We start from the raw sequence: 57671 nt of genomic DNA on the forward strand, positions 1-57671 counted from the left end.
CGTACAAGATGATCATTGTTAGAGCCACCAGTCCAATCGCCTCCTCCCAACATAACATTTATGTCTACACGTAAACTACTTCCTTGCTCCCCTGTATGCCATTTAGTCACTGGATAACAACCGGACAAATATTGCCACACATAACCGCAACCATCCTCACAACCAATATGCGAAATCATCCGTCTATTGTTTGTATCAACGTGTCCTCCAGACGTCTTAAGAGAAGGCGCTTGATTGCCGACAATACTGGTTGCTTGATTACTTCCATACATGCATGGCGAAAACTCATCACTCGTCAAAAATCTCTTATTAACAAACCAAAAATCAAATGCATGATCCGCATAGCTACGATTGGTCGTAATCGGAACACCATATGCCGACTTTGCATTTACACCTGTCCCTGATTGAAGATAAATATCAACCCAAATATTATGCCACGGATTGTAAACCATCCCTTCTGGACTACTACGCAGGCGGTGATTTAAACACCAAACAGAATTGGGCAAAACATCCCCCGCTTGATAACCTGATAAGAGATGACCTTCAATCTCACCAACATCCGCACAAAGCGTATGAAATCCACCGATCTTTAGAGAATTCTTCTCTGTATAGCCATCAGAAACCGTCGGATTTTGCGAAAAAGAACTGTATATCTCACTCTCATGATCTTCTCGAGTGAGATATATATAATAATCCTTTCCTGCTTCGAGATCTCCTTGAAAAAAAATCCTTCCACGCCTTGGAACGCGGTAAAAGAGGTACCTACCCCCAAATTCTCACCACCATGATAAAAACGAAAACATGCCCCTTTATTGATCACAATACCTTTTCTATTTGTCGGATTGGCTTCCAGAATTCTGTGAGGCTGATCAAAACGCACATTCTCTAAAAAATAAGTGGAAAGAAAACCTACTGTTGCCTTGTTTGTGAGCTGATCAACCATTAGATTCAACGTCTCATCCGCTTGAATAAAGAAGGACACTATTTTGACTCCCTCCATCATTCGTGCTTTTTGTTCAACTAACTCTTTAAGAATGGGTAGGATGCTTTGATGATCGCTTTTGCAAAGATTTTCTTGTTTGTTGACGTTTTCTTTCATTCTCAAAATGAGTTATCATGACCCGTTCCTTCTTGCTCGTATTGCTTAGACCAAAAGTATCATTGTCCATAAATTGCTGATATCCAGCTATCATGAGATCGGTTAGGAACGAGTCACTTTTCGGAGGTTGTGTAAAATAAATCCCCTTTGAATCCTGCAATTTATATCGAAAACCTGCTTTTTTCATGCACTCATATACTGAAGCAAATTCACTTGCATACGAATTCATATCACTAGAAGAAGCATAAACCGGTTTCCAACCACATTTTAAAAGTGATTGTTCGATTACAGCCCGATCTGCTCTAGGCTTTTCCCATAAAACCAAAGTCGATGGGGGAGGATTGCCTAATTGACATCCAGCTGTACTTAAGAGAGCCATGCTGCTCAATAGTTTTAAGATTTTTTTCATTTTTCCCCTCCTCCATAGTTTTTTCCAAAAACTCTTGTAAGAAGATGTGAATTTCAAACCAAGAGCTTTCTCCACCTTTTCAATCTGTAGATTATCAGCCGCATTTTCTTCAGTACGAAAATTGATAATATCATCATTATATTTATTAACTTTATCAATTAATACTGCAACATCATCTAAGGTATAGGTTTTCATAAATCTTCCCCTGCATACTCTTTAATTCTTTTACAGAGAAATTCATAAAAATTACTTGCGTAATATTGGGGATCATCAAGTGGAAACTTAAGATAGAGCGGGCACTCTCCATCCCGAAATTGAGTATAATCAAAGTAAAAGGTTTCACCAAAATCAGTTGTGCAGATAACAAGTTGTTTGGGATTCGTAAAGCCATCTCTTCTATCGAGCAAATTTCGGTAAACAATATCACCAGCAGGAATACCAGCACAGATTTCATAAATACTGAATATTTCTTCACCTCCAACTTCTCCGCCTCCATAATTTTTTAAAAAACCCTTATAGGAAGAGGTAAATTGTAAATCGAGAGTATTCTCAGCCGTTTTAATCCTTACATCATCAGGGGCATTATCTTTAGTACCAAAATTAATAGCATGACTATGCATATCAATATATTGTGCAACATCCGATAAAGTATAACTTTTCATAAATTTTTCTCCATAAGTCACAGCGTGTTTTTACTAATAATTAGTGTTTCTACTGATCAATATTTCTCTACCATAGCCAATGGAATTGGGATTACATTGATAGAATCATAAGGGATATTTTCTTGAAGGAGCTCTTTTCTCATCTGTGTCTGTAAAATCATCTCGCATTTACAATATATGATATAATTAAAGGGGATGATCATTAAAGCTTAGAGAGCGCCTTTTAGTGTCATTACTTCAATATTTGCAATAATTACTTTTTCTTTTTTCCTGCTTAGGAGACTTTTTTTGAAATCCAACAAATAACTTTTTTGATAAAATTTGTCTTTGGCTTCATATAAGCAACCAAACTCTTGTCTTGATAAAATGAGTAGAGAACTTCAGCGAGAGGACTATCTTGTTCTTGTGTTATAGGATATAACATAATAGGCCTACAATCGACTCCAATAGGAGCTCTTCCTGATACCATTCTTTCCACATTTGTACCTGCTACTATCTGTCCTTTTTCTTTCCAAGAAGAAACTGTTTCAGGCTCAAACAGTTCATCTTCCGGATAAACTTTTTGACCTTTAAATTCCACAGGCTCTGCTGCCCCCATACTTTTTTTCTTTATCCATTTCATGATTCATAATCCCCTCGATTTTTTTTCAAAATAATCAATGTATTCTGTGTTCTAAATAGACTTAATACACTCTCCTTCCAAGAGCGAGATTATTCCTCGCTAGAAAACTCTGAGTGATTATCGAAATCCTTTTGCCACCTGTTTAATCAAAGCGTAGCTCACTTGCTTCACCTTTGCTACTTCTTTTGCTAAAGCTAATGCACGCTCAAGGTGGGTTTTGTTGATGCTCTCGTCAAAGCCTAGGTGATCACCTGCTGTAAAACTTTTCTGATAAGATTGCAAGGCTTCAACATCACCCAATAAAGCAAGAGCGCCAAGATGAAGTAAAGCATAATCCTTATTGTCTGTTTTGGACTTTGCATCCTGTTGCCAAGGAGCTCTACCATAATCAGAGCGTAGCCTTTTAGAAAAGTCAATGTCTTTGACTGACCATTCTAGCGCATCATCAAGTGCTTGCTTTAAGCGATCCGCAGTGACTTCTGGTTCAAAGATTTCTAACCCCTTTGCTTCAAAATTAAGCTGTATGTCTGGAATATCTTCTGTGTGGGTAGGATCAATGAATTTGCAAGCGGTGGAAAGAATGCCCGTGCTAATCATAAAGGCGCTATCAAATTGCGGGTAATCTTTGGCAATTTCATCGTTATAAAGAATATCTACTTCACGATCGGCCAATTGATAGCTTGCCATATGGTCATTCTCATTGATTTTCTCGGTTGACCAGCCTAGACTTTTTAAAAGTGCTGTTGCACTTTCCATAGTGAGACGATCATCAGTGTCATCTGCTTCATCCACTTCCTCTGCCACTTCAACAGAAGTTGTTTTAGAAGCAACAGATGCTGTTTGCGGATCCAAGCTTAAAATCGGAGCGTTTTTCGGAAAACCTGCTCGATAACCCCGTGCAAGAGTGAGGAGATTATCAATTCTATATTTTGAGATTTCTTCCACAAAACCTAAAGGATTTCCCTTTCTAAAATTCTCCTTATAAGATTTGAGCTTTTCAACATCCCCAATCAAAACAAGCGCAATAAGGTGACGCGCTACAAGATCAAGTTCACTGTCTGGGGGAAAAGCTACATAATCATAGATGATTTGATTCACATTTTGCCGATCAGCCCATTCAAGAATATCCGCACTGATCTGTTTCAGCTTGCCTTCATCCAATTCAGTACTAGAAACTGTATAAACTTCTTCTGCTTCTTTGATGGCTATATATTGAGGCATATTATAGAAAATTTCTCTATGAGCAGTGGAAAAACCAAGTGTTGAAAGGGAAGCCTTAAATACAACAATCGGCTCTTCTTCATCACTTTGAAGGTTATACATTATATTGATGATACGGTCTTTACTTACAAAATAAGCATTGCGATTGTAGTTTTTATCACGATAAACTGTCCAACCCATTTCTTTTAATTGCTCTGTAACTTTATTGAAAGTAATCAAAACTTGTGGACTAAGATGTGCTTCTGCTGCCTCTCGCTCATTAAGGATTTTCAGATGTCTTTCAGCAAATTCAACAGCGTGATTAACATACCCCTCCAGTTCTTCATCAAGATTTTGCAAATGCTCAGGAATCTTATCCTCTGCGATAGAATCTTGATAGGATTTTAAGACATCAATTTGACCTGTCAATGCTAAACAAGCCAAATGCCAAATCACAGCTGGATAATAGCTATATTTTTGGATAAGCGTTTTGCTTTCTATTGATGCTTGTAAATCTTGGGCACGTGCCCATTGTATTATCCGCTCAGAGATTTTTGTCAACTCTTGCTCATTCAATATCTCTACACAAATATCAATTCCTTTATCAACCCCACGAAAATTCTCTCCTCCAATCGTATTAAAAGATCGATAAATATCCGTAGGTCGTACAAGATTACGTTGTCTACAAAAATGAATATACAAGCAAGCCAAAGAAATCTCTTCATTAGATATTTCAGCTTCGAGATGAACATTATACTGATCATAGAGATGTACAAAGCCAAAATCTAACTTAATAAAACGATCCGGCAAAACCAACCACATTTTCCCAAGCTCTGTGGCAAACCACCCTTGAATTTTAAAAATGCGAGTTGCTGCTGTAAGAATCATCGACCACTGTTTAGGTTTTTTACGCGCTAAAATGTCATCTAACTCCCCGTTTTTATAAGCTTGCGCAAAAAGAATGAGGCGCTCAATCCACCCTATTGTTTTGTAATCTGCAAATTCTGGTACATGTAATTGGGGTGTAAACTTAGAACTTTTTAAAGCCTCAATATCACCAAGTAATGCTTCTGCAACAGCAGAATGATTAGCAGCTTCTTCATGTAATTTTTTTTCAATATCTTGTGCTTGCGCCCAAGCAATAACCCTATTTAAAGATTCCTTAACATGGCTTTCTGAGAGATCTAAAGCTGTAACATCGAAATCCTCTTTCGCAGAAAACAGCGTATCTTCATACTTATCCTGTGATACTTCACCACTAGCATATTCGCAAGAAAGGCAATAAGGAGCAGTGGTAAGATCAGCTGATAACCGAAATTTTCCACCCTCCTCTCCATAATCTACAACATCATAACTAATGCCTACAATGCGATCGGGAAAATGATAATGCGCAAAGGTATCCCCCACTTCATCACGATAAGGCTCCCAGCCCAGTCTTTTTAAAATCTCTGTGACATCTTTGGTTTGCATCGTCATTACCCCCCAGCATGTTCCATAATTCTTTTACAGAGAAATTCATAAAAATTACTTGCATAATACTGGGGATCGCTAGGTGGAAATCTAAGATAGAGCGGGCACTCACCATCCTGAAACTGAGTATAATCAAAGTAAAAGGTTTCACCAAAATCTGTTCTATTGATAACAAGCTGCTGTGGTTTTGCTAAACCATTTTTTATATCTGTTAAGTGATAATAAACAATATCATCACTACGAGCAATTTCAAAATTTGTATTATAAACACTTAATATTTCCTCACCACAGATCTCCGCTCTTCTATAATTCTTCAAAAAACTTTTGTAGGAGGATGTGAATTGCAATTTAAGAATCCCCTCTGCTTTTTCAATTAGTACATCATCAACTGCTTCATCTGTAGAGCCAAAATCGATACTATCGCTATATTTATCAACTAGTACTGCAACATCAGCTAAGGTATAGGTTTTCATAGATGATCCCCCTAAAAGTGATTAACAATTCTTGCATTTTTGAAAACAAAAAAGGATGACGGCTTTAACAGTGTATTTCAAAAGGAAACCGCCCGACAAAAGCGTCATTCCAAATTAGCTATAATTCTTTTACAGAGGAATTCATAGAAATTATTTGCATAACATTGTCATATTTGTTATGAGAAAGACCCTGTCCATTGGGGCGAACAATATCAATCAGCGGCACATCATTGCCGGCTTTCCCCACCGTGGGGCGGAAAACAGAGCCAACCCCATCAGCTGCTTTAATCCCTTGGCTCTCTTGTGCAACAGGACTTCGCGCTCCAAGCGCTTGTGCTTGCAACAACAAAGGCTGAAAAGCTAAGCAAAAACTTAAAACAAGTGAAAGCCCCTTATGGATCCCTCGCTGCAAAACACAAAGAACGCGCTTTCCTCGCTTGTATCCATATCCCAATTTATGCTTTTGATTTTTCAATCCCCGCATCTTCAGCTCCTCATAAAATTCTTTATCTTTAAAAAAAACAACCCAAAGGGATGTAAACAGCGCAGCGATATTTTTACCGCCCCTTTGCTCTAAAATCTCAATAATGCCCGCACTTGAAATAACCCTGTCGCATTTCCCTTTTCTCGCACTGTCGATTGGGTTAAAATATTCGAATAAGACACATCAACATCCGTAATGTCTCCGGTTGCATGGAAACCAAGAGTTGCCCCAACGAGACTCCCGCCAAAGCTGTTTTTGCTTACATCATTGGCCACGGCTCCCAGATCAAGCGCCATATAAGGGGAAAATTGGCTCATAAATTTACGCCCCATGTTCGAAGAAAAACCTGGCAACAACAGCGACAATTCATTGCGCCAAAACGCCCCATTATTGCCATAATAAATCGCCTCACGCACTCCGCGCACAGAGGAACTGCCACCAAGCGATATTTGCTCTGAACTAAACAACGTGTCGGGTGATAATTGTCCTGAAAACAGTGTGTTATAGCGAAAGTTATACTGGTGAAGCGAAAAAGGACGCACGTAGCCTAGAGAAAAAGACAATTTGGAAAATTGCCCTTTGGGTGAATTTTTTGTTGCATTCTCTTGCTCTTTATCATCATAAGCGCCAAGAATTGCCAAACCTTTATGAAACCCTATATGCGCGCTTAATTCTCCTCCAAGCCACTTGCGCGAATGATCAAGCTCAAAGGTTGCAATAGCCAATTTACGGCTGGAAACATCAACCCGACTGCCCATAATAAAATTATCAGAATATTTCCATGTCAACCGTCCCGTAAGCCAGGTCTTTCCCTCTTGATCACGGTCAATAACCCGTGAAATCCATGGCGTCAGCGATAAAGACTTACCCGCAGTCATAATATCGGAAAATATCCCCTTAACACTTGAATGATATTGGCTCCACGTCCCATCAAAACCTGTTGTCCAAGTGTCATAGGGAAGAGAAAATGATCCCGTTAGAGTATCACTATTGGGGCGCTTGTGAGAAAAATGATACGGACTACCATCCATAGAACGCTGATAGCTAAACGACCATTGATCATTGATCCCTAACAGATCATCAAAAGAAAGGCTCAAGCGCGTTTGATAAATTCCTGTTGCTTTAGCGCCAAGATTATCGCTGGAAAGCGTAATAAGCCAAGGTTTCTGTTTTTCAATATGAACATCGAGTATCGAACCACCCGAATTGCTCCCCGCACCAAGATTAATGGTGGCTTGGCGTGAGAAAAGCCGATTGATTTGATCAAGCCCTTGCTCTATCTGGCGCAGATTGGTCGGCTTCCCAATAAGGTTTGGAAAAGCCGTGGTGATTTCTCCTTGAGATTTCCTTCCAACTTTATGCCCATCAAGGGTAATATCTTCCATCACACCTTCAACTACAACAATCTTGAGATGACCGTGCAGGCAGAGTAAAATAGGCTTAAAATTTGCCAACAGTTAGAGGAATTAGTGTCTAAAAAATTCTGCTAATGAGGTTTATTTTGCTTTTCCTTGACTTTTAAGCCACGCTAGCATGTCTGAATCCACACGCACAGTTAGCAACAGTTTTCGTTGGTTTATAGAATGGATTGAGAACGGCGTTTTTCCAGAACGCATCATTGAGTGACGAAATATCTCTATGATCAATTGTACTGTCCGGCATTACAGCCAGTTTATCAACTTCAACTCTCTGTTTATCTGTCAAAGGTGATAAGTTACCTACCTCAATTTCATAACGAACTTTCTTCTTTATAACGTTTCCTTTCTTTCAAGTTGGCTCGCCGTGCTGAAATAATACGGATTCCCTCTATGCCATCTTTATCGTCATAGACAATATGCGCTACGAAGAAGAATAAAAAACCATCCATGAGCCCTAAAGCTTGCTAACCATACTCTCCGTTTTCAATACGATCTTGTTTAGCTATGGAGAATGGGTCCGAAAAAACACATGCAGCTTTCTAAGATTATTTTTTGTTTTAGCTTCATCCCATGCAAATCTTATTTTTATACCTTATATTAACACATTTATAAGGGTATTATGTACATCAAGAGTTTTAAATGAACACTGAATTATCAATGTTTTTGTACAATTAATATAATTTAATACTTTAAAAATTAGTGATTAATTAACTGAAAATATAAAAAATAATAAATAATCCTAAGGCGTTATGCATATAATATGCAAATCGAATAAAACTTACAAGCATGTTGAATAAAATGATATTAATTGACTATTTAGGGGTCTGCTCCTGAAAGCAAAAAATAAATTTTGGTGCCGAAATATTCAACTTTCGTATGGCTACCTTTGAGAGCTATACAGATAAAAATACCAATAAAAAGTAAATAAAACAGAATGGTATTCCGTGGTGCTTTTTAATCCACATACATTTGGCAAAAATTGTTCTTCAGTACAGAACTACCCCTTTTTAAGAATGAATGAGAGGAGCGATTTTTTTAATGGTCAACGCTACAAAGGATGCAATCAGCACTTTCAAGAAACCACCAGCCAAAAAACCTAATGAACTTATTAAAACCGTCAGCAAAGGAACCTGAGTCATATAAGCTACCCATGGTATTCCAAAAGAATAAACTATCCCAATGCCGCCCACAGTATTTATCACAAATAATATTATAAAATTTAACCGCTGCCAAAACAATTCTACCATAAAACCAATAAAAAATGCAGCAAATGGAAAACTAATCAGATAACCACTCGTAACTCCTGAAAAAACACTAATTCCACCACGACCACCAGGCAATAGAGGTAACCCAATCGCAATAAGAACAAGGAAAAGAAGTGATGCTAAAGCTCCCCTTTTCGCTCCAAGTATAGAGCCTGCTAACATCGGAGCCATAGACTGAGCTGTAATAGGGACACCCAGCAAAAAAGGAAAATAAATAGGAGGAAAAAGACTCAAAACAGCGTAAATAGCGGCAAATAAAGCAATATAAACTAAATCTTTTGTATTCACTGAATTATTCCTTCACTATGAAAAAACTTTTGTTATTGTTTTATAATTAATAAGTTGTATAATTAATAAAAAGTATCAGATTTATAAAAGTACACTTTAAATGCCTTAGATATAGAGAAAAATACTATAATAATTTATTTTAATAATATCACTTATATAAATCACATTAGATTCTACAATGTTTAATTACATTATAGATTACTATGGTTAAATTCAGTAAACTTATTGTGATGCATGAATATCATATAATAACAGCATAACAAAATAATACATTTATTTTAGCTTGTTCTTATTATGCTTTGAATGAATGAGAGGAACAGATCTTTTAATCGCGAGTGCAACAAAGGATGCAATCAACACTTTTAAACAATCGCCTATCAAAAAACCTGATGAAGCCATTAAAACCTTCAGTAAAGAGACTTTGGTCATATACGCTGTCCATGGAACACCAAAAGAATAAACTATCCCAATGCCACCAACAGTATTTATCACAAATAATGTTATAAAATTTAACCGCTTCCAAAACAATTCTACCATTAAACCAATAAAAAATGCAGCAAATGGAAAACCTATTAAGTAACCACTTGCAATCCCTGAAAAGACACTGATCCCACCGCGACCACCAGGTAACAGAGGTAATCCAATCGCAACAAGAATAAGAAAAAGGAGTGACGCTAAAGCACCCCTTTTTGCCCCAAGAATAGACCCTGCTAGCATCGGTCCCATCGATTGAGCTGTAATAGGTACCCCTAGAAGAAAAGGAAGATAAATAGAAGGGAAAAGTCCCAAAATAGCATAAATAGCGGCAAATAAAGCAATATAAACTAAATCTTTTGTATTCATTTGATTCTTCTTTCACTATAAAAAACTTTGATTATTATGAGATGCTGTATCAATGGTATCAGCATCATAAGAACGCGCTTCCAATGCTTCAGCCACTTCTGAAGCCATTCTTATGGTTCGTATAATTAAAGGTATCGCAAGAGCGACAATGTTAGTATTAAGTCCCCGTGCTTGCTGTGCTTCATGTACCTCATTAAACTTTTCACTCAAAAGAGGAATAAACCTGATCGCCATAGAGATAACCATACTCACTTTTGATGGATTTATACCAAAACAGCAAAAAGGCTGAAGCCCGACTTCAATTGCATCCACCATATCTGAAACTTTTGTTGTGAATGAAACAAGTGATGATAAAGAAAAGAGGATAACAAGACGTAATATGACCTCAACCCCCGTAAGCCAACCGCTAAAAATAGTTTGAAATACAAATAAAAGAACTAAAAGCAATCCCATCGATTTAAATTGCTTTATCGCAGTTTTGAAAGGGACCTTGGCGACTCTATAGAATAAGATGACCAACAACAAAAATAACCCAAGAAGCGCTATGGAAGAAACCATTATTATAAAAGTTCCACACGCCGCAAGAAATAATAACTTAACTCCAGGACTTAACCTATGAATAAACGTATCCCTTGGAATATATAAACCGATCATGACATTCTTCTTATATACTCCTTGATAGCAACAAAAGGTACATCATCAATTGCTATCTCCCCCTTATCAAAAACCAGCACTCTATCAAACTTTTTCAAAAACTCCAAATCATGCGATACAACTATTGCCGTTTGTGGTAATTCTTCTATCACTTGCGTAACGCGATGCTTATTTCGCAAATCAAGTAATGTCGTCGGCTCATCAAAAATAATGTAGTCTGGTTTCATTGCAACTACACCGGAAATAGCAACGAGTTGTTTTTGCCCACCACTTAATAAATGGACAGCGTGATTTCTGAAGTCTTGAAGTTCATAGCGCTGTAAAATTTCATCTACACGCTCCTTAATTTCATCTTTACTAAGCTTTAAATTTTTGAGACCAAATGATAAGTCCTCTTCAACTAATGGTAAAACAATCTGATTATCGGGATTCTGAAATACAAATCCAACTTTACGCTTTACTGCTTTTGCATCGCGCTTGGTATCAAGCCCATCAACGCTTACAAAACCGTGAGATGGTAATTGGAGTCCATTAATAAGACGAACAAATGTACTTTTTCCAGAACCATTCGCACCTATAACAGCAATTCGTTTTTCGGTAAGCTGTACAGTAATATTTTTTAAAACACACAAATCACCAAAAACTTGTGTTACCTCATCAAATTTTATAGTCCCCAAGATTTATTCCAATCAATCCCTTTTATTAGCTCTTCTTTCTCTATCGTTTCAGTTTATAACCTAAAAGTAATAATAAGCACCATAGAGGAATAATAATGACTGCCAAACTCATATCAGGCATCTGTACAGGAATATATGTTTCAAGAAAAGGCACGCTTATTCCTATCATATCAAAAAGTCGAGTCATCAATCCATTTTGCCCAAAACCACTGATAAACATAATGCAAAATAATAAAGCAAGAAAGCAGAGACAAAGATAGTTAGCGTAAGGATATAAACCAAACGCATAAGTAAAGTCGCCTTTTTTGTTCTTATGTGCATTGCGAAATTTCAAATGAACAATAACAATAATAGCCCAAGTAATCACTGCTGCTGCAGTTGCAAGAGCCATGATCCGCATGAAACTATTATCAGGAACAAGAGCATTAACAACGACAATCAACACCGTACAGAATGATGAAAAAAGGATAGCAATATAAGGAACACGAGCAGCACTCAGTTTACTAAAAATATGTGGTGCATTTTTTTGTACAGCTAAACTATAAAGCATACGTCCATTAGAATAAATGCCACTATTGTAAACAGAAATAGCAGCCATAATCACCACAAAATTCAAAATATGACCAGCAGCAGGAATTCCTATAGTCTCGAAAATTGTAACAAAAGGACTACCATTTTTTCCAATCATATTCCAAGGGCTGATTATCATAATAACGCTGATAGAACCAATATAAAAAATTATAATTCTCCACATAACTTGACGGATAGCCGCTGGAATTGTTTTTTGTGGATCAGATGCCTCTCCAGCAGCAATACCAATAAGCTCTGTTCCTCCAAAAGAAAACATTACTACAGAAGTCGCTAAAACAACCCCTACTGCTCCATAAGGGAAGAAACCGCCATGGTCCCAAAGATAATGAATATTCGCTTGATTTTCCCCTAGTCCAGTGACAATGAGAAAAATTCCCAAAATAATCATACCAATAACAGCAGCCACTTTGATCAAAGCGCAAGCAAATTCAAATTCTCCATAAAAACGAACATTAAACAAGTTAATGAATGTAACAAATAAAAGAACAACGAAAGATGCCTTCCAGTGATCAATCAAAATCCAATGATCAAGGTAAAACCCTATCACTGTAAGTTCAGCCATGCTCACAAGAATATAAAGAAACCAATAATTCCAACCTGTTATGAAACCAGCTAATCTCCCCCAATATTTATAAGCAAAAAAACTAAATGCTCCTGAAGACGGTTCTTCTACTGACATTTCACCAAGCATTCGCATAATGAAATACATAATAAGCCCGCCGACAAGATAAGATAAAATGACTGAGGGACCAGCTAATTGAATTGCCTCGGTTGATCCATAAAAAAGTCCCGTCCCAATAACGCCACCCAAAGCAATCATTTGAATATGGCGATTTTGAAGGCTACGCTTCAATTCATTGTGCTTTTTTTCAAACATCATGCCTCATTACTTTTGTTGAACCTAACCTCAACTTTTATCGAAAAATTAGGCACCTTTTTCAAAAAACACAAAACAAACGTAAACCTATTTTCTTATCATAATGCAACTCCTTATTTTTTTGTGCATTATACATATGCCCCGTTGAAGTTTTAAGAAAAAATATGCTCCACTATTTATTTAAATTAATGTCCTTCATTTTCGTTACACTAACCATTATAGCATTGGTCATTGATAACGCACACTCTGTAATCACATCACATTGGACAACAACCCCCTTTAATAAAATTTTAATAAACCTTCTGCAAACAGATGTCTACCACCTTAATCAATCTCTATGCAAAGTAATGCCTGATTTTCTGTCTTCAATTTGCATTACTCTCACTTATTTACCAGCATGGTTTATCTTTGGTGCTTTAGCAATAGTATTTTGTATCTTAAATTACGAAAAACAAAAACCTTTTCACAAAATATCATATACATATAACGAAGAATATATTTAATCTTGAAAAAGACTTCTAGAGCTCTTTGTACTATACACAACCGATATCGCTTAGAGCACCTCACCCGATTAAAACAACTGAAAATAACTTGATCATCAGAATGGATTAAAACGCTTTATTATAAATATACGCGCTCACTTATGATTTCTATAGATAACGATAACATCACTTCATTTGTATCACTTTAAAAAAATTAGCGAATAAATCTAACTCCCATCTATAGAAAACTCTGTACAGAAAAAACTTAACATATTGAAGTTCATATATTTTTATGGATGCTTTTTTATACTCTACAAAAACTTTTCTTAATTTTAGTACTAGAAATCACATATAAAAAACGTCTTCTAATATCAGCACTCCTTATAAAATTGGAACTTCTTGAAATTAATGAAGAAGCTTATAAAAATTATTCTACAAATCTAACAAAATGCGTTAAATAAAAACTAATCTGTAAATAATTGCAATTGTAATAAAGAACATTTTGCACCTTCCTCCCATTGTGATATCCACCCTATTACATCTAAAAAAATCCAAGAGACTATTAGTAGAAAAATTTTTAAGCACCTTCTCCCTATTGAGAAAATGGTAAAATAACAGCTTCAGTAACACTCTGTTCTTTTAAATCTGAAAATCGTCTCGCTAAAACATCAACTTTTTTAGATATCTCATCCAAACTTTTCCATTGATTCGTTACCACTCGAGAAAGTTCCTCAATGAATTTTTCTTGGTAAGCTAGCTTTATTTCTAGTTCTATCAGCCGATCTTCATCCGACATGATTCTTACTCCATCTTAAATAAAAAAACGTGATTAATTTTATTAATCCTCCCCCTTTTTCTTCCCCTAAAAATGAGAAGTAACTTTTCAACTAATTCTACTCATCTTATTTGCACATTATAAAGGGTTTATAATGATCTTTATTTTCCTAATCACTTATTCAACAAATTTCTTTCTTAAGAATCAGAAATGTTTTTATCTTTACTAAGTTATCTTGACACCATTTTCCATCCTAAGGATCTACATTCCCAGCTTCTTAATTTGAGTGCTATCGTAAATTGGAAAGCATTTATAGTATTAAGATCAAAGAATACTGTCCTCTGACTTTTACATACTTCTCCTGCAAATTATTATCATATTTTATAAATTATTGAAAAAATGCATTCTTGCTTTTATACGTACTTTTAGCTATTACCCTCAAATTAGTTTTGTCTCATTGATTTACAAACCTATGCCGCATTAGCTCAGTTGGTAGAGCACATCATTCGTAATGATGGGGTCGCTGGTTCGAATCCGGCATGCGGCACCGCATTTTCTCTTTTTCATATTAGAACATATGGATTTTTATTTAATTATCTGTTTGAAGACCACCTTCTACAGTTTATATAATTTTACCTAATTTGTTCTTATTTCTTTGGAGTAAAGGCTAAGATCTCTTTCTTTCTCCACCTCACCGCTCTCCCTAGCTTATATGGCTCCGGAAACAACCCCTGAAGCACCCAATTGCGAATCGTTGTTGTGGATACACTAAAAAGCTGTACACATTCACGGGTTGTTACATATCTATCGCCATCATCAAATATCATCTCATTACCTTTCTCTTTTTTATGTTATGTAAATGGGCGGAGATGCTAGGAGGAGAGAACCTCCCATATCTTCAAGCGGCTTTTTGTTAAAATCTTTTGTATCTCTTGTACTATTGCCTCTAAAAAGATTTCAATAGCTTGATTGATTTGTTTAAGACGCTTCTGGAAACGTAGCCAATACAACACTAGACAAAGATGATACCATTGTCCCCGAATGCCCCATAAAACACTTCATATGAAAAAGACGAAAGCATTATTCATATGGAAAAATATATGAAACCGAAATCATCATTCAAGTTTATTACAATACAATATTCTTTACAACACTATCCAATATCATTGGTCTATATATTGAATATGCTCCACTACTATATTGTTTTAGTTGGAAACAGACTACTAGAGAGGGAGAAAATATCGATTATGTTTTTATATAACATTTTATTTAAAATCCTTCATAAAGATATTTTTTAAGAAAATTAAGCAATTAGAGGAAAAAATAAATAACAGTTAAATTCACTATAGATTTTTTGATTAAATATGTATAATACGTTATGTGTATATCGTATTGATTCTAAGATAATTTGTAGATCTATAATATTCAACTGTAATGTTTTTTTGTTTTTATGAAAATAATTCTATGGTGTAAGTTATGGGTTATGCAATTACTTGAAAATCAATACCTATTATTTCATTACTTATTATATCTCTTATTTTTTTGTTAAAAAATGCTTTTTTTCATCAGGATTATTGAAGTTTTTTTAAGTAAAGTTCTTCTAAATCATTCTGGATCAACTGTAAGAATTTATGAATAAAATCTATCTGATTATAAATGGATTTATTATAAAGTTATTATATTGAGATGGAGATCAATTGCTGCAAAATGAATGGTGTTTAGCATAATATTTGTTCAAAAAACGATATGGGTTTTAACATAACTCACTATGGAGATTTTGAATTTATTATGCCCTTTCGCTGTTCTGTTCTTAAAAATGAGTAGATGTAAGTTTTCGATTCATATCCTGCTTTGTGTAGTTTTTTTATAGGTAAGAATAATGCGAAAAATATCAAAAGAAGGGCTTGCATTGATTAAGCAATTGGAAGGCTTACGTTTATCGGCTTATGAATATTCTGGTGGTGTATGGACAATTGGTTATGGACATACAAATGCTGCTGGTGCTCCAAGCGTCCACAAAGACATGCAAATTACGGAAAAAGAAGCTGAAAAAATCCTTTGTCAGGATTTGAGAGAGTGTGAACTCGTTGTTGAAAAAGCCGTTACCGTTCCTTTAAACAATGAACAATTCGCGGCATTAGTATCATTTTGCTATAACGTAGGAATAACAGCCTTTTGCAATTCTACACTTTTAAAAAAGCTCAATAAAGGTGCATATGAAGTGGTACCAACTGAATTGCAAAAATGGACAAGAGTAGGAGGAAAACGTATCCAAGGTCTTGTCAATCGCCGAGCAGCCGAAGCAGGATTATGGGCGAAAGGATCTCATGTTGCCCCAAATTATCATGTAGTAGAATCAGAAGGCGTGACAGGTATTTGCAAAGTAGAAGCTCTTGCACCAATCATAGGTTCTTTTTCAGGGCTTGGAGGGCTTTTTTCAGGAAATGGTCCTGTTCAATGGGTTTTAGCAGGCATTATGGTTTTAGCTGCTTGTACAGCTATGGTATACATTGCTAAACGCTTTCAAGAACACCGCCTATGATCTTATGGATAAAAAAATATCTAACAATGACGTCAGTGACCATAGCAACTTTTCTTATAGCTTTAGTGAAAGCCTTTTTTCTTGGGAAACAAGTTGAGAAGCAAAAGCAAACAAAGGAAGCTTTCAAGATAGGACAACACGGCTTAAGGTAGAAAATGAAGATTAATAAGAAAAGTGATGCTGCTATGCGTACTAAGCTTTCTAACTGGCTGCGCGACGAATGAACGAACTTCTTGTATTGGATGGCTGCCAATTTATTTGAATCGACAAGATATCAATGTGATTAATCCAAATTTGGCGAGAGATATTTAAAACATAATGAACAAGGTGCAGGTCTATGTGGTTGGAGACATAAACGGAAAATAAAGTGCTAAAGATACAATTCCTCTGAAACATTAATCAATGAAAAGATTTGAAAGAGGTCGATATATTCAGATTAAAAGTAAAAGAACTTAAAGGATAAAAACACTCTGGTGGTCGATTGGATTTAATTAGAGTGACGGAGATGTCTGAGTTGAAGCGAAAGAATTCAACAAGGTTATATTTGTATAAAGTGATTGAGTCTATTGATGTATTCTAAGAGCATCTTTGTTATCCTACCAAAAGAAGATGAGAAAAGATTTTACGGATTGCACTGCTATCGTCGTTCAAAGAACTAATGATACACAACGTTCTGTCTTCAACAAAATAGGATTTGGCATGCTTAAGAAAAACAATCCACGGGATTGTATAATGAATAATGGACAGCTTTTATGTGATTTGTGAATGACGTTGTTTCAGCTTTCTAATCGTAATAATGATGTTGAAGATAAGATAAATAGTTTCGCACGGTATCTGCTTTTTCATGCTAAAGTGGCGCAAAAACATTGTGAGTGATATTGGCTGTTAATTTTTCTGTAGTAAATTCCCTATGTGGGAAATAACATGAAACTCTAGTGGAGAAAACCAGCAACCGTTTTTACCTTCATTTTTCAACTCTGCTTTTTTGCTTTCAAAAGCCGTTTTTGCAATTTCTTGAAAAATATTGCTTTGCTGTTGTAAGATAACTTGTTCCTGAAATAAAATGGGACCATTACCTTCTTTTAAAATATCACTGTAATATCTTGCAAACTCATATGCTGCTTTTAGAGAAAGTTTGTAACGTGCCTTTCACGGCGTTTATTGTGATGTGTATAACGGAAAAATTAAGAGTGCGTATTATCTTTTCGAACATTCAACCACAATCTTACTTCATCACAATATTTACCTTAGGAAGATACTTTTACAAAAGATGCTGATAATCTATAAATCGCCCTCACCTAATTCACCTTCTCGTTCATCCTTCTATGCATTGCCCGTCCACCTTTTAAACCACCTTAAATTTTTGATATAGAATTTTTTCTTTAGTTTTTATTTTTTATTGAATCATAAAAATGATCTGTACCAATCTTGCCTCTATGCATCTTTATACATTTTGATTCTTGTTTCTAAAGCCCAGTCTACAAGCATGTCACTCTGTTTTTTATATTTAATATATATTTTTAGATTTATTCGTAACTTGCTAGAAAAGTTTCTATATTTTGATAGCAAATCTTCTATCAGTTCACTTTTTTCAAAAGATTCTGAAAGGATTCTCAAAAAGTCTACAAATTTAAAGACTCTTTAATGCGTATTGTTTCTTTTTTAGAAATCAAAATTGGTGATGCCTCATTCCTTACCAGAAATTGTATTATTTGAAGAGCAATCTGTATAAGATGATGTCATCTCTTTTATGAAGTTAACTAAAGTTTTTTGAATTTCTAGCATATTGTTTAAAGACAAAAGAAACCTCCCTTTTATTTATGCAAGCAGCTTAGACATCGGCTGATAATTCTCCCGCTTATAAAAAGCTTTTCTGGAATAACCTTCAGAACCACAATAAAGTGGTGAAAGATAAAACAAGTTTTTAGATGATCATAACGCACAATAAAATCGGACCAGTTTAAATGTTCAATGCTAACACCTGCTAAACAGAGGCAAATAAGTTTTAGCACGCCTTCAAATTGGAAAGACTTAAACCCACGCGCTACGACGGATTTCAACTCTCATCGTACGATTTACCTTCCCTCTAAAACTTAATCGCTGTAAATATAAAAACCTTGAAGCCTGTTCTAAATCCGTGAGAGTTGCTGGCTCTTGCTGTATTAAACGTTGAAACTCCTCACAGCTACTCATCTGAAATGCTAGCATTTTTCATAAAAGGACGATAGTAGCGTTGTAACATCCCCAAAAAATTTACGACATCACCTGAGAGATTATTGCTGATTTCAGGGGATAGAATCAATTTCTGCTCAAAGAAAATCCCAGCCATACCAACAAAAGATTTAGTCTACATGCTATGAGAAATATCCTCAATAATTTTGATAATTTTTTTAGTCAAATTTCTTTTGTTACCAATATCAGCAGCAACTGTTGTGGAATTAACAGAATTATAATTTTTTATCTTAAAATGTATCCATTATTTTTTACATTCTTTCATCTATCTTAGCCTTCTTTTCACAGCTTCAAATGATAAAAAGTAGCTGCAATGTTAAGTTGTCTTGCATCGAACAAATTTCTCGCAAACTATCCCTATTGGCTAGATGACAACACATCCTCTATTTAAAGAAAGAAAACTTTTCTTTTTTATTCAGCGATAAAGTAAATATTATCCAATTACTTATGAGAGTAATTCGATCAAATGGAAACTGTAATTTTTTCCACTCTGAGTAATCCTGTACCCGTTTATATAGATTTGAAAAACACGCTGTTATGAATATTCATAAAAATGCTTTAAAAATTGATATCAGAAAAACTTCTGTTTAAAAAGGGAAAGGTGTTCTCTTACTTGCTACTGAAGAACCTGTTCAGATTTGTCTTGATATTGCTGTAGAGCTTCAAAAAACATAAAGTTATCCCAACGTTTACAAGTGTGCCAACAATTCAACTTTGAGATAATATATCTGTGCTAGAGTTATGCCAATCTCACCAATCTGTTATTGTCTGTGAAGAGCATAGTATCAATGGAGAAGCCTAGAGATGCAATTGTTAAATCGCTTATAGAACAAAACATTCTATGCCAATTTGTATCATTAGGAATACCTAACGACCCCATCTGCAATAAAAACAAACTGGATTTTTAATAAATTATGCAATCAATAGAGAAAGCATAAACAGTGTTAGCAATGACATACTATACAAAAAATATTCAACTGCTTCCTAATATGTTCGCCAGTTCAAAAACATCATAACTCATTGAGGATGCAAGAAAATAAGAAAGAAAAGCACATTAATTCACGCAGTCTTGCTCTCAGTAAACGAGCTTTTTTAAAGATTGTATGGGTATTTTTTTCATTGCTTAAAAATGTACTCCATAAAAACAATATCATACCCATATAATATATTATCCAATAAAATTAATATAAATAATATATAGATTATAGAAATATTATTTATTAGATCCATTTTTATTATAATTGTAGCTTTCAATAAATACATATTGACATTTTTAATAATTTTATTTATATACAATAATTAATATTATTCTATATTAAAATAAAACTAAATGAAGCTTATAAATTTACGTTTTATGCTAATGTGGGAAAGAAGTAATTAACATGTTATATTTTTATATATAGGAGGGAAAAATGCTCACAGCATTATTTATATCTATTTTTTCTATATCAACAGTTGTTTTACCTTTAATATCAGCGCTTGTTCCTTTTTATCCATAGAATGAGCTTTTAATAAAGTAAGTAAAAGATGTATGCAATGTTATTAGTATTTTTTTTGTGTTTATTATTATTAAGATTTTTGCGTTAATATTATTGTAATTACTGAGTATTTTCTGTGATTTTATAGAGGAGCTTTTTGATCTTTTCTATTTAACTTTAACTGTCAACATATTTGTAAAATATATAATTATGCTCCTCTATAAAAAGACTTTCTTTTTCTGAAAGCAGTATAACATATTGCTTTCATTGCTTAAAAACATCTATATTTACTAAACTCTTGCGTGTAATATCTTTGATTGTCTGAGTACCGGTCAGTGTCATAGCTACCCGCATTTCATTGGCAAAAAGATCAAGGAGATGCATAACACCTTTCTTACCTGCTGCTGCAAGCGCATAAACAAAAGCACGGCCAATCATAACAGCATCCGCACCTTGTGCTATCATGCGTACAACATCAAGACCAGAACGAACACCTGAGTCCGCTAAAATAGTCAAATGATCCTTTACAGCATCCGCAATTGCAGGCAACGCTCGTGTTGTTGATAATACACCATCAAGCTGACGTCCGCCGTGATTAGAAACAACAATACCATCCGCACCAAACTTTACTGCTTCTCGTGCATCTTCTGGATCAAGAATACCTTTCAAAATCATTTTTCCTTTCCAAAAATCGCGAATCCATTGTAAATCATGCCAACCAATTGATGGATCAAAATTTGCACCAAGCCAACCAACGTAATCATCCAATGCAATTTTCTTTTTGAGATAAGTGGAGACATTTCCAAGATCATGGGGGCGCCCCATAACACCAACGTTCCAAGCCCAATATGGATGAGTAAACGCTTGTAAAAAACGACGTAATCCAGCATAAGGACCAGACATCCCCGAATGCGAATCACGATAACGTGCACCAGGAACTGGCATATCAACTGTAAAAACCAACGTGCGTACACCAGCTAACCAAGCCCGTTCTAGTGCATCACGCATGAAACCGCGATCTTTGAGAACATAAAGTTGAAACCAAAATGCACCTCCAACTGCTTCTTGCACTTCCGCAATGGGACAAACTGAAACAGAGGATAGAGTAAAAGGAATCCCTTTTGCCGCTGCGGCACGCGCCGCTTCTACCTCTCCACGACGTGTATACATGCCCGTTAGCCCAACAGGTGCAAGTACAATCGGTAAATCAAGTGTCTGTTCAAAAAGCTTGATTGAAAGATCAACTTCACCAACTTGCCTTAGAATCCTTTGACGCAGTGCAAGAGCTTGAAGATCTGTACAGTTACGTCGCATCGTTTCTTCAGCATAAGCCCCACCATCAATATAGTGAAAAAGAAAGGGAGGAAGACGACGCTTTGCCGCCTTACGATAATCAAGTGTTGAAGAAATAATCATTGATGGCACCATTGTTCCTAAATAAAAAGAGAAGACATACTAAAACGCATAAAAGCGAACCCGTGTACCTTCCTACTCGATATTCTCCCAAAACGCTCTATTGAATAGATAGAAGCAACAGAGATTGCAACTTTCTAAAAAAACTAATTGATAAAAACAATGTCTTTATTTCTCCTATCCAAATTTAAAATCTCACAGTATGGGGTATCATTAATAACGTATCCTCTCATATATTGTTCATGTACAATTGAAATATTATACTTTCTTTAAACGAATACCTCTTCGAAAGCGATTGCTCCGCAGCTTAATTAGTTATAATTTAAAGTCGTTTCTCCCTCCAAAGATCCTTAAATTATCGGTTATAAGAATATAGATCCTGTAGTCATTAAGTATAAACCATAATCTCCCCCAAAAGATAAAAAAATACTTTATTAATACTGGAAATAAAGCTGTCGCATACATCCAGAAATCTTCTTATATCAATACTCAAAACTGAGACCTGTTACTTATTCATGAAAGTTTATAAAAATATACAGTGCCTAATTCACATAAAGCATAAAAAATTTTTTTAATGTTCATACGAGTAGAAGCTTTCCATATTGAATTGAATAATTTTCTAGCAATATTTTATATCTTGAAGCTATAAATGAGTTACTAAAAGTAGAACAATGTTTATTAAAAAAATTGTTACTAAACTGTAGTGAAAAACTTCTTTATTGGCTTTCAAGGATAATTTTTATACGAAATAAAATATACTGGTCATTCAAGCTCTAGAAAAATGGAGCAATAGCAGCATCCAATCTCGCATGTTTACTTTGAAAAACAAATACGTTACTGTTATATTGAATTTTAGTAATTTATTGATTTATTATAATCAATAAATACGAATAACATATTGAATATAGTAAAATTCTTTCATTTTAGATTTTTTCATGATGAAATAATCAAAACTATTCTTTTGCACATCATAAACGAAGTTCGTATAGATAAAACCTCTTGAAAAAAAGAAGTAAAAATGCCTCTCAAATGCAAGGGATGCAATAACTTTGGAAACTAAAAATAGAATGAATGGCGCCAATTTTGCGAAGAACAAAATTTTCTTTTATCCAAAATACACTTTCTGCATACATGTTATCAAAACTCGTAGTTTCCAACTCATTTAAAATGCTTGGACAACTTTAAACCCTGTGTTTGATAATGTGATCCAACATCATGTCCATAAAGGGTTGATGGTCGATTAAGCATATGCTCATAGACCAAACGGCCAATCATTTGACCATGCTCTAAGATAAAAGGAACTTCATGGCTCCGCACTTCTAAAACCGCTCTTGCTCCTTTTCCACCCGCTTCCATATGCCCAAATCCTGGATCAAAAAAGCCTGCATAATGCACCCTAAACTCACCAACTAAAGGATCAAAAGGAGTCATTTCTGCAGCATAAAGCGGAGGCACATGAACAGACTCTCGTGAAACTAAAATATAAAATTCATCAGGATCAAGAACCAACTCCCTTTGACCACGATCAAAAAGAGGTTCCCAAAAATCTAAAACGTGGGCAACAGCACGTTTATCAATATCAATAACACTTGTATGATGTTTACCACGATAACCTATAAGGCCGTTTTCGTCTCCCTTTAAATTAATGGAAAGACCAATACCACCAGCGCTAATATTAGGAATATCCTCCGATATCAGTGTTTCTTGCTTTTGCAAAGTGTGTAACTCAACTTCATTTAAATAACTTTGCCCTTTTCTAAACCGAAGCTGTGATAAATGTGAGCCTTTATGCACCAAAATTGGAAATGTGCGTGGACTAATTTCCAAATAAAGAGGACCATGATAACCAGCACAAATTTTATCAAACTCCTGAGCATTATCCGTAATGACACGCGTAAAAATATCTAATCGGCCTGTAGAACTTTTGGGATTGGCAACAGCAGATAAAAATTCTGGTAAAGCTAAATTTTCCAAAAGAGGAACAATATAAACACACCCCGTTTCCAAAACGGCTCCGTCTCGTAAGTCAAACTCATGTAACTTTAACCGTTCAAGCTTATCCAAAACTTTTGTATTAGGGCCCGGCATAAAAGAAGCACGTATACGATAAGCTTTCTCCCCTAAACGAAGATCAAGGCTTGCTGGTTGTATTTGAGATCTATCAAATGGATACTGAGCCTTGAGAAAGTTATTCTCAATCAAAGCTTGTATATCACTATCTGCTAAAATACCGCTTATACGCGCCATATATATTGCCTTCCCTTTTTACATTGTTTCTTTTTTGACCTAGATGATAAATTGGTGCAAGCTATTTTAAGGTGATAAAAACTATTTTTTCTGTTTTTTCCAACCGATTTGTTAACATAAAATAAAATAGGAGGTATTGTAAAAATAATACCTTCCATACTCTCTTATTCTTGAATGTCGCGCAAATGATGTTATCATAATTTTTTATAGAAGCCTTAAGATTCCTGTTAGAATTTATTATGATTATACGCCATCTTAGCGAAAATATTATTAATCAAATCGCCGCTGGTGAAGTTATTGAACGACCAGCAAATGTTGTCAAAGAACTTGTTGAAAACGCTATTGATGCTGGTGCAACACGCATCGAAATTATTACAGCAAATGGTGGAAAAAATTTTATAAAGGTGAGTGATAATGGTTATGGAATTCCTGCAGATCAGTTAACTTTAGCAGTTTCTCGCCATTGTACCTCAAAGATTACCGATGACGTACACAATATCTGCTTCCTTGGGTTTAGAGGAGAAGCCCTCCCCTCTATTGGTTCTGTTGCTAAACTTAAACTCATTTCACGAACAAAAGATGCTGAGAGCGCTGCTGAAATTTCCGTTACTGCAGGAAAAATTGTAGGACCCAAACCAGCTGCTGCAAACCTTGGAACAATTGTTGAAGTTCGTGATCTTTTCTTTGTCACGCCGGCACGATTAAAATTTATGAAAACCGATCGGGCTGAAACAAATGCTATTAGCGATATGATTAAGCGGATTGCTATCGCATTTCCACATATCCGCTTTTCTCTTTCAGGACTAGATAGAACATCTATGGAACTGTCCGCTACAGAAAATAATATTCGAGGACAATTGCAACGTATTACGCAAATTATAGGAAAAGAATTCGCCCCTAATAGCATCGCACTGAATGCTGAACGCGAAGCAGTGCGCTTAACGGGTTTTGCCTGTTTGCCATCCTTCAACCGAAATAACAGCCTTCATCAATTTGCTTATGTTAATGGGCGTCCCGTGCGTGATAAATTTCTATGGGGCGCTATCCGAGGCGCTTATGCTGATGTGATGACACGAGATCGTTATCCTGTCGCTATTCTTTTTATTGATCTCCCACCTGCTGAGGTAGATGTTAATGTACATCCAGCCAAAGCTGATGTACGATTCCGTGATCCAGGATTAATTCGTGGTTTGATCGTTGGAGCTATTCGTGAAGCATTACAGCAATCTGGTATTCGTCCTACTTCAACCCGTTCTGAAGCAACGCTAGCTGCATTTCAAATACAAAAACCATTGGTACAACAACCATTAGGCAATTTTAAGAACACGCACCAGTCCGCTTCTTATAGCCCACAACCTCATCATTTTGCCGCTGCTTCAATGGTTCACAAACCATTGGATATTACTAGTTCTTTTGGTTTAAAAGAAGATGCTACTCCTATTATGGAGGGCTTAAATATACCAAGTGGGGATACATACATTCCAAACACTACATCTTCATCAGAAGAGTTATCTTATCCATTAGGAGCGGCCAGAGCACAAATCCATAAAAACTATATTATCGCCCAAACACAAGATAGTTTGATCATTGTCGATCAGCATGCAGCTCACGAACGATTGGTTTATGAAGCACTCAAAAATGCACTTTATTCCAAACCGCTTCCTTCACAGTTATTACTTATTCCTGAAATTGTAGAACTCTCTGAAGAGGATGCAACATGCCTTTTAACGCATAAAGATGCTTTGCAAAAATTTGGATTAGGAATAGAACCATTTGGACCAGGAGCAATTGTTGTGCGTGAAACACCTTCCATGTTAGGAGAAATCAACGTCCAAGCCCTTATTAAAGATCTTGCAGATGAAGCCGCTGAGTATGATACAACAAACAATTTAAAAGCAATGCTTGATTATGTTGCAGCAACGATGGCTTGTCACGGTTCAATACGGTCAGGGCGCCTTTTACGCCCCGAAGAAATGAACACACTGTTACGACAAATGGAGGCAATACCCAATACAAGTACATGTAATCATGGACGCCCTACTTATATTGAACTCAAATTGGCAGATATAGAACGGCTATTTGGCAGAAAATAAACTCTTAACTATTTTGACAAGAAAAATATTTTTAAATTAACTCTCGACTTTATAATATATCTTATGGCACTTTTCTTGAATCTCTTGTATCAGTAAAAGGAATTATAATGTTTTCCGATAGTGAACGCGAAGCAAAAATTCATTATTCTAATAATGGATATGACATTATAGAATATGGTTCCTATACCATTTGTGCTGTTAGCGGACAAAAAATCCCTATAGATGATTTAAAATATTGGAATCATCACCGTCAAGAAGCATATGCTAGTTGTGAAATCTCCTATCAGCGCGAACTTGAGTGCAACCCATATCTCAAGCAATTGTTAAAAACAAAAGAAAAATAAACCCTCGAAAGCTATAAATTTAGCCTTTACCTTTTAGACAAAAAAATTCAAGGGAACGTTTTCTAAAGCGGCTCATGACCTCCTCAAGGACCATACGACAGAAATCTTTTTGAACAAAATCAACATTCACATCAAAGACAATAAGATTTTTCAAATCTTTTTGCGTGTGAATTGTCTGTATACGGATATAATCTTTAGCTGTTGTTGCTAGCCATAAATTGTGCATTTTAGCCTTTTGTATAAGGCTTTTTAAATTTTTATCTGTGAAAAAATAGTGGTCTGGATACATGTAAGTTTGCACCACATGACCAGATAATTCTTTAATAGATTTAAAAAATTTATCTGGATTGCCAATACCGGCAAATGCCAAAAATGATTTTCCTGAAACCTCATCAGAGGCAATGGCTTTAAGATGAGCACGATATAAAGGCTTTCCAGTACGAGAAACAAGAAAAGAAACATTATCAGGCGCATCGGAATGACCAATCAATAAAACACTATCCATAAAAGAAAACTGCGTTTTTAATGGTACGCGCAAAGGTCCTGCTGGAAAGACAGCTCCATTACCAAAACCGCGCATCGCATCAACAACGAGTAACGTATAATCCATATAAAGACGGCGACTTTGAAATCCGTCATCCATTAAAATAAGATTACATCCCTCTTGCTTAAGCCGTTGTGCCGCTGCATAACGATTAGGTGATACAGCTACAAAAGCATGCTGTGCAAGTAAAAGTGCCTCATCTCCAACATTGTGTGGAGTATCATATTTCTCATTTACAAGATGTACCCCTTTAACTGATCCACCATAACCACGTGATACAATACCAGGTACGAAACCAAGTTCTTTAGCCACTTTGCTAAAAGCAATAACAACCGGCGTTTTACCCGCACCGCCACATGTAAAATTTCCAATACACAAAACTGGCAAATCAATCACGGAAGGCTGTCTTGTCATAAAACGACTTGAAAAATAACCATACCCCCATGAAACTGGAGCTAATACAAAACGCAAAAAGCTTTTATTTTTCCACCAAAAATGGGGGGCGCTAATATGCATATCTACCCTGACGCTGACGTAAACCCGTTTGTATTACAAGGGGTTGTAAAAATGGATCTAAAGTCTTTAATGTGCGCTCAAGTGCACCTGCCATATCTGTCGCCACTTCATGAGCCTTATCAACCATTTCTTGTCGCAATGTTTCATTTGTTAAAAGCTTATACACCTGAATAGCAAGCTGTTTTGTATCTTGAACTATATATGCTGCATCATGCGTTAAAAATTGTTCGAACATCTCTTGAAAATTTGAAACATGGGGCCCTGTCAAAATAGCAGAACCAAGCAAAGCCAATTCCAATGGATTGTGTCCACCATTTCCACATAACGACTTACCAACGAAAGAAACTTTCGATAAGCGAAGAAAAAGCCCCATTTCTCCAATTGTATCTCCCCATAAAATATCGGTATTCATGTTTGGAACAGCATCTCTACTCCTCCGAATAAAACGCAACCCCTTATTATCGCATTTTCTGATAAGATCTTCTGAACGTTCAGGATGACGAGGCACAATAATTGTTAATAAATCTGGCAAATAATTTTTAACAATCTTATGGACCTCAAAAGCAATCTCCTCTTCCCCTTCATGCGTTGAAACAGCTGCCCAAACTGGGCGATTGCCGATTGCATTACGATAACGTGCAAGCAATGCTTGATTTTCAACCAGAACAACATCAGCCTTGAGATTCCCAGAAAACGTAACAGATTTTACGCCAAGTGTATGGTAATAAGCTACATCTCTTTCGTTTTGACCAATCGCCAAATCAATATCCTTAAAAATATGTTTGGCAAGAACGCGTCGTTTTTGCCAAGCTTTAAAAGAACGTTCAGACATATGGGCATTAACCAAAATCTGCGGAATACGCATTTTTGCAAGTTCTTTAATACGAAGAGGCCAAATTTCTGATTCACAAATCAAGGCGAGATCAGGCTTCCAATGACTAATAAAACGGCGCACTGCAAAATCTAAATCCAAAGGAGCATATTGATGAATCAACCTATTACCAAAATGTTTTTTCACAAGAGTAGAAGATGTCACAGTCCCTGTCGTCATTAACACATTGATTTTCAATGATAAAATATAATTTATAAGTGGGACAAGTGCAAGTGTTTCTCCAACACTTGCTGCATGCAACCAAACTAACGAACCTTGGGGGCGTACATGAGAACTTTTACCTAAACGCTCTTTTTTGCGACACCACTCTTCTTTTCCACGAATAGCACGGAAGAACAAATAAAAAGGAATAACAGGACATAAGCAAAAACCAATCATCCGATAGCTTAAAAGAGCCGTATGTGCCTTTAATTCTACCATTTAAAATCACCTCTTCCAGCTATTTTAAGATATCTATATGCTTATTTTGTTAAAAAATTCACACTATTAGTTACATCCATATTTTTTTAATATCATCCATATCTTGAATAAAAAACGCTTCACCCATGAGAAAATTCAATACATAAAGGACAAAAAACGTAATTTTATCGCCATATTTTTTTTTAAAATTTTCCTATAAAGATAACCTATACACGTTATTTAAATCTCTTTTAATGAAACTTTGTCACTTATATGGATTTTATCACTTCATTCTGCACCCTATAAAAAATCTTACTCAAAAAATAACAAAGCTACATTTCAGTCGATTATAATTTTGAAAATATAAATGATAAATATCATACAACCTATAACATAGATTGTATCAATTTTTTTCAGCTCACTGAATAAATACTTCTTATGATTTTAGTAAAACTTTGAATTTTGCACGTTGGTATTTTAGAGAAAAAACTTATTTTTACATATATTATGTATTATCAATTTTTCAAAAAATAATCCATATAAATATTATAACCTATATAAATCCAACAAATAAAATATGTTTTAAAAAAGCCTAATCTCTATGATTTCATTTCAATAAAATGAATATGTAAAACTAATCTTAAAAAAACTTTTGAACGGTATAAAGTTCTCATTTTAAATTGTGATATAATCTCTTAAAGGTAATCCAGAAAAATCTAATCTTGTTTAATAGAAAATTTCTTAAAAGTCTTAAAGCAATTTAAATAAGAGTTTTCAAAATTTTAAATCCTCTCTTTTCAGGAGATCGCATGGTGTATTATTCCTTTTAAGATTGTGTATAATCAACACAAAATGATTAATTTATAGATTGTAGTTTTAAACGAGTACTCAAAAAAACTTATGAGGTAAGTTAACTTCATCAATCTATTCAGTTTTTCTAAGTTTCTAATTTTGGTAAGTTTCTAACGACTTTCATGGTTTCTAAGCTTATAGTGATAACTTGTTGGAAAAATTCCAATGGATAAGTAGGGAGTGCTAATAATCTCAACGGAGTAGTAATTGGTATCATTAATAATGCTACTCTTTTTATTAATCTGAACGCATTAATGTTTCATACTCCATTCAAAAGCAGAGTGACTATTCACAATATAATCATAAACTTCGAGTGATAGCTCGTCATGATAATATTGCTGTTGTAAATAGGTTAATAGAACTGTCTTGCATTTTTATTAAGCGTAAAGATGGTGGTGCAACAATGGATTTTATAACTTGCACGGACACCATTATGGAATGTGCTTGGGTGCCTTGAAAGATGTTTCATTAAGAAAACATATGAATTTTAAACAACAAGCATATTCTTTTTTTACGGCATTCTATTTTACCCGAAGAACGTACCTATGGAAAGGACGATTAAACAAAAGCGTGAAGCAATCTACAGGCTATAATGACCAAATATTCAAGCTTTACTCTGCATCGCCTAACTCAGCATCAAGAAACTGATGCAAATCTACAATGCAATAACGTTGTAATGCATTATCTACACTGCTTTGTGCTTTTGCCTGCCATGCTTCTTGAGCGGATTGATAATCCGAGAAAATACCAACCACATCTAAATCATCAGGATTCTTAAATTGATTACTGTTAAGATTTTTTAATTCCCCACCAAATACAAGATATAAATATTGTTTTTTTTCGTTGGTTTCAGTCATATGTGCCTCCATATCATTTAGATTATTTTAGCGCGCTTTTACGTGATTAAACTAACTTTGTTTGACGAACAACATCTATCATATCTTGACAGCAATTATTTTTACCAGCAATTAAAAGTCCATATTGGTAAGGTTCAATTCCATAAGATAGTAAAGGGGCATCAAGCGATAAAAAACACCCTCCACACTCCTGCAAAATAAGATCAGCAGCGGCAATATCCCATTCATGACAATTTGGACGAACTAATACGATATCAATTTCATCTTGAGCAACAAGAACAATACGATAAGCAAGAGAAGGAAGATAATGGTAAAGAATAACTCGATTGAGAAAATCATCTGGTAATTTTTTTGCGAGCGATTTATCAAGCGAAATTTTATATTTTCGATGCCCCCCCGAGGCTAAACGAGGAAGTTTTATCCCATTTAATGTTGCCCCTCCACCCGTTACAGCTGCATAAATATCTCCTTGAGCCGGACATTGTAGAACGCCCACAATAGGACGCCCATTCTCAATAATGGCAACCGAAATACACCAATAAGGACTGCCAGAAAGAAAACCTCGTGTTCCATCAATAGGATCAACCACAAAGGAGCGTTCATAATCTTGTTGTTCTCGATTATCTTTTGTTTCTTCTGAAATCCATCCATAATTTGGACGCGCTCCAAGAAGCTTCTCTTTCAAAAAATGATCAACAGCAAAATCTGCCTCACTGACCGGTGAATTCCCCTCTTTAATCCAAACATCCAACGTGCATCCAAAATACCGCATTGCTAAATCTCCTGCCTCTCGACAAACATCCCGCAAAAGATTTAAATCAGAAGAATGATGCGTGTTATTTTCCTGCAAGTGTCATCCCTTCAATTAACAATGTTGGAGCCGCCGTACCATAACGCCGATCAATATCATTGGCAGGTGTTAAATGTGCTAACATATGAAGCAAATCAGAACCTAGCGTTACTTCACTCACCGGATAAGCAATTTCACCATTTTCAATCCAAAAACCGGAAGCCCCACGACTATACTGACCAGTAATAAAATCAATGCCGTGACCGAATAATTCGGTCACATAAAATCCATTTCGCAAATCTTTTATCATATCGCAAGGCGATACTAAACCCGGTTCAATTGCAAAATTTGTACTTGTCGGCTGCACTAATGATGCCGAACGCACACCGTGTCCATTTGTTTTAAGTCCCAATTCACGTGCTGTAGATGATGAAAGAAGCCAATTTTTTAAAATACCATTTTCAATAATATTGAGTGTTTGCCCCTCTACCCCTTCTCCATCAAAAGGATGAGAAGCATTTCCACGTAATCGCAAAGGTTGATCGGTTACATTAACATTAGGCTTCATCACTTCCTTGCCTAGGAAATTCTGTAAAAGACTTGTTTTACGAGCTACAGAGGCTCCATTGACCATAGATGCGATATGCCCTGCAATTCCGCGAGCCGTACGCGGATTAAAAATAACATCAACGCCCCCAGTCGCCGCACGAACTGCACCCAAACGTCGGACAGCACCAAACCCTGCATTCTTTCCAACAGTTTCTGCTGCCTCTAAATCAGAAAAATGTAAGGCTGTTGTATAATCATAATCCCGCTCCATTTGTGTGCCTTCACCTGCAAGAGCACTACAAGAACGTGAAAAGCAACTGGAGCGATAGGCTCCACAAAAACCATCGCTGGTCACAAGAATAAACCCACTCCGACCATAAGCTGTTGCAGCGCCACCAGAATTACTTACACCTTTAACATCAAGAGCTGCTGCCTCTGTTTTTAAAGCATCTTCTGTTAAAAAATGACTGCTTGGCACAAAATCATCAAAAAGATCAAGATCTTTAGGAGACTTAACCAAACACTCTTTATCTGCCAAACCTTCAAATAAACTATCGGGAGAAGCTTTAGCCATCGCAACAGCACGTTCCGCAAGTTCTTGCGGATAAGACGCTAAATTAGCAGAAACACTTGCTACTTTTTTTCCAACAAAAACCCTTAGAGTAAAATCATTGCTCTCTGCTGCTTCTGTTGATTCGACTTTCCCAAAACGAACTGATACACTGGTAGAATGAGCATGAACAATAACGGCATCAGCAGCATCTGCCCCAGAACGCCTTGCTGCTTCAACCAGTGAAACAGCTTTCTCAATCTGGTTTTTGTCAGTCATTATAGACTCCCTGAAATATTTTATTATTTACATTGATAAGCACTCTGACAATTTTATATAAATCAGAATATAACTCTTGTATGTTTATTCATAAAATTACGCACATTTCATGCATTTTTTCTTTTAATGCATCGAATAATTTCCTTTTTAGCTTCTTTATGAAAAGACGCAATATGTCGTAAAATTTCTTTAGTTTCAAGATTTCTCATTGCCCCTTATCATTTTAGATAACCCAATCTGTACTGATAATCAAATCAACCGAAAACTTGGCAATCAACAAACGACCTAGCAATAACACTTGAATTTAAGTCAAAATCCTCAAAAATTCGAAAAGCATAAAACGACTTAAGTCACAAACCTTATGTCCTCTGGATAGTCAAACAACTTCCTTTATTCCTATAGCATTCTTTAATTTCCAAGCAAGAATCAAGAAAATGCCTTATATTTGTGTATACTTCTTTGCTTCTATAAACTCTCTCATAATAAGATGGCAATCTTGTAAACAAAAAACATAAACGGAATAAAAAATTTTTCCTTTCATTATGGTTTCAACAAAATGAGCAGTCATAAACTTCTTTACCCTCATGGACGTGGTATCACAAAGAACTCATTTTTTATATTTATCAGAAATAAGTTATAATCATAACATTCTCTCTCGTTTCTAATGCGTCTAATCGAGAGCATCTCATTTTTTCATGCGTCATCCTTAATCGGTTATTTTGTTATTAAACAGGCATAATTTGACAGACTTCTTTTTCCTGAAACAAAAATTCTAAGATACTGGATAGATTTTGATTTAAGAACTATACTCTTTCCTCTTTCCCCTCCATTAAAAAATAAAGAAGTGTAATATTGTCATAAAACGATAATCAATAAAACTTTTATATGAAACTCAACGTTGTATCTATCTTTCAATTCAATCTGCAATAAGCGTATTCTTCCAATTAATTTTGACAAGTTTATCGCTCATAATTGTTTTAACAGATACAAAAGTATTTGCAGAAACTAGGATATCTGTATGCATTTTAAAAAATCGCTTTTTTAAACATTTAAACCAAATATATACAATGATACGAAATTAATTTTACGGAAATTAAGAGTGAGCTTATTTATCCTTTAGAGCCTTTTAAAGCTGTACTCTTTAGAAAGTCATCATCTTTTAATCAAAAAAAAACACTTTGATTTATAATTATAATTGATCGTTTTGTAATTTGCATAAAAGAATCAAATATCATTAAATTTTCTCCATTTTAAACTTATTTATGTTGAGGAAATCACAACTATTCGCTCTCACATCATGAATAGAGGTAATGTTGATAAAAACTATTTAAGAAGAAGTCAAAATGCCTTTTATCAAGGCTCTCAAATCAAAAACTATCGCAATACTAGAAACTGGCAAATATCATGACAATATTGACCTACAGATTCACAAGAGCAGAAGCTTCTACAACTTTCTTTATTTTCAGTAAAAATGCGCACCTCATAAGCTTTTATATATTGAATAAAATTCAATGACTCTTATAAGATCTTTGGTGCAAAATTAATTTTCTCAGATGATTTGACTCGATTTCAACGACTAATGAAAAAACAAATCATACCTCATCGATTTGCTATATACTCATAACTGATTTCATTCTAACAAGGCTAAGATTTCTGCGCCTTTGTAAAGGTATTAACTTCTTTATAAATGCACCCCCTTACGAGATGATTTTGTTTTCAATAAGAGCACGTCTGCTCATTTCAATCATTGCATCACGAAGGTGTAACTTAATTTTTGACCCAATAACCATTCCAAAGAAAGGAGAAAGTAAACCAGACATGGTTACAGTATGGCGAATTTTGTTATTTGAAGAATCAGATTTTTTTGAACAAATATATTCATGATCAAAACTCATGTGAGTAAGAGGCAGTTTAGCATAATCAGAAAAGAAAACATTTTTTATAACTTTATCAAGTGTAAAAGTTACTGTAGGTCCCTTTTTAGGTTTCATGCGTCCTGTAGCCCCTTCTTTGAAAGGACCAGAAAGTTCTACCCACTCAAGTTCACTATCCCAGCAAGGCCATGATGACACATCTTCCCATATAGCCCAAATTTGCTCAGCACTCGCTTCTGTGTTAATTTCTTCGCTATATATCCATTTAAACATGATAATCTTCCCTGTTTTAGAAATCATTTAGCTTTATTGCTAAAGAATAATATAAAAATTATTCTTAAAAATGTAATAACGATAACACACTTAATACTTTCAGATTTACTTAATATATAATGATTAACTCAACAAGCGATATTAATAAATAAACACACAAATGTTCAGTATAAATGAACACTATTGTCTACCTTAAATAGAAAATATCTGTTTTAAGTTCATACAATAATAAAGATAAAAGTTACACACTATTTAGGATATAAATGCAGACTGCATAGTTGAAAGCTTTCAGCTGCTAATGAGATGTTGATGATTAATGTGCTGCCGAAAGAAATTAGACAAAAAGGTATTATAACTGTTGTCGTGAAATATATATCCTATTGGAGAAAAAACATTCATCGGTAGTAAAGCTAATAATACACTAAAGCTTTGACAATGTGTTACACTTTTAATGTAGATGAAATTAACAAATCAGCATATAACTTACAAAAATTAGCAGCAATACATACTGCTAATTTAGGTCCAATAGCATTACACCTCAAAGCAATTTTTGGCTAGACAGAAGAACAGATGGCCCCTCTATATTAAAGGGCGTATATTGTAAAAGACTCGCTCTTGGGGCTATGAAAAACTTCAAAAAATGAGAGATTCAGACAAAAAACATAATGAAATCAAAATTCATCAATTCCTTTAACATTAGAATCTTTTATTTATTTTCTGTTTAACCTTTTAAAAACCATATAAAATGAAGAAAACTGTAAAGAAGCATTTTTTCATCCTACCGGATAAAAACAAGAACTTTCTCAAAATGTAAGCGATCGTAATTTATAGAAACGTATTGCTGTCTCACCATAAAAACGCTCATCGTCTAGATAAAAGACATCAGGTAAATGAATCATTGTATCTTTCTTTTCTTCAAGTATGAAGAGTGTATCAGCTTTTGCCCACCCTCCTCGCAAAGCTTCTACGAAAGCACGTTCACCTAAACAACGGCTATAGGGAGGATCAGCGCAGATAACATCAAATGGAAGCATTGTGCCAATATTGCCAAGTTTTGTCGCATCACGACGCAAAATCCGTCCTATCGACTGTAATTCAAAGGCTTCTATATTTTTTTGAAGCAACCCACGCCCCTCAACCGAGTTTTCAACAAAAACAGCCGCCTTTGCTCCACGTGAAAGTGCTTCGATGCCTAAAGCACCAGTACCAGCAAAAAGATCAAGAATACGTTTATTGGTCCAAAATTGTTCTTCACGGCTAGAAAGAATATTAAAAAGGCTTTCACGTGTACGATCACTCGTTGGGCGAATCGACTGATTAACAGGCGAAAACAAAACACGCCCAGCAAATTTACCGCCTATGATCCGCACGTGAACCTCCAAATCGCTTCGAAGTTTTTGCACCATCCCTATGTGGTTTAGATTTTTTCATAGCACCACCAAACGATTTTACCTTTTTCTTTCTCTCAAAAGAATGCTCCTCATGTCCACTTTTTATCATTTTCTCTTTATCCTTGAAAAAGCGATCTTTCTTACCAGAGGGATGCGTCTCGTCATAAGATGTTTTGCCACGTTTTTGAACAAAACTTCCCCTCTTCTCTTTGTGTAACGGACTTTCTTTTAGTTTTTCCTTGCCTCGATGAAAGGATTTTCTACCATCCAAATCGCTCTTATGGTCATGCGATTTCTCCTCACTATAGGAAGGCTTTCTACGTGTACTCTGCGGACGTGCACCAGGAGCCATCCAAACATTAGCACGGCGAGAACGCGGTAGAAAACGCTCTGCTTTTCCTTCCTCACTTTTCTCCTTCTTTACATTCTCATGAGACTTTGTACTTAATCGTGCACGACTATGTTCAACAGAATCATCTCTTGGTCGGCGCCGTATCGCCCTTTCACTTGAGAAAACCCAACCATCATTTGCAACAGAAAGATCTTTTTGGCTTTGCTTTTCTGCAACAACTGCAGAATTTGAAAATGGCTTAAGAATAGGAGCATCAAAATCTGCATTGGCTTGCATAATCAAACGCTCCCCCAACTGATCTCGTAACATCCGCCCTTTTAACTCTTGCACGGCTCCTTCTTCTAAATCAGAGAGATGAAATGGACCATAAGATACACGTATTAATCGATTAACTGATAATCCCAACGCCCCTAAAACATTCTTTATTTCACGATTTTTTCCTTCACGCAAAGCGACAGAAAGCCATATATTAGATCCTTGTTCACGTTCAATTGATGCTTCAATCGAACCATAAAAAATGCCATTAATCGCAATACCATTTTTAAGGTTATCCAGCGCGCTCTTCTTTACTCTTCCATGAGCACGGACGCGATATTTGCGGACCCATCCTGTTACAGGAAGCTCTAATACACGCGCTAAGCCACCATCATTGGTTAAAAGCAAAAGCCCTTCCGTGTTAATGTCAAGCCTTCCAACAGAAAGAACACGCGGCATTCCTTTTGGTAAATTACTAAATACTGTAGGTCTGCCTTCAGGATCACGGTTCGTGGTGACAAGGCCTGCTGGCTTATGGTAAAGCCATAAACGCGTTCGTTCTATAGGAGGTAAAGGTTTGCCATCAACTTTAATAACATCAGAGCGGCTAACATTAAAAGCAGGCGTTGTCACGACCGTACCATTTACAGAAATGCGACCTGCAACAATCATCATTTCTGCATCTCGACGCGAAGCAACACCAGCACGCGCTAACCTTTTAGCAATTCGTTCACTCTCATTATTTTCATTCATTTGCGTTTCAAACCAATCTTTGCCAGTATGTTTAGAAAATTATTCACATGCACCATACCGCTTATCCTGAAAAAGGAAGTAGCATAATCATTTATCATTTTCTATCCTTTAACGACAATAATGTATCTGTTGACTTGCACGTTTGTTTTAAACACTTTAAAAAATAGAGGTATTCCTTTCATTATAAAAGCGTAATAAATTATTCATTCCATCGCATTTCTTATCGAGATAACCTTTAGATTTTCTATACCTTCAGTAGAAAGAATATGATGACTTTGACGCCCATGGAAATAGCCCTTTTAGAAGCGCAATGGGCTGCAAAAAAAGATGAAGTTCCCGTAGGCGCTGTCATTACACGTGGAAAAGCTATCATTGCGCGCGCTGGTAACTTTATAAAATCTGCATATGACCCTACAGGACACGCAGAAATGCGCGCAATCCGTATGGCTTGCGAAACATTGCAAAGCGAAAGGCTTCCTGATTGCGACCTTTATGTAACACTTGAGCCTTGTGCTATGTGTGCTGCTGCCATTTCATTTGCACGCATACGACGTCTCTATTACGCAACAAATGATCCCAAAGGGGGAGCTATAGAAAATGGTCCACGTTTTTATCAGCAACCAACCTGCCATCACAAACCTGAGATTTATTCTGGTTTTAAAGAAAAAGAAGCTGCTCAATTACTTAAAGATTTTTTTGTACAAAAGCGATACTAAAAACAATTCTTCTTCCATAACTTTCACTCTTTAAAAACTATCCTATTTCTCAAAAAAAGACTATTAATTCCTCTGATACAGATATAGCAAAAGCCATTTCGAAGCATTTTTTCTCTCTTTTAATGCTGCATATTGCTTCTATTAGATGATACATTCACTCATAAGAATAATTCATTATTTTGTATATAAAATATAAAGTTCAAAATATCGTAGATATACTCCCATTTCAAATTATATTGAATCAATAAAAATCACTTTCTTGCACATCATAAGCGGGATTATCGTCTGGATAAAGAACGTTTTAGAAAAGACTAAAAATGTCTCTTATGAAGGCTCTCAAATGCAAGAATTGTCGCAACATTGGAGTTTGGAAAATAAAATGATAGTATCAGTTTTCTCCTTCCTAAGCATAAAGATATTGGAGCACAATAGATTTTACGTTATACTATCCACATGAGCGATGTTGTAAAATGAGCTTGAGAAATGTTTCGTGTTAGGAAACGCATAAGGACTCTCTCGATGCTGTTGTCATATTGCTATTTCATGAGAATAACACCCCTCCTACAACAGCATTATAACTGCGCGAGAATGAGAGCTTGGTATCATAAGTAATTAGAAAAATTCTTTACTTTAAATATTTTGTCTTTTCCCTATCGACCAATAGGTGCGGTTTTTGCCGGTTGGCGATAACTTAAAGGTGGTTCAGTGAGATAGCGACGGTATTTTGAACTTCCAACTTGTGCTCTCTGACGACGTAAATATTCCTGTCGTTGCTTCGCATTCAACTGTGAAGGGTTTTCTGAACCAGCGCCATTAACTGACGATCCTTTGTGAGGAAAAGACTTATTTCCTTGATGCTTCTTCGATGCTGCTATTTCATTGACAGATCTATCTTGTTGTGGAATCGGTAAAAATCCGCGCGAACTAGGGCTTGGTATTACAAGTTTTGGATGAGGTTTCATAACAATCTGGCTACTGTTATTTGTTGGTGTTAATGAAGTAATATTAGCAACATCTTCAAAAAACTGTATCGAAACTGGTTTATCGGTACCATAGGTAGGAGCTGATAAATTGCATCCCGTTAAAACAAAGCACATCCCTAAAATTCCTATTGGAAATATTTTTATTTCACGTTTTCTCACTGCCTATTCCATTTCCTAAGTATATGGCTAATTAACATTCCCGTTATTTATGAGAGAACGTTCCATACACAAATTTCCCCCCTGCAGATAAAACAACGGAATTTTTCTCGTACCACAAAAAACTATATTCATCAATATGAGAAATTTACTTGCATTTCTTTCCTTTGATCTAAAATTTTAAATCTTGCCAAGAATCTGCAATTCCCGCAAAGCAGCTGCATCACGAGCAGATACATCCGGATAAGCAGGATCACTCCCAACATCTTGTGTATAACGCCATGATCGAGCACATTTTTTTCCTAATGCCTTCTCTGGATATACACCAACACCTTCAACATCATTCAAAGTAAAAGCATCGGAAGGTATTGTATCCTGCGTAATTGTGAGTTCACTGGTAATACAGATCTCCGCCATATCCACATTTTCTAATGCTTCTCGTAAAGCCGGATTGGAAATAAAAACAACAGGAGCGGCTTCTAACGAGGATCCAATACGCTTATCAACGCGTTCAAGCTCTAAAGCACCTGTAACAACTTTACGGACCTGTCGAATTTTTTTCCAACGCTCAGACAAAGATTGATTTTGCCATTCTTCTGGTACAGAGCGAAATTGTTCTAAATGCACCGATTGGCTTTCTGGGTAACGCTCTAACCAAGCTTCCTCCATAGTAAAAGGCAACATTGGAGCAAGCCATGTTACCATACGCTCAAAAATCTCACGGACAACCTGCAAGGAAGACTTGCGTTTTTTTGATGAAGGCGCATCACAATAAAGAGAATCCTTGCGGATATCAAAATAAAATGCCGATAACTCAATGATTGAAAAATCCAATAATGCACGCATAATCTTTTTAAAATCAAATTCATCGTAAGCGCGATTAATCAACTGATCAAGTTCAAAAAGCCTATGCAATATAAATTTTTCAAGATCCGGCAGTGCGCCATAAGATATTTCTTCTCCATCATCATACGCTAAAGTTCCAAGCATCCAACGAATTGCATTGCGTAGTTTACGATATGAATCCACATTTGTTTGAAGGATTTTTTTGCCTAAACGCTGATCTTCCCAATAATCAGTTGTCATAACCCAGAGACGAAAAATATCAGCTCCAGATGTTTTAATGATCTCTTGTGGAACAACCGTATTGCCTAAAGATTTAGACATTTTCTTACCATTCTCATCCAAAGTAAAACCATGTGTGATCACTGCCTTATAGGGAGAGCAAGCACGCGTACCACAGCTTTCCAAAAGAGAAGATTGGAACCATCCGCGATGTTGATCTGAACCTTCAAAATAAACATCAGCAGGCCATTTCAAATCAGCCCGATCTTCTAACACAAAGCTATGGCTTGCTCCAGAATCAAACCAAACATCCAAAATATCATAAACCTGTACCCAAGGCTCATGTGCACGCTCACCTAAAAAACGTTCACGTGCTCCTTCAGCAAACCATGCATCTGCCCCTTCTGCTTCAAAAGCCCGTAAAATACGCTCGTTCACACCTTCATCTTTTAGAATAACACCATCCTCATTCGCAAAAATACAAATAGGAACACCCCAAGAACGCTGACGAGAAAGAACCCAATCAGGACGATCTTCTATCATAGAAGCTAGGCGGTTTTGCCCAGAAGACGGCACAAAACGCGTTTTTGAAACAGCTTCCAAAGCCCGACTACGTAAAGTTGAACCATCCCCAAAATCTTTATCCATTGAAATAAACCATTGCGGTGTATTGCGAAAAATAACGGGTTTTTTTGAACGCCAACTATGGGGATAGGAATGCTTTAAACGCCCCCGTGCAAACAATCGATCTGCTTTAATTAAAGCGTTAATGACCTCTTTATTAGCATCACCCATTTTTCCATTATCATCTATAATACGTGCAGGTCCTCCTTCACGATCTGGTCCCAAACCTGGAACATCTTTCGTATAGAACCCTGCATCATCAACAGGAAACGGTATAGATGAATCAATCCCCGTTTGCTCCAGTAAGGACTTATAATCATTCCAAATTTCAAAGTCCTCACGCCCATGGCTTGGCGCTGTATGAACAAAACCTGTACCAGCACTCTCTGTTACGTGCGAACCATCAAACAATGGAATTTTAAAGTTATACCCCCCAGCCAAACCTTTGAGTGGATGAGAAAGAACAAGAGCTTTCAATTCTTCAGCAGAAATAACACGCAAACGCTTCAAAACAAGTTTGGCTTTTTCTGCACAACTCATAGCTAACGCATCAGCAAAGAGAAGTTTTTCCCCAGCTTGAGGACCAAAATCATTTTCAGTACTTTCAACTTCGTAAATACCATAAGAAATCTGCGAAGAATAACTCACTGCACGGTTAGCAGGAATTGTCCACGGTGTTGTTGTCCAAATGACGACATAAGCACCATATAAATCATCAGAATTTGCTTTAAAAACAGGAAACTTAACCCAAAGCACCTCTGATTCATGATCATGATATTCAATCTCAGCCTCTGCCAAAGCCGTACGCTCCACAACAGACCACATCACCGGCTTGGAACCACGATAAATCTGATCTGACATAGCAAATTTTATCAATTCACTGGCAATGCGTGCTTCTGCATGAAAAGCCATTGTAGTATAAGGCGTGTTAAAATCTCCCACGACACCAAGGCGTTTAAATTCTTCACTTTGAACGGTTACCCAATGCTGTGCAAATTCACGGCATTCTTGACGAAACTCGTGAAGAGGTACCTCATCCTTATTTTTTCCTTGTGCTCGATATTTTTCTTCAATTTTCCATTCAATTGGAAGCCCATGGCAATCCCAACCAGGTACATAATTTGCATTAAAACCGCGCATTTGGAATGAACGAACAACCACATCCTTTAGAACTTTGTTTAAAGCATGCCCGATATGAATATGACCATTTGCATAAGGTGGACCATCATGAAGAATATAAAATGGACGATCTTTTGCTTGTTGGCGCAATTGCGCATAAAGCCCCATATTTTCCCAACGCGCCATCAATTCAAGCTCTTTTTGCGGAAGCCCTGCACGCATAGGAAAATTTGTCTGTGGGAGATAAAGAGTTTTTGAATAATCTATTGTTTCATTTTTCACAGTCATTGTGAAATATTCCTGTCCACTTTTACGATTTCATTTTTGCATAACTTCCCTGAACCCTGCAACTCTGGTTTTTATCTATAGGGAAAGCCGAGCTTATCATTCATATTAAGCAGCGATCAGGAAAATATATCATCACACTCTATGGGTTTTATCATGAAATTCACAAGAAAAGAAACCAAAAATTGATCTTTTAAAAAATAAAGGCTCCACTAATAGTGGAGCCTTTTAGAAATTTACTCTTTTAAAAATTAGAATTTATAAGCTACACCAACACGGAAATCATTGGTTTTGTAGTTAACTTCAAGTTTTTCCTTTGCAAATTTCTTTTTACCAAAATCAGAGTAACGATATTCTGCACGTACAATCACATTATCCAGAAGCGAGAAATCAACGCCACCACCAAGTGTGTAACCAATCATGGTTTTTGTTTCATCAGCTAAGTTCTTAGAAGAAACGACTCTTCCATCCTCATCCTTAACGGATATTGATACAGTGTCTTGGAACTGCCCATAAGCAATACCGCCAGCAAGATAAGGCATAAAGCGATCAGCAGCAAAACCAATACGTACCCGTGTAGCACCACCCCAATTTTGTTTGAAAGTATGATTTAAAGTTTCAACTTCATCCTCTTGATCAAGACCAAGTTCAGAAGCCAGCTTTTTCATTTGTTCTATACCATATGCACTGGAATTGTTCTTATCCACCGCTTGTGTACTTTGTGCACCGTGTCCAGCCATATTCTGTCCACCATGAGAACGAGAAGCATGTGAACTAGCACCATGCGCATGAGCGCCAGAGCCATGCCCACCTCCATGAGATGCACCATGCGGATTAGCATTTCCGCTACCATGATGAGTACTATGATGACCTTGGGCTCCGCTTGTTCCATTGGAAGCTTTTGCTGGTTCAGAGGATGATCCTGATCTCGCGAGTACAAGTGTCCCTCCGCTCGGTACTGTTCTTTCTGCTGCTGATTGATTTGATTGTCCTGCTGCTGATTGTGACTGTTGAGCTGCACTTGCTGATTTAGCTGGTGCTGAACTGGACTGCGTTACAGCAGATTTTTCTGACGAGGATCCTGCTGCTGGAGCCCCTCCTGTTGCAGTTCCTGCACCTGCAGATACTGCTGAGTCGGTTTTTTGTGTTTGTGTTTGTGCTCCTGTTCCTGCTTGTGAGGCTGGGGGTGAAGATGGTGTTTGTGATGATAATGTTGGATTAGTATTGCCAGAATTTCCAGTTGTCACTGATTGACTTGATTTTCCTGCTCCTGCTTGTGGTTGTTGACCTGCAGCTGGCTTAGCTGGTACTTGATCGGCTTGCGGTTTAGCAGATTTTTCTGACGAGGATCCTGCTGCTGGAGTCCCTCCTGTTTTACCTCCTGCACCTGCGGATGATCCTTGGGCGTTTTTTTGTTGTGTTCCTGTTCCTGCTTGCGAAGTTGGAGACGTTTGTGGTTTTGTGGATCTGCGGGATCTTACGACTGCATTTTCTACTGTAGTGTTATCAGCTGCACCTATGGTAATTGTCTTTGTGTGTTTTTTACCAGATATCATTAAATCCGTATCGACACCAAAAATAAAGTTATCACCGAGATCAATATTAGAACCTGCATAAAAACCACCTACAAAACCTGAAAGTTTAGGAGAGAACTCTTTATCTAGTGGCAAATTCTTTTCTTGATCAACAAGAGCCATATCAGATTTGCTCGAAAAACCACCAGCTTGGACACCTAAATAAAGACCTGTCCATGAAAAAGTAGGAGCAACAATAGTAGAAGATGTCGATGGTGCTGGTTGATGAGGAATCATAACATCAGCAGCTAGCGCTGTAGACGTTGAAATTAAAGAAAAAATAGATACTGTTATTAAACGTTTTGTATTCATAAAATCTCTCCAAATATCCAAAATGAAATGTATATAGAGCATCTTTTTTGAAAGATCTGTAGCAAAAATAACACACTCACAACAAAATAAAGATTTTTTGAAAATAAAGCTTCTTAAACTTTTAATTTTGCATTCAATGAAAATTTGTAAACTAAATCACACTAGAATTATGTGTCTTAAAGTTGGATTCATTTTCATTAAATTTTTGCATAACTGTTAATGATAATATTCTTTATAAATTTCTTTTTACCGAAATCTGAATAACCGTATTCTGCATGTAATAAACTATCATCTGTTATTGCAAAATCAATGCCTGTGCAAACAGTGAAATCAAATGTTGCCTTTTTTAAAACCAAGCGCCATCAAAGTTTCATCTATTTATCAACATGATCTACTTTTAGTGCTTTAGCGATAGTATTTTGTATCTAAAATTAAGAAAAACAAAGGACTTATTCAAACACTCACAAAAAAAACTTTTAGATTCTTTGCGTAAATATCTTCATCATGACACATCGGTTTAATTTATAAGGATAATTTATTGTTTTCATATTGAATGAAAAAACTAATACTGTAGGATTCTATCATTTAAAACCTGTTCCATGTTTTATTAATCAAAACCATATCTCTCGATAGCGGAAACAGTCTGCGGATAAAAACATTAAAAGAATTTTAAATGCCTCTTATGAACGCTTTTAACAGCCAAGGTCTGTCCACAACATTGGTGGCTGGCAAAGTTGTATGATGATGCTAGCTGGCTCTTTTTATTAAGAGTGTAAAGATAGTGGTGCTCTATAGATTTTATATTATTTCATTGGGAGGTTTTACCGTCTTATATCACTCACGGATACTGACATGAAGTGGGCTTTATGTACTTTGAAAATATTTCTTTAAAACAAATGTGTGAATACACAACAACAAGTGTATTCCGTTTGGGGCGTTCTGTTTTGCATGAGGAGTGTGATCCCATAAAAAGAATGCAATAAACAAAAACGTAAGACAATGCGTCATCTTCATTTTCATTATTTAGAAGACATTGCCCTAAATACTTTTGAAAATCGTAAAGCTAAATTAAAAGAAGATGATAAAGTTGAAAACTGGTTTCTATCTTTACATCTTCATATTCTTCCCCAATGAGACTGTATTTCCCAAAGCTTACTCCAACAGATATACGCAATATGCTCGCTCTAATCTGGCATATGCAGAATAAAGTTAGTCACTGGTTATGATCTTTTCCTATTTCTGAGATTAATTGAATACTTTTCTCTTAGGCGTAAAATGATAGCCGTGATATAAGATTTTATGTAATCAGTAGCTATAAAATCCATATATACCACCAATTAGCCCTCTATAATATAAAACTTTTTTCTTTAAAGTCTTATAGCACAAAATGATACAAATAAAAATAGAAGGGATTAAGAGATATAGAATAGAGAGCTAATAAAATAAAGGCCCCGTTAAACGAGGCCTTAGTATTTTTTATGCTTCTAATTTCATTTTTACGAAATTAGAATTTGTAAGCGACACCTACACGGAAGTCATTGGTTTTGTAATTGAATTCACGTGTATCGTTTGCGAATTTCTTTTTACCAAAATCGGAGTAACGGTATTCTGCACGTAAAAGAACGTTGTCTGTCATTGCAAAGTCAACTCCACCACCAATAGTGAAACCAAGCATTGTCTTCGTGTCATCAGCCCAAGTACCACCAGTCAAATCTATGCTTTGCTTAGCCCCTGCTTCTGGCACAATTTCATCCCCGCCAGCTTTCTGCTCAACTTTAGCTCTCTCTCCTTTTCCTGCAACGGATTGAATGCCCTGTACCTGCGCATAGGCAATACCACCAGCAACATAAGGCATAATACGGTCAACAGCAGCAAAACCGATACGGACACGTGTCGCACCAGACCATTTTTCTTTGTAACTGTGCGTTTCTGTTACCTTGTCATCTTTTTGAAACTGTTGCTGATCTTTTAATTCAACCTTAGCTTTTTCAAGGGCAGCATTAAAATCTGCTGCATTTTTTTCAGTAAGCGTCAATTCACGGGCTTTTTTTGATTCTTCACGATCTGCCCAAACTGCATCGGTTTCAACACCGAGAATGAGACCATTTCCGAGGTCTACGTTAGACCCTGCATAAATACCACCCATGAAACCAGAAGGACTAGGTGTGTTATCTTTTTTGAAAAGTTCTCTCTCTTCTCCTGGAATAGTTACTTTAGTTTTACTCGAAAAGTTGCCAACTTGACCACCAAGATAAAAACCCGTCCAAGAAAACGAAGGGGCTGCTGCGATAACTGCTGGTGCGACTTCATGAGGGATCATCATATCAGCAGCCTGTGCTGCAGAAGCTGAAACTAAAGTGGCAACAGACGTTGCTATTAAATATTTTGTATTCATAATTTTGCTCCTAAATTAACTATAAAATGACCTTACAAGATTATAGATAGAAAAGCTGTAGTAAAAATGTCACAGTCATACAAATAAAAACCCAGAAAAACAGCGGTTTTTTCAAAGTCAAGATCTCTTGAAAATTTAATTTTTTATTAATACTTTTTATTCATAACTGCACTTTTGATTAAATTAAAACTTGTAAGCTACACCTACATGAAAGTCATTGGTTTTGTAGCCTAGTTTAAGGTAATCCTTTTTAAATTCCTTCTTACCAAAGTCTGAGTAGCAGTATTCCGCACGAAGCAGAATATGATTTGTCATAGCGAAATCTATACCACCACCAAGGGTGAAACCTACCATCGTTTTTGTTTTATCAAATATCGTAGCAGAAACTTCTTTACTTTATTTACCATTTTGCCCGACTTTTTTGTTTCTGAAACTTTATCGACACCTTGTATTTGCGCATAGGCAATACCATCGGCAACATAAGGCATAATGCGGTCAGCGACGAAAAAGCCTACACGAACCCGTGTTTCACCAGACCTTTTTGCTTTTAAACCAATGCGACACACTGCTGTGTTACCCTTTTGAAACTTTTCATCTTCATCCAATGTAACACCAGCATCTTCAAATTCATCATTAACATCATCAAATTCATCAATCGCAAGAATCTTTGAGACCGTCTTCGTTTCTCCTTGGTCTATCCAGACTGCATCGGTTTCAACACCTAGAATGAGGACATTTCCAAAATCTACGTTGGAACCTAAATAAATACCACCTATGAAACCTCAAGGCTTAGGCAGTCCATCTTTATCTGAAGTTTTTTCTTTTGTCTCTAAATCAAATACATCATTTTGACTTGAAAAGTTACCAACTTGACCACCGAGATAAAAATCTGTCCAAGAAAATGAAGGGGCTGTGATAACTGCTGGAGCTTTTTCACGAAGAACGATAATATCAGCAGCTTGTGCTGCAGAAGCTGTTGCCATAGCGATAATAGAAATTGTGACTAAAGATTTTATATTCGTAAACTTTGCTCCTAAATAAATTAGGAGCAAAGTATTATACGACTACATAAAAAACGCTGTAGTAAAATGATACAATCATAGGAAACGAAAGCTGACGTAAGATAAAGTCATTTCATAACTTCACTTTTCACAAGAAATTGTAAGTTATGAGTACGTATAATTCATTGATTTTACCGCGTAATTATTGCCTGTCGTTTATAAAAATTTTTTTACATCCCCAATAAATATGGAGTGTGTAATAATATAACAACAGAAAATAATAGAGGCCCTGTCTTTGACAGAGCCTCTTGGAAGTTTATTTCGTTTTTTACGAAATTAGAATTTGTATGCAACACCAACACGGAAATCATTGGTTTTATAAGCTATTTTATCCCCATCCTTTACAAATGCTTTTTTACCAAAGTCTGAGTAACGGTATTCTGCACGCAACAGAACATTGTCTGTCATTGCAAAGTCAACACCACCACCTACAGTGAAACCAACCATTGTTTTTGATTGATCAAACACTTTAGCAGAAGCGATTTCGGCACCATCAGTTCCTTCCGCCTTAAGAGAATTAACCACTTGCAGCTGCGTATAGGCAATACCACCAGCGAAATAAGGCAAAATGCGGTCAACTGCTGCAAAACCAATGCGAACGCGTGTTGCACCAGACCATTTTTCTTTTATAGAGGCGCTAGTTACACGTTTGTCAGTCGCCGCGATATCAGCAATAGCTTTTCCTGAAGCAAATGTAGCGTCAGCAGCTGTAAGCTCATTTTTGAAATCTTCAAGGCCAGTTGCTCCAATAACTGCTGAATGCGTTTTTGAATCTTCGCGGTCTGCCCAGACTGCATCGGTTTCAACACCTAGAATGAGGCCATTACCAAGATCTACGTTGGAACCTACATAAATACCACCCATGAAACCGGAAGGCTTAGGTGTCCAGTCTTTATCTGTAATTTTCTTGTTTGTTTCTGAATCAAATTCATCAACTTTACCTGAAAAGTTTCCAACTTGACCACCGATATAAAAGCCTGTCCAAGAAAATGAAGGGGCTGCTGAGATGACTGCTGGGGCTGTTTCACGAGGGATGATAACATCAGCAGCTTGTGCTGCAGAAGCTGCTGCCATAGCGATAACAGAAGTTGTTACTAAAGATTTTATATTCATAAACTTTGCTCCTAATTTATTTATGAGCACAGTGCTACAAGATTACAGAAAGAAAAGCTGTAGTAAAAATGATACAGTCACAGAAAATGGAGAAATCGCCCAAGACAAAACCACTCCATAGCTTCGTTTTGCACGAAAAACCTAAAGATATATATATATATAACTTATTGATTTTAAATGTAATTATTGTTTATTGTTTATGATTTTTTTAAGAAAATCTGAATAATATCTTTCCACATCCACAATAAATTATGTATTGCGTGATAATATAGCAACAGAGAATAACAGAGGCGCTGTCAAAGACAGCGCCTCTGTTATTTAACTTACCATCTGTTAAAATTTGTAAGCAACACCAACACGGAAATCATTGGTTTTGTAAGATGTCTCATATTTATCATTTGAGAATTTCTTTTTACCAAAATCAGAGTAACGATATTCCGCACGAACAATAACGTTATTGGTCATTGCTAAATCAACACCAGCACCAAGGGTGTAACCAACAAGGGTCTTTGTTTCATCAGACAAGGTACCAGAAGCTATTACTTTATCTGAATTTTTCCCTGTTATTGAAATAGATGCACTATCTTGAAGCTGTGTATAGGCGATACCACCAGCAACATAAGGCATAATGCGTTCAGCTGCAAAACCAATACGTACACGTGTCGCACCAGCCCACTTTTCTTTAAAAGTGAAACTGTGGGTTCGTTTAGCACCAGGTTCCAGCGCATCTTTACCAATACTAATTCCAGATTCTGTTAATATCTTCTTAATATAATTTATGTGATTTGGAGCAATAACGTATGTTTTTCCTGTCTTTGTGTCATCTTTATTAGACCACATGATATCTGTATCAACACCTAGAATAAGGCCATTGCCGAGATCAACGTTGGAACCTGCGTAAAGACCGCCCATGAAACCAGATAATTTAGGCAAATAATCGTCACTTACTGGAATCTTTTTTCCATTAGCAAGAATATCCATTTTCGTTTTACCCGAAAAACCACCAAGTTGCCCACCAAGGTAGAAACCCGTCCAAGAAAAAGTTGGAGCAACAATAACGGGAGCAACAGGTGTTGGGCTTGGGGGAACAATAACATCTGCTGCTTGCGCCGCTGAAACTGAAACAAAAGCGAAAGCAGAAGCTGTTATTAACCATTTCATATTCATATTTTCTCTCCATAGCTGAATATTTATTTGAACACATCATTTCATATAGAGCCCAAACTTCAGATATCTGTAGCAAAAATGATACACTCCTAAAAAAAACAAAAAGCCAATGAAAGCATCCTGAATTGCTTGATCTCTTAATAAATAAGAATTGAACTATGCCAATGCACAAATGATTTTCTCTCGTCACATTTGCTCTTCTTTATGAATTTTTCAAAAATATCTACGTTATCACCTTGGAAAGCATGTGCTCTTGTCTAATGAAAAATTATCCTTTTATATTAAATTCAAATGCTCTCATCTTAAACCATTGTATATTCAAGCAACAAAAATCATTCCTCTATACATCACAAACGAGCAATTATGTGAAACCGTTAAAAAACTAAAAATGTCACCTATAAATGTTTTCAATATCAAGAACAGTCAAATGCAATCGTTCTATTTAAATTTATACAAATAACGTTTTTACCTTCATCCTTAGCATGACCAAATGTGAAGACTATGTATTTGTTTTTTTCATAAAAAGGATGCTTATATTACAAATAAACTTGTATCGCACATAAACAAGACTTCCAATAATCCACGAATTGAAACAAGATCACATGCAACTTGCCTGCTCTTTTTTTACTTTAGGCATTTATTGTTTTTAAATATTTACCATTTTTTTGCTTATCTCAACCTCATAGAAAGTCTTTTTCAGAGTTTCATCTTATCTGTAGGCTATCTATTTCATACTCTTTTATAAACGAAACTGTAAAAAATGCCTCAAGACAGGCAACTGGTATGATAAATGCTGACATCTATATTAAAACTCTCCCTAAAGCAAAAAAGATGAGAGATCTTTCTTAAAGTGTTCACACCAAACTTTGCTTTGAAAATCATTAATTGAGCAAACAATTTGGCAGAAAAAATATCTGATATTGCATCATAGACAAATAAAAAATATTTTATAAATTCTGTAGTCGAACAATAGATTGATTATAAACATAATTCATCATTTCGCATATTGAATAAGAAACCCGAATATCGTAAGATTCTCTCATTCCAAACCGATTGCATGTTGCAAGCAGGAAGAGCCGTGTGGATAAGAACTGTATAAGAAAGGACTAAAAACGTCTCTTATAAATCATCTCACATACCAAAGGCTGTCACAATATTGAGAGCTAGCAAAGTGTGTGATGAATGCCGACACTTGCCCCCTTCATAAGCATAAAGATGGTGGTACTCAATGGGTTTACCATTATACCCTTCATAAATGACGTCGCGAAATGGGCTTGGAAGCGTTGAGAAATGTTTCTTTAAAACGAGCGTACGTAAGTGCACCTCAATGGTGTTTTATTCTTTGAAACACTCTAAGATCAAAAGTTTAACATTAAAACAAATACTTGGTTTTCTCTTCGATTTGGACAAAGCGTCCTATCAGATCGTGTCTGCAAATAGTCCAGATTTTTTTCGAGTGGATTTCATTTAGCTTTCCATTCATGTAATTCATTTAACCAAAGGTTCTATAGACAAGTCCTTCACTGATCCCACCACGTACTCTAAAAACACTTATCAAAGCGTTTTACATGCCTTATATAATCACACTTAAAATGACGATATTTACGGCATAACAAAATAACCCCAAATCTCTAGGTTATATTCATCTAAACCCATGAATTTTGTAATGACTGATTGCTATTATACAGTATTATTCTTTCACTGAAATCTTCCTGCTCATATCCTTTCCAAACAGTCCTCTTCATTCTCACCGTGCACAATCACAACACCCTTTAAACAAATAGTTCCCCCCCTGTTTTCAAGTGATAATATCTCCTTTCTTCATTTTTCGAGCATACGTTACACCTCTCAGTGTTGTTTTCTCACTTTTTAAAAACTCATTGGACTTCGTGTAAATAGGTTTGGCCGTCCTCTTTTCCCTGGTCCTTTTTTAGGATTATATCCTCTTTTTTTACCAGAATGTGACACAGGTACTAACTTAGCTGCTGTTATGAATTCGCTGTTATTTGTGCAAGAAAGTTCTATTTGAAAAACTTCAGATAAGACCTTGCGAAGCTGTTCACCAGAAAAAAGACCTATTGGAGGAACAGCTGAAGATGCTTTCTGTATAAGGTTTTGGGACGCCAAAAAACTCGCACCCTGAGCGATAGAGATTGAAGCGAAAGTAGCAAAAGCTGTAATAAAATATTTTATGTTCATAAATTTAACCTCATCAAATATCCATAATGGATTTTACCTAGTGCCTTCATTGCAAATTTCTAGAGAAAAATAATATGTTTATAGATAAAAAGTGAAAATCCTTACAAATAACGCTTTGGAAACGTTTGATTTTAAAATAAAAGCAAATTGCCCTGCTCTGCCAACATAGAAATCACTTATTGAGTAATAAATAAAGGCACGAAGTATCTTCTGAAAATAAGAAACTATACAAACTTCAAATTAACACAGTGATTTATATATATAATTTATATTTCCTCACACAAAATGAGTCCCTCGAATATCAGAATACTCTCTCATTTCAAACTTGTTCATTATACATGAAGCAAATTTATTCGCTTACACATCATAAATGAGATTTGTATATAGATAAAACTCTTGAAAAAAGGGGGAGATTCTTGCGAATCTGTTTAAATGCAAAAGCTATTGCAGCATTTTGACTTAGTAAAAAGCGCTCTTGCTAACTTGTTTCTAGCACACTTTTCTAGGAATTGCTCTTTGCATTGTTCAGTACAATCGTGGTTATCTGTATAGATTAATCATATAATATATTGATTTATAATGATAGTTTAGCGTTATTCATATTGAATAAAAACCCTGAATACCTTAAGATTCTCTCATTCCAAATCTTTTTCATGTTGAATCCATCAAAACCATTTGATTGCATGTTACAAGTGAGGAGAGCTGTGTGGATAAAAAAGACTAAAAATGCCTCTATGAACCGTCTCAAGTGCTAAGGACTACACAACATTGGGAGTTGGCAAATTGTGTAATGCTATGGCTTGTTACTCCATAAGCATAAAGATGGGAGTGTTCAACAAATTTTATACCATATTTGGGAGCTTTATTGTTATACCACTCATAAGCACCGCCGTGACATGGGCTTGGGTGCCGGTTTCTTTAAAAAAAGCACATGAATTAGCAACACAAATATATTCCGTTTAAGGCGTTCTGTTTTACATGAAGAACGTAAATCCATTAAAAACGTGAGAAACAAAAGCGTGAGGCAATGCGTAATCTCTATTATTTAACAGACATTGCTTTAGATACTTTTGAAAGTCGTAAAGCAGAATTAAAAATGATGGTAAAAATGAGATTTGGTTTTTATATTTACGCCTTCATATTCTCCCCCAATTAGGCTGTATACCGGTTTCAGAGATTTAAGTCTTCCAACCTACCATATGTTTCCAGACTCTCCTCAAAATTTCTTTTTTCAAATAAAAGCTGTTACAAAAATAAAAAATATGAATTCGCAAAAATACTTTGATTACCTAAACTTCAAATGAAATAGCACTTAAGAATTTATTATAACTCTTATCAGAAAAGAGGAGAGGATAAAATGCCCATAATGTACAAGCATTTTGTCCTCTCACATCAATAATTAACTCCTTTTAAAAACCAATTTTAAAGTTAGCTATGCGCAAAAATATCCACTTCCGCCCATCCTAAAAGGTCAAGCTTAGCTCTCATAGGCAAAAATTGAAAACACGCCTTGGCAACACTTTCTCGCTCTTCACGTCTTAAACGTTCTTCAAATATAACTTTTAAACGATGCAAATATAACACATCCGACGCAGCATATTCAATTTGTGCCTGTGATAACGTTTCTGCCGCCCAATCCGAAGATTGTTGCTGTTTAGAAATATTCACATTTAGCAATTCATTACAAATTTCTTTCAAGCCATGACGATCCGTATAAGTACGCGTGAGTTTAGAAGCGATCTTTGTACAAAAAATAGCTTCTGGCATGACACCAAATGTATGCGCTAAAATCGCAAGATCAAAACGCCCAAAATGGAATATTTTGATAACTGCGTTATCTCCAAGAAGCTTGACCAAATTAGGTGCACTCTTTTGTCCTTTAGCAATCTGTATAACGTCAGCAGTACCATCTCCAGAAGAAAGCTGAACAACACATAAACGATCACGATGTGGTTGTAACCCTAAAGTTTCGGTATCAATCGCAATGGCATCAGTTTTATAATTGTCTAAGTTTGGTAAATCACCTTGATGAACACGAATCTCAGCCATTTACCCTCCTACTTGCTAAAGCTGCAAGAATACGCGCCCAAGACCGCTGCCCCTTATGAAACGATTTTAAATTATACTTTTCATTAGGAGAATGAATACGGTCATCAGCCAGTCCAAAACCAACCAAAAGAGTCTCCATACCAAGAATTGACCGAAAATCTGCTACAATTGGGATCGAGCCCCCCATGGCTGTCAAGACAGCAGGCACTTCCCACTCTTGTGATAAGGCATCCTTCGCCTCCTTGATAAAAGATGAATCATCAGAAATCTGAAGTGCAGGAGAAGAACCGTGATTCTTAAATTCAACCTTACAATCAGCAGGAATTGAGCTACGTACATAATCACGCAACGCTTGGCGTATTTTCTCTGGATCTTGCTTATGCACCAAACGACACGATACTTTTGCACTCGCTTGAGAAGCAATAACCGTTTTCATCCCTTCCCCTTCATAGCCGCCACTAATACCATTAATTTCCATGGTAGGACGTGCCCATACAAGCTCTAAAATGCTCCGCCCTTTTTCACCAACAGGAATAGAAAGCCCTATAGGACCAAGAAAATTTTCAGCAGTACAATTAAGTTCATTCCATAACTGCAAAATCTGTGGAGGTGTTTCTTCTACGCCATCATAAAAACCAGGAAGTGTTACCCTATTATTTTCATCGTGAAGTCCTGCTAAGATTTTCGTTAAAATACGAATGGGATTAGCTGCTACTCCTCCAAAATAACCAGAATGCAAATCACGATTCGCTGCTGTAATAATAATCTCTTCTGCCATAATTCCCCGAAGAGAAAGAGCAATAGATGGTGTATCCGCATCCCACATTGACGTGTCACAAACCAATGCATAATCTGCCTTAAGTTCATCTTTATTTTCTTTTAAAAAAGGAATAAGGGAAGGAGAAGCACATTCTTCCTCACCTTCACATAAAATAGTAACTTTAACAGGAAGCTGCCCTGTTTCTTTCTTAAATGCACGACATGCTTCAATAAAAGTCATCAACTGACCTTTGTCATCTGAAGCTCCACGAGCACAAATAACTTTCTCTCCATCTCTCTCTTTTAAAGAAGGTGTAAATGGATCATCCTCCCATAAACTCAAAGGATCAACAGGTTGAACATCATAATGTCCGTAAAACAACACATGCAAACAATCATCCGAAGGTCCTGGATGATGCCCAACAACCATTGGATGACCCGGTGTATCACGACGTGAAGCCTCAAAACCGATGCTTTTTAAATCCTCTACTAACCAATCAGCTGCTTTACGACATGCATCCTCGTAAGCCGAGTCTGTAGAAATCGATTGAAAACGTAAAAGAGAAAAAAGGCGTTCAAGGCTCTTTTCTATATTTCCATCAAGATGTGTTAGTACTTTATTCAGCATAAAAAAACCTCTCAAGCCTTGTGTAATTATATTATAGATACGACGACTTTAAGCCTCTTGTAAGATTTTGCAAGACACCTTATTCATTTTTGGCATTGTGAGCAGTAAAAACTTGAACGTCCAGCCTGTAAAATACGCACAATAGGCGTTCCACATTCCAAACATTGCTTACCTTCTCGTCCATAAACTGAAAAAGCATGTTGAAAATAACCAAGTGAACCATCTATATGCATATAATCACGTAAAGAAGAGCCACCAGACAAAATGGCTTCAGAAATCACATTGCGTATATTTTGTGCTAAAGAATCTGCAAATTCACATGCACGTGCCGTTTTTGATGCCAATGTAAATGCACCACGTTGTGGCGACAAACGACTCCGCCAAAGTGCTTCACAAACATAAATATTCCCAAGACCTGCAACAATAGACTGATCAAGTAAAACGCTCTTGAGAGACATTTTTTTATTAACAAAAGCCTTTTGTAAATAACGACCAGAAAACGAATTACTCATAGGTTCAAGCCCTAGCTTATTTAAAAGTGGATGTTCATAAAGCTTGTCCGTATTGACTAAAAGCATAAATCCAAAGCGACGCACATCATTATAAATAAGATGATAAACTTCACCATCCCTTGTTTGAATATCCATGACAAAATGATCATGCTTAACTAATTTACTTGTCGTTGAAAAAACTGTTCTTAAAAGATCATTCTCTATACGCCATGAACCAGACATTCCTAAATGGCTTAAAATCGTTTCATCCTGAGAAAGATGAAATAATAAATATTTCGCACGCCGACCAAGTTCTATAATTGTTCTGCCAATAAGGCGCTCAGAAAAAGCCTCAGGAAAAGGAAAGCGCAAATCTCTACGATTAAGTCTGACAGATACTATCTTTGCATCAGTTACAACAGGCTCAAGTCCACGACGAACTGTCTCTACTTCAGGAAGTTCAGGCATCTCTCTTCTTTAATAATTATACACTTTCCAATTGTATCACCAATAAATTGACTTCTTTTCCCCCCTCAAAGAACGAAGGTTTCCTCTACATCTGCTCTATAAGAAACAAATTTTTGATGAGTGGATTTCTCTTGGCGTCCTACTCATATGAGTCACTTAACTAAAGGCTTTATAGCCAAGCCCTGCCTTGAATATTCACCAAACACTCTAAAATACTTAACGTATCAATGAGGCTTACATCCCACTCCACATCGAATGCGGCATAACAGGATTAAGCCCATTCACCCTTACGAAATACAGGAACTCTTACACCATCTTGGGTAATGCCATCTATATCAATTTCGCCAGAACCAATCATCCAGTCAATATGAATGACACTTTTATTACCACCACGTGCTGCAATCTCTTCTGACGTCAATGATGCCCCATCTAAAAAGCATTTGGAATAACATTGCCCTAAAGCAATATGACATGCAGCATTTTCATCAAATAAGGTATTATAAAAAAGGAGGTCACTCTTAGAAATTGGTGAAGAATGGGGCACAAGAGCAACTTCGCCCAATCGGCTTGCACCCTCATCACTTTGCAAAACCTGTTGCAAAACTTCCTGACCCGTTGATGCACGAGACTCAACAATACGCCCTGCTTCAAAACGTACTTCAATATTATCAACCAGTGTTCCTTGATAGGAAAGTGGTTTCGTCGAACGAACAAAACCTTCAACCTTATGAGCATGAGGAGTC

General features: G+C 36.1%; 39 protein-coding genes, 1 tRNA gene and 8 pseudogenes (1 of these 48 running past the window's edge). 7 read left to right on the plus strand and 41 right to left on the minus strand.

What is annotated here, in order from left to right; all coding sequences use genetic code 11:
• From ACFIKY_RS02585 to ACFIKY_RS02660, 16 genes and pseudogenes are all read right to left on the minus strand, one after another.
• Positions 1 to 686: pseudogene (locus tag ACFIKY_RS02585) on the minus strand (hypothetical protein); the annotation flags it as partial.
• On the minus strand, positions 590 to 982 hold the full coding sequence (locus tag ACFIKY_RS02590) for a hypothetical protein (RefSeq protein ID WP_375661374.1): 393 nt from the start codon (positions 980 to 982) through the stop codon (positions 590 to 592). The pseudogene ACFIKY_RS02585 and the gene ACFIKY_RS02590, both read right to left, overlap by 97 nt.
• Before the next feature lie 46 nt (positions 983 to 1028).
• Positions 1029 to 1508, minus strand: a complete 480-nt coding sequence (locus ACFIKY_RS02595) for a hypothetical protein (RefSeq protein ID WP_375636038.1) — start codon at positions 1506 to 1508, stop codon at positions 1029 to 1031.
• A 191-nt stretch (positions 1509 to 1699) separates the two neighbouring features.
• On the minus strand, positions 1700 to 2170 hold the full coding sequence (locus tag ACFIKY_RS02600) for an SMI1/KNR4 family protein (protein WP_375620541.1): 471 nt from the start codon (positions 2168 to 2170) through the stop codon (positions 1700 to 1702).
• A 274-nt stretch (positions 2171 to 2444) separates the two neighbouring features.
• Positions 2445 to 2792, minus strand: coding sequence for an HNH/ENDO VII family nuclease (locus ACFIKY_RS02605; protein WP_375635934.1), 348 nt, complete (start codon positions 2790 to 2792; stop codon positions 2445 to 2447).
• An 89-nt stretch (positions 2793 to 2881) separates the two neighbouring features.
• Positions 2882 to 5462 (minus strand): annotated as a pseudogene (locus tag ACFIKY_RS02610) (DUF6990 domain-containing protein).
• Positions 5463 to 5467: 5 nt separating this feature from the next.
• On the minus strand, positions 5468 to 5935 hold the full coding sequence (locus ACFIKY_RS02615; protein WP_375661375.1) for an SMI1/KNR4 family protein: 468 nt from the start codon (positions 5933 to 5935) through the stop codon (positions 5468 to 5470).
• A gap of 121 nt (positions 5936 to 6056) precedes the next feature.
• A pseudogene (locus tag ACFIKY_RS02620) lies at positions 6057 to 6419 on the minus strand (hypothetical protein); the annotation flags it as partial.
• Between the two features lie 89 nt (positions 6420 to 6508).
• Positions 6509 to 7873 (minus strand): ShlB/FhaC/HecB family hemolysin secretion/activation protein, encoded by a 1365-nt coding sequence (locus ACFIKY_RS02625; protein WP_375661376.1) that lies wholly within the window; start codon positions 7871 to 7873, stop codon positions 6509 to 6511.
• A gap of 275 nt (positions 7874 to 8148) precedes the next feature.
• A complete protein-coding gene (locus ACFIKY_RS02630; RefSeq protein ID WP_375661378.1) occupies positions 8149 to 8286 on the minus strand; it encodes a hypothetical protein in 138 nt (45 codons plus the stop codon).
• A gap of 558 nt (positions 8287 to 8844) precedes the next feature.
• Positions 8845 to 9390 (minus strand): biotin transporter BioY, encoded by a 546-nt coding sequence (locus ACFIKY_RS02635; RefSeq protein WP_375635938.1) that lies wholly within the window; start codon positions 9388 to 9390, stop codon positions 8845 to 8847.
• 273 nt (positions 9391 to 9663) lie between these two features.
• A complete protein-coding gene (locus ACFIKY_RS02640) occupies positions 9664 to 10233 on the minus strand; it encodes a biotin transporter BioY (protein ID WP_375635939.1) in 570 nt (189 codons plus the stop codon).
• A 15-nt stretch (positions 10234 to 10248) separates the two neighbouring features.
• Entirely contained in the window at positions 10249 to 10887 is a 639-nt protein-coding gene (locus ACFIKY_RS02645) for an energy-coupling factor transporter transmembrane component T family protein (RefSeq protein ID WP_375635940.1), read from the minus strand.
• Positions 10884 to 11564, minus strand: a complete 681-nt coding sequence (locus ACFIKY_RS02650; protein WP_375635941.1) for an energy-coupling factor ABC transporter ATP-binding protein — start codon at positions 11562 to 11564, stop codon at positions 10884 to 10886. The genes ACFIKY_RS02645 and ACFIKY_RS02650 overlap by 4 nt, the downstream gene beginning before the upstream one ends.
• 40 nt (positions 11565 to 11604) lie before the next feature.
• Entirely contained in the window at positions 11605 to 13032 is a 1428-nt protein-coding gene (locus ACFIKY_RS02655; RefSeq protein WP_375636039.1) for an amino acid permease, read from the minus strand.
• 1074 nt (positions 13033 to 14106) lie between these two features.
• Complete coding sequence (locus ACFIKY_RS02660; protein WP_012754685.1) at positions 14107 to 14310, minus strand: SlyX family protein; 204 nt, start codon at positions 14308 to 14310, stop codon at positions 14107 to 14109.
• Positions 14311 to 14763: 453 nt separating this feature from the next.
• On the opposite strand from ACFIKY_RS02660, the gene ACFIKY_RS02665 reads away from it, so the two are divergent.
• Positions 14764 to 14836, plus strand: a tRNA-Thr gene (locus tag ACFIKY_RS02665).
• A gap of 100 nt (positions 14837 to 14936) precedes the next feature.
• Here ACFIKY_RS02665 and ACFIKY_RS02670 read toward each other — a convergent pair.
• Positions 14937 to 15116: a helix-turn-helix transcriptional regulator gene (locus ACFIKY_RS02670; protein ID WP_375635942.1), complete on the minus strand. Its 180-nt coding sequence runs from the start codon at positions 15114 to 15116 to the stop codon at positions 14937 to 14939.
• A 1052-nt stretch (positions 15117 to 16168) separates the two neighbouring features.
• Between ACFIKY_RS02670 and ACFIKY_RS02675 the strand changes: the two genes are divergently transcribed.
• Positions 16169 to 16831, plus strand: coding sequence for a lysozyme (locus ACFIKY_RS02675; RefSeq protein ID WP_012754682.1), 663 nt, complete (start codon positions 16169 to 16171; stop codon positions 16829 to 16831).
• An 850-nt stretch (positions 16832 to 17681) separates the two neighbouring features.
• Here the strand turns inward: ACFIKY_RS02675 and ACFIKY_RS02680 are convergent.
• The 3 genes and pseudogenes from ACFIKY_RS02680 to ACFIKY_RS02690 form a co-directional block, all read right to left on the minus strand.
• Positions 17682 to 18129, minus strand: a pseudogene (locus ACFIKY_RS02680) (integrase); the annotation flags it as partial.
• A 2676-nt stretch (positions 18130 to 20805) separates the two neighbouring features.
• Positions 20806 to 21957 carry an FMN-dependent L-lactate dehydrogenase LldD gene (lldD, locus tag ACFIKY_RS02685; RefSeq protein ID WP_375647112.1) on the minus strand — a complete coding sequence of 384 codons (1152 nt, stop codon included), beginning with the start codon at positions 21955 to 21957 and terminating at the stop codon, positions 20806 to 20808.
• Positions 21958 to 23112: 1155 nt separating this feature from the next.
• On the minus strand, positions 23113 to 24201 hold the full coding sequence (locus ACFIKY_RS02690; RefSeq protein ID WP_375661379.1) for a 2'-deoxycytidine 5'-triphosphate deaminase: 1089 nt from the start codon (positions 24199 to 24201) through the stop codon (positions 23113 to 23115).
• A gap of 239 nt (positions 24202 to 24440) precedes the next feature.
• Here ACFIKY_RS02690 and mutL point away from each other — a divergent pair, with 239 nt between their 5' ends.
• Positions 24441 to 26294 (plus strand): DNA mismatch repair endonuclease MutL, encoded by a 1854-nt coding sequence (gene mutL, locus ACFIKY_RS02695; RefSeq protein WP_375644614.1) that lies wholly within the window; start codon positions 24441 to 24443, stop codon positions 26292 to 26294.
• Positions 26295 to 26401: 107 nt separating this feature from the next.
• A complete protein-coding gene (locus ACFIKY_RS02700; protein ID WP_012754677.1) occupies positions 26402 to 26638 on the plus strand; it encodes a DUF2093 domain-containing protein in 237 nt (78 codons plus the stop codon).
• A gap of 19 nt (positions 26639 to 26657) precedes the next feature.
• Here the strand turns inward: ACFIKY_RS02700 and lpxK are convergent, their stop codons facing one another.
• The 9 genes and pseudogenes from lpxK to ACFIKY_RS02745 all read right to left on the minus strand — a co-directional run bounded on the left by lpxK (position 26658) and on the right by ACFIKY_RS02745 (position 37764).
• Positions 26658 to 27698, minus strand: a complete 1041-nt coding sequence (gene lpxK / locus ACFIKY_RS02705) for a tetraacyldisaccharide 4'-kinase (RefSeq protein ID WP_375635946.1) — start codon at positions 27696 to 27698, stop codon at positions 26658 to 26660.
• The gene (waaA, locus tag ACFIKY_RS02710) at positions 27688 to 29010 is read right to left on the minus strand and encodes a lipid IV(A) 3-deoxy-D-manno-octulosonic acid transferase (protein WP_375635947.1); all 1323 of its coding nucleotides are present in this window, start codon (positions 29008 to 29010) and stop codon (positions 27688 to 27690) included. Before waaA ends, lpxK begins: the two co-directional genes overlap by 11 nt.
• 916 nt (positions 29011 to 29926) lie before the next feature.
• A pseudogene (locus ACFIKY_RS02715) lies at positions 29927 to 30190 on the minus strand (type ISP restriction/modification enzyme); the annotation flags it as partial.
• A gap of 262 nt (positions 30191 to 30452) precedes the next feature.
• Positions 30453 to 30698, minus strand: coding sequence for a DUF4170 domain-containing protein (locus ACFIKY_RS02720; RefSeq protein WP_375635948.1), 246 nt, complete (start codon positions 30696 to 30698; stop codon positions 30453 to 30455).
• 46 nt (positions 30699 to 30744) lie between these two features.
• Entirely contained in the window at positions 30745 to 31548 is an 804-nt protein-coding gene (locus ACFIKY_RS02725) for a 3'(2'),5'-bisphosphate nucleotidase CysQ (protein WP_375635949.1), read from the minus strand.
• Positions 31535 to 32866, minus strand: a complete 1332-nt coding sequence (locus ACFIKY_RS02730) for a TldD/PmbA family protein (protein WP_375644615.1) — start codon at positions 32864 to 32866, stop codon at positions 31535 to 31537. Before ACFIKY_RS02730 ends, ACFIKY_RS02725 begins: the two co-directional genes overlap by 14 nt.
• Positions 32867 to 34563: 1697 nt before the next feature.
• Complete coding sequence (locus ACFIKY_RS02735) at positions 34564 to 35013, minus strand: hypothetical protein (protein ID WP_375628586.1); 450 nt, start codon at positions 35011 to 35013, stop codon at positions 34564 to 34566.
• Between the two features lie 803 nt (positions 35014 to 35816).
• Complete coding sequence (gene rsmD / locus ACFIKY_RS02740; protein WP_375661380.1) at positions 35817 to 36383, minus strand: 16S rRNA (guanine(966)-N(2))-methyltransferase RsmD; 567 nt, start codon at positions 36381 to 36383, stop codon at positions 35817 to 35819.
• Positions 36364 to 37764, minus strand: coding sequence for a pseudouridine synthase (locus tag ACFIKY_RS02745; RefSeq protein WP_375656047.1), 1401 nt, complete (start codon positions 37762 to 37764; stop codon positions 36364 to 36366). The genes rsmD and ACFIKY_RS02745 overlap by 20 nt, the downstream gene beginning before the upstream one ends.
• Positions 37765 to 38033: 269 nt before the next feature.
• Between ACFIKY_RS02745 and ACFIKY_RS02750 the strand changes: the two genes are divergently transcribed.
• Positions 38034 to 38480: a nucleoside deaminase gene (locus ACFIKY_RS02750; protein ID WP_012754668.1), complete on the plus strand. Its 447-nt coding sequence runs from the start codon at positions 38034 to 38036 to the stop codon at positions 38478 to 38480.
• Between the two features lie 650 nt (positions 38481 to 39130).
• Here ACFIKY_RS02750 and ACFIKY_RS02755 read toward each other — a convergent pair.
• From ACFIKY_RS02755 to ACFIKY_RS02785, 7 genes and pseudogenes are all read right to left on the minus strand, one after another.
• Positions 39131 to 39622, minus strand: a complete 492-nt coding sequence (locus ACFIKY_RS02755) for a hypothetical protein (protein ID WP_012754667.1) — start codon at positions 39620 to 39622, stop codon at positions 39131 to 39133.
• 177 nt (positions 39623 to 39799) lie between these two features.
• Entirely contained in the window at positions 39800 to 42715 is a 2916-nt protein-coding gene (gene ileS / locus ACFIKY_RS02760; protein WP_375635954.1) for an isoleucine--tRNA ligase, read from the minus strand.
• 248 nt (positions 42716 to 42963) lie between these two features.
• Complete coding sequence (locus ACFIKY_RS02765; RefSeq protein WP_375661381.1) at positions 42964 to 44598, minus strand: porin; 1635 nt, start codon at positions 44596 to 44598, stop codon at positions 42964 to 42966.
• A 1504-nt stretch (positions 44599 to 46102) separates the two neighbouring features.
• On the minus strand, positions 46103 to 46993 hold the full coding sequence (locus ACFIKY_RS02770) for an outer membrane protein (protein WP_375661382.1): 891 nt from the start codon (positions 46991 to 46993) through the stop codon (positions 46103 to 46105).
• Between the two features lie 183 nt (positions 46994 to 47176).
• Positions 47177 to 47976, minus strand: a pseudogene (locus ACFIKY_RS02775) (outer membrane protein).
• Positions 47977 to 48330: 354 nt separating this feature from the next.
• Complete coding sequence (locus ACFIKY_RS02780; protein WP_375635960.1) at positions 48331 to 49167, minus strand: porin; 837 nt, start codon at positions 49165 to 49167, stop codon at positions 48331 to 48333.
• 333 nt (positions 49168 to 49500) lie between these two features.
• The gene (locus tag ACFIKY_RS02785; RefSeq protein WP_375635961.1) at positions 49501 to 50334 is read right to left on the minus strand and encodes an outer membrane protein; all 834 of its coding nucleotides are present in this window, start codon (positions 50332 to 50334) and stop codon (positions 49501 to 49503) included.
• Positions 50335 to 51533: 1199 nt separating this feature from the next.
• Between ACFIKY_RS02785 and ACFIKY_RS02790 the strand changes: the two are divergent.
• Positions 51534 to 51677, plus strand: a pseudogene (locus tag ACFIKY_RS02790) (integrase); the annotation flags it as partial.
• Between the two features lie 526 nt (positions 51678 to 52203).
• Here the strand turns inward: ACFIKY_RS02790 and ACFIKY_RS02795 are convergent.
• Positions 52204 to 52533 carry a hypothetical protein gene (locus ACFIKY_RS02795; RefSeq protein ID WP_375635962.1) on the minus strand — a complete coding sequence of 110 codons (330 nt, stop codon included), beginning with the start codon at positions 52531 to 52533 and terminating at the stop codon, positions 52204 to 52206.
• 734 nt (positions 52534 to 53267) lie between these two features.
• On the opposite strand from ACFIKY_RS02795, the pseudogene ACFIKY_RS02800 reads away from it, so the two are divergent.
• A pseudogene (locus ACFIKY_RS02800) lies at positions 53268 to 53712 on the plus strand (integrase); the annotation flags it as partial.
• 249 nt (positions 53713 to 53961) lie between these two features.
• Here the strand turns inward: ACFIKY_RS02800 and ACFIKY_RS02805 are convergent.
• From ACFIKY_RS02805 to ACFIKY_RS02820, 4 genes are all read right to left on the minus strand, one after another.
• Entirely contained in the window at positions 53962 to 54582 is a 621-nt protein-coding gene (locus ACFIKY_RS02805; protein ID WP_375644623.1) for a ribonuclease D, read from the minus strand.
• Positions 54575 to 55969 carry a M20/M25/M40 family metallo-hydrolase gene (locus tag ACFIKY_RS02810; protein WP_375661384.1) on the minus strand — a complete coding sequence of 465 codons (1395 nt, stop codon included), beginning with the start codon at positions 55967 to 55969 and terminating at the stop codon, positions 54575 to 54577. The genes ACFIKY_RS02805 and ACFIKY_RS02810 overlap by 8 nt, the downstream gene beginning before the upstream one ends.
• An 83-nt stretch (positions 55970 to 56052) precedes the next feature.
• Positions 56053 to 56928: a bifunctional DNA-formamidopyrimidine glycosylase/DNA-(apurinic or apyrimidinic site) lyase gene (mutM, locus tag ACFIKY_RS02815; protein WP_375644624.1), complete on the minus strand. Its 876-nt coding sequence runs from the start codon at positions 56926 to 56928 to the stop codon at positions 56053 to 56055.
• A 271-nt stretch (positions 56929 to 57199) separates the two neighbouring features.
• Positions 57200 to 57671, minus strand: partial view of an aminopeptidase gene (locus ACFIKY_RS02820; protein WP_375635966.1) — the 3' portion only. 776 nt of this gene lie beyond the right edge of the window; only the last 472 of its 1248 coding nucleotides appear in the window; its start codon lies off the right edge, out of view; the stop codon is at positions 57200 to 57202.

This window comes from Bartonella sp. CR127HXZ, assembly GCF_042194555.1.
GTDB lineage: Bacteria > Pseudomonadota > Alphaproteobacteria > Rhizobiales > Rhizobiaceae > Bartonella > Bartonella grahamii.

What these genes read in the sequence shown, in the direction of transcription:
- mutM (WP_375644624.1), bottom strand. Translation starts at nt 56,928, where the DNA reads ATGCCTGAACTTCCTGAAGTAGAGACAGTTCGTCGTGGACTTGAGCCT.
- lldD (WP_375647112.1), bottom strand. Translation starts at nt 21,957, where the DNA reads ATGATTATTTCTTCAACACTTGATTATCGTAAGGCGGCAAAGCGTCGT.
- ACFIKY_RS02675 (WP_012754682.1), top strand. Translation starts at nt 16,169, where the DNA reads ATGCGAAAAATATCAAAAGAAGGGCTTGCATTGATTAAGCAATTGGAA.
- mutL (WP_375644614.1), top strand. Translation starts at nt 24,441, where the DNA reads ATGATTATACGCCATCTTAGCGAAAATATTATTAATCAAATCGCCGCT.
- ACFIKY_RS02640 (WP_375635939.1), bottom strand. Translation starts at nt 10,233, where the DNA reads ATGAATACAAAAGATTTAGTTTATATTGCTTTATTTGCCGCTATTTAT.
- ACFIKY_RS02645 (WP_375635940.1), bottom strand. Translation starts at nt 10,887, where the DNA reads ATGATCGGTTTATATATTCCAAGGGATACGTTTATTCATAGGTTAAGT.
- ACFIKY_RS02735 (WP_375628586.1), bottom strand. Translation starts at nt 35,013, where the DNA reads ATGTTTAAATGGATATATAGCGAAGAAATTAACACAGAAGCGAGTGCT.
- ACFIKY_RS02785 (WP_375635961.1), bottom strand. Translation starts at nt 50,334, where the DNA reads ATGAATATGAAATGGTTAATAACAGCTTCTGCTTTCGCTTTTGTTTCA.
- ACFIKY_RS02595 (WP_375636038.1), bottom strand. Translation starts at nt 1,508, where the DNA reads ATGAAAAAAATCTTAAAACTATTGAGCAGCATGGCTCTCTTAAGTACA.
- ACFIKY_RS02600 (WP_375620541.1), bottom strand. Translation starts at nt 2,170, where the DNA reads ATGAAAAGTTATACTTTATCGGATGTTGCACAATATATTGATATGCAT.
- lpxK (WP_375635946.1), bottom strand. Translation starts at nt 27,698, where the DNA reads ATGCATATTAGCGCCCCCCATTTTTGGTGGAAAAATAAAAGCTTTTTG.
- ACFIKY_RS02720 (WP_375635948.1), bottom strand. Translation starts at nt 30,698, where the DNA reads ATGACTGAAACCAACGAAAAAAAACAATATTTATATCTTGTATTTGGT.
- ileS (WP_375635954.1), bottom strand. Translation starts at nt 42,715, where the DNA reads ATGACTGTGAAAAATGAAACAATAGATTATTCAAAAACTCTTTATCTC.
- ACFIKY_RS02795 (WP_375635962.1), bottom strand. Translation starts at nt 52,533, where the DNA reads ATGAACATAAAATATTTTATTACAGCTTTTGCTACTTTCGCTTCAATC.
- ACFIKY_RS02655 (WP_375636039.1), bottom strand. Translation starts at nt 13,032, where the DNA reads ATGTTTGAAAAAAAGCACAATGAATTGAAGCGTAGCCTTCAAAATCGC.
- ACFIKY_RS02750 (WP_012754668.1), top strand. Translation starts at nt 38,034, where the DNA reads ATGACTTTGACGCCCATGGAAATAGCCCTTTTAGAAGCGCAATGGGCT.
- ACFIKY_RS02630 (WP_375661378.1), bottom strand. Translation starts at nt 8,286, where the DNA reads ATGGATGGTTTTTTATTCTTCTTCGTAGCGCATATTGTCTATGACGAT.
- ACFIKY_RS02805 (WP_375644623.1), bottom strand. Translation starts at nt 54,582, where the DNA reads ATGGCTGAGATTCGTGTTCATCAAGGTGATTTACCAAACTTAGACAAT.
- ACFIKY_RS02700 (WP_012754677.1), top strand. Translation starts at nt 26,402, where the DNA reads ATGTTTTCCGATAGTGAACGCGAAGCAAAAATTCATTATTCTAATAAT.
- ACFIKY_RS02615 (WP_375661375.1), bottom strand. Translation starts at nt 5,935, where the DNA reads ATGAAAACCTATACCTTAGCTGATGTTGCAGTACTAGTTGATAAATAT.
- ACFIKY_RS02765 (WP_375661381.1), bottom strand. Translation starts at nt 44,598, where the DNA reads ATGAATACAAAACGTTTAATAACAGTATCTATTTTTTCTTTAATTTCA.
- ACFIKY_RS02670 (WP_375635942.1), bottom strand. Translation starts at nt 15,116, where the DNA reads ATGATATTTGATGATGGCGATAGATATGTAACAACCCGTGAATGTGTA.
- ACFIKY_RS02745 (WP_375656047.1), bottom strand. Translation starts at nt 37,764, where the DNA reads ATGAATGAAAATAATGAGAGTGAACGAATTGCTAAAAGGTTAGCGCGT.
- ACFIKY_RS02605 (WP_375635934.1), bottom strand. Translation starts at nt 2,792, where the DNA reads ATGAAATGGATAAAGAAAAAAAGTATGGGGGCAGCAGAGCCTGTGGAA.
- ACFIKY_RS02770 (WP_375661382.1), bottom strand. Translation starts at nt 46,993, where the DNA reads ATGAATACAAAATATTTAATAGCAACGTCTGTTGCCACTTTAGTTTCA.
- waaA (WP_375635947.1), bottom strand. Translation starts at nt 29,010, where the DNA reads ATGGTAGAATTAAAGGCACATACGGCTCTTTTAAGCTATCGGATGATT.
- ACFIKY_RS02810 (WP_375661384.1), bottom strand. Translation starts at nt 55,969, where the DNA reads ATGCTGAATAAAGTACTAACACATCTTGATGGAAATATAGAAAAGAGC.
- ACFIKY_RS02780 (WP_375635960.1), bottom strand. Translation starts at nt 49,167, where the DNA reads ATGAATATAAAATCTTTAGTAACAACTTCTGTTATCGCTATGGCAGCA.
- ACFIKY_RS02660 (WP_012754685.1), bottom strand. Translation starts at nt 14,310, where the DNA reads ATGTCGGATGAAGATCGGCTGATAGAACTAGAAATAAAGCTAGCTTAC.
- ACFIKY_RS02690 (WP_375661379.1), bottom strand. Translation starts at nt 24,201, where the DNA reads ATGGCGCGTATAAGCGGTATTTTAGCAGATAGTGATATACAAGCTTTG.
- ACFIKY_RS02730 (WP_375644615.1), bottom strand. Translation starts at nt 32,866, where the DNA reads ATGACTGACAAAAACCAGATTGAGAAAGCTGTTTCACTGGTTGAAGCA.